This is a genomic window from Oceanobacillus sp. J11TS1 (genome assembly GCF_018333215.1).
Taxonomy (GTDB): domain Bacteria; phylum Bacillota; class Bacilli; order Bacillales; family Amphibacillaceae; genus Oceanobacillus.
This window is the reverse complement of record NZ_BORO01000001.1, coordinates 403,699-461,369: the sequence shown is the minus strand read 5'-3', so window position 1 is coordinate 461,369 and position 57,671 is coordinate 403,699. Positions and strand designations below refer to the sequence as shown.

50 protein-coding genes, 1 other RNA gene and 2 other annotated features (2 of these 53 only partly in view) are annotated in these 57,671 nt (G+C 38.1%); of the genes, 6 read left to right on the top strand and 45 right to left on the bottom strand.

The window, feature by feature from the left end; translation table 11 throughout:
• The 7 genes from glnA to gltB form a co-directional block, all read right to left on the bottom strand.
• Window positions 1-106 carry the 5' end (the start) of a type I glutamate--ammonia ligase gene (glnA, locus tag KI343_RS02135; RefSeq protein ID WP_212924776.1) on the bottom strand. The gene continues 1,232 nt to the left of window position 1, outside the view, so 106 of the gene's 1,338 nt are visible here — the first part of the coding sequence; the start codon lies at window positions 104-106; the stop codon falls past the left edge of the window.
• 83 nt (window positions 107-189) lie between these two features.
• Window positions 190-594, bottom strand: a complete 405-nt coding sequence (locus tag KI343_RS02130) for a MerR family transcriptional regulator (RefSeq protein ID WP_280530101.1) — start codon at window positions 592-594, stop codon at window positions 190-192.
• 115 nt (window positions 595-709) lie between these two features.
• A complete protein-coding gene (locus KI343_RS02125; protein ID WP_212924774.1) occupies window positions 710-1,951 on the bottom strand; it encodes a methionine gamma-lyase family protein in 1,242 nt (413 codons plus the stop codon).
• Between the two features lie 3 nt (window positions 1,952-1,954).
• A complete protein-coding gene (hflX, locus tag KI343_RS02120) occupies window positions 1,955-3,196 on the bottom strand; it encodes a GTPase HflX (RefSeq protein WP_212924773.1) in 1,242 nt (413 codons plus the stop codon).
• Window positions 3,197-3,245: 49 nt separating this feature from the next.
• Window positions 3,246-4,166, bottom strand: coding sequence for a stage V sporulation protein K (gene spoVK, locus KI343_RS02115; RefSeq protein WP_212924772.1), 921 nt, complete (start codon window positions 4,164-4,166; stop codon window positions 3,246-3,248).
• 225 nt (window positions 4,167-4,391) lie between these two features.
• On the bottom strand, window positions 4,392-5,888 hold the full coding sequence (locus KI343_RS02110; protein WP_212924771.1) for a glutamate synthase subunit beta: 1,497 nt from the start codon (window positions 5,886-5,888) through the stop codon (window positions 4,392-4,394).
• Complete coding sequence (gene gltB / locus KI343_RS02105) at window positions 5,881-10,455, bottom strand: glutamate synthase large subunit (protein WP_212924770.1); 4,575 nt, start codon at window positions 10,453-10,455, stop codon at window positions 5,881-5,883. Before gltB ends, KI343_RS02110 begins: the two co-directional genes overlap by 8 nt.
• Before the next feature lie 251 nt (window positions 10,456-10,706).
• Here gltB and gltC point away from each other — a divergent pair, with 251 nt between their 5' ends.
• Window positions 10,707-11,600: a glutamate biosynthesis transcriptional regulator GltC gene (gene gltC, locus KI343_RS02100; protein ID WP_212924769.1), complete on the top strand. Its 894-nt coding sequence runs from the start codon at window positions 10,707-10,709 to the stop codon at window positions 11,598-11,600.
• Between the two features lie 296 nt (window positions 11,601-11,896).
• On the opposite strand, the gene mtnN is transcribed toward gltC, so the two are convergent.
• The 17 genes from mtnN to cymR all read right to left on the bottom strand — a co-directional run bounded on the left by mtnN (window position 11,897) and on the right by cymR (window position 28,633).
• A complete protein-coding gene (gene mtnN, locus KI343_RS02095) occupies window positions 11,897-12,586 on the bottom strand; it encodes a 5'-methylthioadenosine/S-adenosylhomocysteine nucleosidase (protein ID WP_212924768.1) in 690 nt (229 codons plus the stop codon).
• Between the two features lie 12 nt (window positions 12,587-12,598).
• On the bottom strand, window positions 12,599-13,321 hold the full coding sequence (locus tag KI343_RS02090; RefSeq protein ID WP_212924767.1) for a YrrS family protein: 723 nt from the start codon (window positions 13,319-13,321) through the stop codon (window positions 12,599-12,601).
• 329 nt (window positions 13,322-13,650) lie between these two features.
• Window positions 13,651-14,127: a transcription elongation factor GreA gene (gene greA, locus KI343_RS02085; protein ID WP_212924766.1), complete on the bottom strand. Its 477-nt coding sequence runs from the start codon at window positions 14,125-14,127 to the stop codon at window positions 13,651-13,653.
• Window positions 14,128-14,327: 200 nt separating this feature from the next.
• Window positions 14,328-14,966 (bottom strand): uridine kinase, encoded by a 639-nt coding sequence (gene udk, locus KI343_RS02080; protein WP_212924765.1) that lies wholly within the window; start codon window positions 14,964-14,966, stop codon window positions 14,328-14,330.
• Complete coding sequence (locus tag KI343_RS02075; protein WP_212924764.1) at window positions 14,963-15,628, bottom strand: O-methyltransferase; 666 nt, start codon at window positions 15,626-15,628, stop codon at window positions 14,963-14,965. The genes udk and KI343_RS02075 overlap by 4 nt, the downstream gene beginning before the upstream one ends.
• Before the next feature lie 208 nt (window positions 15,629-15,836).
• Window positions 15,837-16,955, bottom strand: coding sequence for an endolytic transglycosylase MltG (mltG, locus tag KI343_RS02070; RefSeq protein ID WP_212924763.1), 1,119 nt, complete (start codon window positions 16,953-16,955; stop codon window positions 15,837-15,839).
• Between the two features lie 279 nt (window positions 16,956-17,234).
• Window positions 17,235-17,513: a DUF1292 domain-containing protein gene (locus tag KI343_RS02065; protein WP_212924762.1), complete on the bottom strand. Its 279-nt coding sequence runs from the start codon at window positions 17,511-17,513 to the stop codon at window positions 17,235-17,237.
• Window positions 17,513-17,938 (bottom strand): Holliday junction resolvase RuvX, encoded by a 426-nt coding sequence (gene ruvX / locus KI343_RS02060; RefSeq protein ID WP_212924761.1) that lies wholly within the window; start codon window positions 17,936-17,938, stop codon window positions 17,513-17,515. The genes KI343_RS02065 and ruvX overlap by 1 nt, the downstream gene beginning before the upstream one ends.
• A complete protein-coding gene (locus tag KI343_RS02055) occupies window positions 17,935-18,204 on the bottom strand; it encodes an IreB family regulatory phosphoprotein (RefSeq protein ID WP_042534321.1) in 270 nt (89 codons plus the stop codon). Before KI343_RS02055 ends, ruvX begins: the two co-directional genes overlap by 4 nt.
• 94 nt (window positions 18,205-18,298) lie before the next feature.
• Entirely contained in the window at window positions 18,299-20,941 is a 2,643-nt protein-coding gene (gene alaS, locus KI343_RS02050) for an alanine--tRNA ligase (RefSeq protein ID WP_212924760.1), read from the bottom strand.
• Between the two features lie 233 nt (window positions 20,942-21,174).
• Window positions 21,175-21,382, bottom strand: a binding site (T-box leader).
• A 129-nt stretch (window positions 21,383-21,511) separates the two neighbouring features.
• Entirely contained in the window at window positions 21,512-22,576 is a 1,065-nt protein-coding gene (locus tag KI343_RS02045; RefSeq protein ID WP_212924759.1) for an AI-2E family transporter, read from the bottom strand.
• Between the two features lie 47 nt (window positions 22,577-22,623).
• A complete protein-coding gene (locus tag KI343_RS02040; protein WP_212924758.1) occupies window positions 22,624-22,812 on the bottom strand; it encodes a hypothetical protein in 189 nt (62 codons plus the stop codon).
• A gap of 66 nt (window positions 22,813-22,878) precedes the next feature.
• Window positions 22,879-25,215: an SF1B family DNA helicase RecD2 gene (recD2, locus tag KI343_RS02035; RefSeq protein ID WP_212924757.1), complete on the bottom strand. Its 2,337-nt coding sequence runs from the start codon at window positions 25,213-25,215 to the stop codon at window positions 22,879-22,881.
• 22 nt (window positions 25,216-25,237) lie between these two features.
• Window positions 25,238-25,900, bottom strand: coding sequence for a tetratricopeptide repeat protein (locus KI343_RS02030; protein WP_212924756.1), 663 nt, complete (start codon window positions 25,898-25,900; stop codon window positions 25,238-25,240).
• 15 nt (window positions 25,901-25,915) lie between these two features.
• Window positions 25,916-27,028: a tRNA 2-thiouridine(34) synthase MnmA gene (gene mnmA, locus KI343_RS02025; protein WP_212924755.1), complete on the bottom strand. Its 1,113-nt coding sequence runs from the start codon at window positions 27,026-27,028 to the stop codon at window positions 25,916-25,918.
• 13 nt (window positions 27,029-27,041) lie between these two features.
• Window positions 27,042-28,184: a cysteine desulfurase family protein gene (locus tag KI343_RS02020; protein ID WP_212924754.1), complete on the bottom strand. Its 1,143-nt coding sequence runs from the start codon at window positions 28,182-28,184 to the stop codon at window positions 27,042-27,044.
• A gap of 23 nt (window positions 28,185-28,207) precedes the next feature.
• A complete protein-coding gene (cymR, locus tag KI343_RS02015) occupies window positions 28,208-28,633 on the bottom strand; it encodes a cysteine metabolism transcriptional regulator CymR (protein WP_212924753.1) in 426 nt (141 codons plus the stop codon).
• A gap of 184 nt (window positions 28,634-28,817) precedes the next feature.
• On the opposite strand from cymR, the gene KI343_RS02010 reads away from it, so the two are divergent.
• Both KI343_RS02010 and KI343_RS02005 read left to right on the top strand, forming a co-directional pair.
• Window positions 28,818-30,092 carry a replication-associated recombination protein A gene (locus KI343_RS02010; protein WP_212924752.1) on the top strand — a complete coding sequence of 425 codons (1,275 nt, stop codon included), beginning with the start codon at window positions 28,818-28,820 and terminating at the stop codon, window positions 30,090-30,092.
• Between the two features lie 616 nt (window positions 30,093-30,708).
• Window positions 30,709-31,380, top strand: coding sequence for an RsfA family transcriptional regulator (locus KI343_RS02005; protein WP_212924751.1), 672 nt, complete (start codon window positions 30,709-30,711; stop codon window positions 31,378-31,380).
• 75 nt (window positions 31,381-31,455) lie between these two features.
• Here KI343_RS02005 and ssrS read toward each other — a convergent pair.
• From ssrS to KI343_RS01945, 12 genes are all read right to left on the bottom strand, one after another.
• A non-coding RNA gene (gene ssrS, locus KI343_RS02000) (6S RNA) lies at window positions 31,456-31,637 on the bottom strand.
• Between the two features lie 93 nt (window positions 31,638-31,730).
• A complete protein-coding gene (gene gdhA / locus KI343_RS01995; RefSeq protein WP_212924750.1) occupies window positions 31,731-33,110 on the bottom strand; it encodes an NADP-specific glutamate dehydrogenase in 1,380 nt (459 codons plus the stop codon).
• 164 nt (window positions 33,111-33,274) lie between these two features.
• Window positions 33,275-35,053 carry an aspartate--tRNA ligase gene (gene aspS / locus KI343_RS01990; protein ID WP_212924749.1) on the bottom strand — a complete coding sequence of 593 codons (1,779 nt, stop codon included), beginning with the start codon at window positions 35,051-35,053 and terminating at the stop codon, window positions 33,275-33,277.
• 3 nt (window positions 35,054-35,056) lie between these two features.
• Window positions 35,057-36,340, bottom strand: a complete 1,284-nt coding sequence (hisS, locus tag KI343_RS01985) for a histidine--tRNA ligase (RefSeq protein WP_212924748.1) — start codon at window positions 36,338-36,340, stop codon at window positions 35,057-35,059.
• 113 nt (window positions 36,341-36,453) lie between these two features.
• Window positions 36,454-36,674 (bottom strand) — a binding site (T-box leader).
• Window positions 36,675-36,804: 130 nt separating this feature from the next.
• A complete protein-coding gene (locus KI343_RS01980; RefSeq protein WP_212924747.1) occupies window positions 36,805-36,978 on the bottom strand; it encodes a hypothetical protein in 174 nt (57 codons plus the stop codon).
• An 85-nt stretch (window positions 36,979-37,063) separates the two neighbouring features.
• Window positions 37,064-37,510 carry a D-aminoacyl-tRNA deacylase gene (gene dtd / locus KI343_RS01975; RefSeq protein ID WP_212924746.1) on the bottom strand — a complete coding sequence of 149 codons (447 nt, stop codon included), beginning with the start codon at window positions 37,508-37,510 and terminating at the stop codon, window positions 37,064-37,066.
• 12 nt (window positions 37,511-37,522) lie between these two features.
• The gene (locus KI343_RS01970; RefSeq protein WP_212924745.1) at window positions 37,523-39,718 is read right to left on the bottom strand and encodes a RelA/SpoT family protein; all 2,196 of its coding nucleotides are present in this window, start codon (window positions 39,716-39,718) and stop codon (window positions 37,523-37,525) included.
• Between the two features lie 613 nt (window positions 39,719-40,331).
• A complete protein-coding gene (locus KI343_RS01965) occupies window positions 40,332-40,844 on the bottom strand; it encodes an adenine phosphoribosyltransferase (protein ID WP_212924744.1) in 513 nt (170 codons plus the stop codon).
• Window positions 40,834-43,143, bottom strand: a complete 2,310-nt coding sequence (gene recJ / locus KI343_RS01960; RefSeq protein ID WP_212924743.1) for a single-stranded-DNA-specific exonuclease RecJ — start codon at window positions 43,141-43,143, stop codon at window positions 40,834-40,836. Before recJ ends, KI343_RS01965 begins: the two co-directional genes overlap by 11 nt.
• Before the next feature lie 80 nt (window positions 43,144-43,223).
• Entirely contained in the window at window positions 43,224-43,586 is a 363-nt protein-coding gene (locus KI343_RS01955; protein WP_212924742.1) for a LapA family protein, read from the bottom strand.
• Window positions 43,587-43,789: 203 nt separating this feature from the next.
• Window positions 43,790-46,039 carry a protein translocase subunit SecDF gene (secDF, locus tag KI343_RS01950; protein WP_212924810.1) on the bottom strand — a complete coding sequence of 750 codons (2,250 nt, stop codon included), beginning with the start codon at window positions 46,037-46,039 and terminating at the stop codon, window positions 43,790-43,792.
• Between the two features lie 41 nt (window positions 46,040-46,080).
• A complete protein-coding gene (locus KI343_RS01945) occupies window positions 46,081-46,380 on the bottom strand; it encodes a post-transcriptional regulator (RefSeq protein ID WP_212924741.1) in 300 nt (99 codons plus the stop codon).
• Between the two features lie 369 nt (window positions 46,381-46,749).
• On the opposite strand from KI343_RS01945, the gene spoVB reads away from it, so the two are divergent.
• Together spoVB and KI343_RS01935 are read left to right on the top strand one after the other, a co-directional pair.
• Complete coding sequence (spoVB, locus tag KI343_RS01940; RefSeq protein ID WP_212924740.1) at window positions 46,750-48,303, top strand: stage V sporulation protein B; 1,554 nt, start codon at window positions 46,750-46,752, stop codon at window positions 48,301-48,303.
• A gap of 112 nt (window positions 48,304-48,415) precedes the next feature.
• Entirely contained in the window at window positions 48,416-48,799 is a 384-nt protein-coding gene (locus KI343_RS01935; RefSeq protein WP_212924739.1) for a TIGR04086 family membrane protein, read from the top strand.
• 50 nt (window positions 48,800-48,849) lie between these two features.
• Here the strand turns inward: KI343_RS01935 and yajC are convergent, their stop codons facing one another.
• From yajC to safA, 9 genes are all read right to left on the bottom strand, one after another.
• Window positions 48,850-49,113, bottom strand: a complete 264-nt coding sequence (gene yajC, locus KI343_RS01930) for a preprotein translocase subunit YajC (protein ID WP_212924738.1) — start codon at window positions 49,111-49,113, stop codon at window positions 48,850-48,852.
• A 16-nt stretch (window positions 49,114-49,129) separates the two neighbouring features.
• Window positions 49,130-50,269 (bottom strand): tRNA guanosine(34) transglycosylase Tgt, encoded by a 1,140-nt coding sequence (gene tgt / locus KI343_RS01925; protein WP_212924737.1) that lies wholly within the window; start codon window positions 50,267-50,269, stop codon window positions 49,130-49,132.
• 58 nt (window positions 50,270-50,327) lie between these two features.
• Window positions 50,328-51,356, bottom strand: coding sequence for a tRNA preQ1(34) S-adenosylmethionine ribosyltransferase-isomerase QueA (gene queA / locus KI343_RS01920; RefSeq protein ID WP_212924736.1), 1,029 nt, complete (start codon window positions 51,354-51,356; stop codon window positions 50,328-50,330).
• Window positions 51,357-51,394: 38 nt separating this feature from the next.
• Window positions 51,395-51,586: a DUF2905 domain-containing protein gene (locus KI343_RS01915; protein WP_212924735.1), complete on the bottom strand. Its 192-nt coding sequence runs from the start codon at window positions 51,584-51,586 to the stop codon at window positions 51,395-51,397.
• The gene (ruvB, locus tag KI343_RS01910; protein WP_212924734.1) at window positions 51,586-52,593 is read right to left on the bottom strand and encodes a Holliday junction branch migration DNA helicase RuvB; all 1,008 of its coding nucleotides are present in this window, start codon (window positions 52,591-52,593) and stop codon (window positions 51,586-51,588) included. Before ruvB ends, KI343_RS01915 begins: the two co-directional genes overlap by 1 nt.
• Window positions 52,594-52,608: 15 nt before the next feature.
• Entirely contained in the window at window positions 52,609-53,217 is a 609-nt protein-coding gene (gene ruvA / locus KI343_RS01905) for a Holliday junction branch migration protein RuvA (RefSeq protein WP_212924733.1), read from the bottom strand.
• 119 nt (window positions 53,218-53,336) lie between these two features.
• Window positions 53,337-54,068, bottom strand: a complete 732-nt coding sequence (locus KI343_RS01900) for a YebC/PmpR family DNA-binding transcriptional regulator (protein ID WP_212924732.1) — start codon at window positions 54,066-54,068, stop codon at window positions 53,337-53,339.
• An 84-nt stretch (window positions 54,069-54,152) separates the two neighbouring features.
• Window positions 54,153-54,653, bottom strand: a complete 501-nt coding sequence (locus tag KI343_RS01895) for a YhcN/YlaJ family sporulation lipoprotein (RefSeq protein WP_212924731.1) — start codon at window positions 54,651-54,653, stop codon at window positions 54,153-54,155.
• A 67-nt stretch (window positions 54,654-54,720) separates the two neighbouring features.
• Window positions 54,721-55,851 carry a SafA/ExsA family spore coat assembly protein gene (gene safA, locus KI343_RS01890; protein WP_212924730.1) on the bottom strand — a complete coding sequence of 377 codons (1,131 nt, stop codon included), beginning with the start codon at window positions 55,849-55,851 and terminating at the stop codon, window positions 54,721-54,723.
• A 432-nt stretch (window positions 55,852-56,283) separates the two neighbouring features.
• Here safA and KI343_RS01885 point away from each other — a divergent pair, with 432 nt between their 5' ends.
• Window positions 56,284-57,671, top strand: the 5' portion of a protein-coding gene (locus KI343_RS01885; RefSeq protein WP_212924729.1) for a BCCT family transporter. 232 nt of this gene lie beyond the right edge of the window; only the first 1,388 of its 1,620 coding nucleotides appear in the window; the start codon lies at window positions 56,284-56,286; its stop codon lies beyond the right edge, outside the window.

Below are 57,671 nucleotides of genomic sequence, written 5' to 3'. Positions count from 1 at the left end.
CATTTTTAATCGTTCCCAGCATATCTGTGAATTGCAGACGAATAAAGCGAACATTCTCCTCTTTAATCTGTTTTTTAATTTCTTCTTTCGTTAATTTCTTAGCCATTTGTTCTCCTCCTAAAATTCATTACTATGAAAAAAAGTCTTCCCTACCTTGAGTTTTCAGTAAGAACTTTTTTCAACCTGACCTTAGCGTTTTACAAAGAAACGTGCTAGTTCCCCCTGCCTCATACTTGCTCTACCGTATCTTCCTGCATCGTTTAATTCATTTTTTAAAATGGTTCGCAGCTCTTTATCAGATAAATTAGCCGGCGCTTTTTTCTTCTTTGAATCTGCTTCCGGAATTTCTTTTTCTTCTTCCTGCAGCAGTAGCTTAATTCCCGCCATATTTAATCCTTTGTCTAAAAGATCCTTAATTTGCAGCAGTCGATCCACATCATTAAATGAAAATAAACGTTGATTTCCTTTTGTTCGTTCCGGAGCAATTAAATCATTTGCTTCATAATAACGAATTTGTCTCGCGGTCAATTCGGTTAATTTCATCACTATTCCTATAGAAAATAAGGGCATTGAACGACGGTCTTGATCATTCAAAAAATGACCCCCTTCTTTCATGATATTTTCAGTATAAATTATGTCAGGTATGATGTCAACGCTATGTCAGGTTACTTTACATATAAAATCTATGCTATTACTATTTTCCCGATAACTAAAAAATAAAACCTTGATTTTTCAATGTTTTCACGGCTTCTACGATCGCGATTTTAACATGCGTGTAAGTTAACCCACCTTGAACATAAGCTGTGTAAGGCGGCCTGATCGGCCCATCAGCAGATAGCTCTATACTTGCCCCTTGAATAAATGTGCCTGCAGCCATAATTACTTGATCTTCATAACCTGGCATCTCACTAGGGTAAGGTTTTACATATGAATTTATTGGAGAATTTTCTTGAATTGCCTGGCAAAAAGCAATCATTTCTTCCGCTTTATTAAAAGTAACCGTTTGTATCAAATCTGTTCTTTTCTCCAGATAAGATGGAGATGTTTTAAAACCTGCTAATTCTAGAAAACGCGCTGTCAATAACGCTCCTTTTAAAGCCTCTCCTACCGTATGTGGTGCCATAAAGAAGCCTTGATACATTTCTTGGAGCATGCCGAGAGAAGCTCCGGTTTCTTTTCCAAGACCAGGAGCCGTCAGACGATTAGCACATAAATGAATTAAATCTTTACGGCCTGCGATATATCCGCCAGCTCGTACCAATCCACCGCCGGGATTCTTGATTAACGATCCCGCCATCAAATCCGCGCCAACATGTAAAGGCTCTTGGGTTTCTGTGAACTCTCCATAGCAATTATCAACAAACACAATGACAGATGGATCGATTTCTTTTACAAAATCAACCATCTTTTTTATTTCACGGATCGTAAATGAAGGCCTGTCTCCATAACCTTTTGACCGTTGAATTGCGATGACTTTAGTCTCTTTGCTCCAACTTCTTTTTACTTCTTCTAAATCTACTTCTCCTGTGCTTTTTAGAGCAACTTCACGATAACCAATTTGAAAGTCAGAAAGAGCTCCTTCTTCTTTGCCCGGTTTCCCGATCACCTCTTCCAACGTATCGTATGGGTGGCCTGTAATATATACGAGTTCATCTTGCGGACGTAATACACCAAATAAAGCCGTGGTTATCGCATGCGTCCCTGATACAATTTGTGGACGTACGACAGCATCTTCACCACCAAACACTTCGGCATAAACAGCTTCTAATCCATCTCTGCCTAAATCATCATAGCCATAACCTGTTGTTCCTTGCAGGTGTGTATCACTAATACGATGATTTCGAAATGCCTCAAGTACGCGCCGTTGATTTTCCTCCACAATTTCTTGAATATATTGATGACCTTTTAAACAATCTTTTTCTGCTTCTTTTATAAATGATTCTACTTGCATTGTTTACTTCTCCTCTACAAAACGGTGAAATGGATGATCTTTTCTGACATAGCCCTGGACATGATATTGGTTCATTTCTTCTATTAAATCTTTTTTAACCACTAACGTGGATGACTGCAGCTGATATAATAAATCTCCCTCATTTATATCTAAAACGATGTCAAAAAAATCCCATTCTTCTTTTAATACTTCTTCTATTTTCATTAATAATGTTTGTAAATCCGCTTCTTCCCAAGCGCTAATTTGAACGTTTGGAAATTGGTTAGCTAAAAAGAAATCTGCTTCTAGCTGATCCTTTTTATTATATACCGTTAAAACAGGGATGTGCGCTGCATCTAACTCTGTTAAAAGTTTACGAACTGTCTCTTGCTGTTGTAACAAATCCGGATCAGAGACGTCCACGACATGCAAAAGGAAATCTGCTTCTGCGACTTCTTCCAACGTTGATTTAAAGGCAGCAATCAGCGCAGTTGGCAAATCTTGAATAAAACCAACTGTATCCGTAATTAAACTATTTAATCCACTTGGTAGTTGAATCCGGCGAGTTAACGGATCTAAAGTCGCAAATAATTGATCTTCTTCTAGGGATTGACTGTTGGTTAATCGATTAAATATCGTTGATTTTCCAGCATTCGTATAACCCACGATTGCAATTTGGAAAATATCATTCGCCCGTCTCCGCTTTCGATACTGGTCACGCTGTTTAACTACTAATTGAAAGCGGCGCTTAATATCATATATCCTTCTTTCGATATGACGGCGATCCGTTTCTAGTTTTGTTTCCCCCGGACCTCTCGTGCCTATTCCGCCACCAAGTCTCGATAAATTTGCTCCTTGTCCATGCAAACGAGGAAGCAAATACTCCAGTTGAGCCAGCTCCACTTGGAGTTTCCCTTCCTTTGTCTGCGCACGCATAGCAAAAATATCTAATATCAATTGGCTGCGGTCTAACACACGAACACCCAAAGCATCTGCTAAGTTTCGGATTTGGCCAGCTGACAATTCATTATTTGCCACAACTAAATCCATTTCCTCTCCATCTACAATTTGCTTTACTTCTTGAAGTTTCCCTTCACCAATATAGGTAGCTGGATGGATGCGATCCCGATTCTGCGTAATAACGTGGTGAACCAGACCTCCAGCAGTTTTACATAAGGAGACGAGCTCATCTAAAGAAGACTGAAATTGCCTTTCTGATTTCTTCGATTGATTAACCGCAATTACTAATACCTTTTCTACTGTCATAGCTTACCTCTTTCTAAAAAAGTTGTTACCTATATTTTAACCATTATTTCTATTCTAGCAACAAATCCTGTTCAGTTAAAATAATTAAATCTTTTGAACCGATTTGTCCCAAGGTAAGTAAACGAACTGCTTGCATACGAATTGCTTTTTCAATCACATTTCTCACATACCTTGCATTGGAAAAATTGTTTGTATCTTCCCGAAGTTTTCTTGATAAGTGATTACGAAGCTTCCATTCCGCCTGCTTTGACAATTGGTACTGTCTCTCTCCCAGCATCCGGCTTCCTATATTTAATAATTCATCAACAGAATAATCGTCAAAATCTAAAATAAACGGAAACCGGGATTCAAGCCCAGGGTTCATTGTAAGAAAACGATCCATTTCGCGCGGATATCCAGCAAGGATAAGAACCATATCCTCTCTGGAGTCTTCCATATGTTTTACAAGCAAGTCAATCGCTTCTTTGCCAAAATCCTTTTCTCCGCCACGCGATAACGAATAGGCTTCATCGATAAACAAAACACCGCCTAACGCCTTTTGAATGACCGCTCTTGTTTTCTGCGCTGTTTGCCCAATATATTCTCCTACCAAATCCGCACGTTCTGCCTCAATAAAATGTCCTTTGGATAAGATATTCATATCATGATAGAGTTTTGCTAATTTACGGGCGACTGTTGTCTTTCCAGTCCCTGGATTCCCTTTAAACAACATATGCAGTACTTGTTTTGTGTCTTTCAAGCCATGCTCTTTCCGTTTTTCATTAATAAGAATGCTTGCATATATCTCTTTTATGGAAGTTTTTAAATCATCTAATCCAACAAAGGATGCAAACTCTTTATCAATCACTTCTAGCGGTGAACGTGTTTGTTTCGTTTGTTTTTTTACGATAGGCTCTTTGCTATCTTTCCGCGTATTCTCATGTAATATAATATTAATACGGCCATTCTTATAGCCTTCTGCCTGTGCCAATTCTCCATCACCCCTTATTCTTTACCAATATACGCAAATACCTAAAAGGAAGTGACAGATGCCTAGCATGCAGATGTCTTTCAAAATTGGTTTTCGAAAAATGTCAAAAAGTCCCCCAATGATAAGCAGCGAATTTCTGCGTTGACGTGTCTTTTCCGACGGGACTGGGACTGCGATTACTCGTCCCATCGAAAACTATTGGTTACTTTTGAACACGTACTATAATTACATACTCGCAACGGTCGGTAAGGAAGTAACTCCCATTAAATATTCATCAACCTGATGGGCAACTTCTCTTCCTTCATGTATCGCCCAGACAACTAAACTCTGGCCCCGACGTGCATCTCCTGCTGCAAATACATTGTCTTCTGTCGTTAAAAATTTGCCGTATGCCGCTCGTACACGATTACGCATTGTTTTCACTTTAAATGCTTGGAGGACTGGTTCCTCAGCACCTTCGAAGCCAATTGCAATCAAAACAAGTTGTGCTGGCCACGTTTTCTCCGTCCCAGGTATTTCCTCAAAATAGAATACGCCATTTTCATCTTGCTTTTTCTCCATTTGAATCGTGTGCAATTCTATTACATTTCCTTTTTCATCGGTTACAAATTTCTTGGTTTGAATGGAATATTCTCGTATATCCTTTCCGAACTTTTCTTTCGCTTCTTTATGCGCATATTCTAAGCTGAATACTTGCGGATAAGCCGGCCATTGATTTTCTTCTGCACGTTTAATGGGCAGCTGCGGATGTTTACCGAATTGCACAATGCTTTTAGCACCTTGGCGAATTGCCGTCGCAATACAATCCGCACCAGTATCTCCACCGCCAATAACGATAACATCTTTTCCATCTGCGTTTAACTCTTCTTCTAATTCAATCTCGTCATTTAGCAGTTTTTCCGTTGATTTAGTCAAGTAATCCATTGCAAAGCGGACTCCTTTTCCTTCTCTTCCTTCTATAGGAAGATCACGATGTTTCTGTGCACCTGTACATAGGATTACTGCATCAAAGCTTGCTTTTATTTCTTCCGCAGAAATATGTTTCCCTACTTCCGTATTTAACACAAACTGAATGCCTTCCTGCCGAAGCAGTTGGATACGCCGTTCAACAATCCCTTTATCCAACTTCATATTCGGAATACCATAGGTTAATAGTCCCCCAGCACGGTTTAAGCGCTCGTAAACAATTACTTCATGCCCCGCTTGATTCAACTGGTCGGCTGCTGCTAAACCGGTTGGACCTGAACCGATAATAGCTATCTTCTTCCCAGTACGCGCAACTGGAATTCTTGGTTCCATCCATCCTTCTTGAAAACCTTTATCAATGATTTTCTGTTCAATATTTTTAATCGTGACCGCCGGATCATTAATCGCCACTGTACAAGAACCCTCACAAGGCGCTGGACACACTCTTCCAGTAAATTCGGGAAAATTATTGGTTTTCAGCAATCTTTCTAAAGCTTCTTTCCATCTTCCTTTATAAACAAGGTCATTCCATTCTGGTATTAGATTATAGACAGGACAACCTGATGTTGCCCCTTCTATCTCCATTCCGATATGACAAAACGGGATACTGCAATCCATACAGCGTGCACTTTGTTCTCTCGCTGAATCATCAGAGAAAGAGCCAGTGTACTCTTTCCAGTCTTTCATTCTGTCTAATGGATCACGTTCACTTGCATTTTTTCTTTTAATTTCCATAAATCCTGTTGCTTTACCCATCTACTCTGACTCCTTCCTCTTCACTAGTAATCGATTCTTTATCCAAACTTACTGTCATTTGATGATCTTTCTTAGCCATAAACGCTTTATAGAGAGCTTCTTCCTCGCTTAACCCCCGCTCCTTGAACCAATCGATTTGTTGGAGCATTAATTTATATTCAACCGGAATTACTTTTACAAATTTCTTTATTTCTTCTTTCCAATTCTTTAAGATAAACCCTGCTTTTTCGCTATTCGTGTAATATAGATGATTGATAATTAATTCTTTTACTTCCTCCTGCTCGTCTAAATCTGTTAATTCCTCAAATTGAATGAACGCTTGATTTGTCAACGTTTGGAATTCCGAAATATCATCAGGCCTTACATAAGCAATTCCACCGGACATTCCAGCGGCAAAGTTTTTCCCAACATTGCCCAGAATAATAACCCGGCCGCCTGTCATATATTCACAGCCATGATCACCGACACCTTCTACCACAATTTTTGCTCCACTATTTCTTACAGCAAAACGCTCGCCCGCATAACCTTGAATATATGCCTCCCCGCTGATCGCACCGTAGAAAGACACGTTCCCCGCAATGACATTATGGCTGGTGTCAATTGTTGAGGATTTAGGTACACGCACAATCACTTTACCGCCTGAGAGTCCTTTTCCGACATAATCATTGGCGTCTCCCGTCACTGTCATCGTCATACCTGATGGAATAAAAGCCCCAAAGCTTTGACCGGCTGAGCCTGTAAAATGTAAATTAATTGTATCTTCTGGCAAACCTTGTTCTCCATATGTCGCAGTAATTTCGCTGCCGACAATCGTACCAACAACGCGGTCCGTATTTTTAATCGAGAAACATCCTTCCATCGCCACACCTGTTTCAATAGACGCTCGAACAGCGGGTAGTATTTCCTTCATATCAAGGGATTCATCTAATTTATGGTTTTGCACCATTGTATTTCTTGTATTCCCGCCTGGTTGATAAAGCAACGTCGATAAATCAAGGTATTTTGCTTTCCAATGCTGATCAGCCCGATCCGATTTTTCTAGATATTCGGTTCGGCCAATCATCTCATCCATCGTGCGAAACCCGAGCTCAGCCATGATTTCACGAACTTCTTCAGCAATAAAACGCATGTAATTCACAACATGGTCTGGATCTCCAGCAAACTTTTTACGAAGGGATGGATTCTGCGTTGCGATACCAACTGGACAAGTATCCTTATGGCAAACGCGCATCATCACACAGCCGACAACCACCAGCGGTGCAGTAGCAAATCCATATTCCTCCGCACCGAGCAAGGCTGCTGTTACAACGTCTTTTCCTGTTAACAGCTTGCCATCTGTTTCTAAAATAACGCGATCTCTTAAACCATTTAGCATTAACGTCTGATGTGCTTCTGCCAGGCCTAATTCCCAAGGAAGACCAGTATGCTTCATACTTGTTTTTGGCGATGCGCCTGTACCTCCGTCATAACCAACCACAGAAATAACATCTGCATTCCCTTTAGCCACCCCAGCAGAAATCGTACCAACGCCTGATTTTGCGACAAGCTTAACGCTCACTCTTGCTTTTCGATTGGCATTTTTTAAATCATGAATCAACTGTGCCAAATCCTCAATGGAATAAATATCATGATGCGGCGGCGGTGAAATTAAATCTACTCCTGGTGTGGAACCACGTACATCCGCAACCCATGGATAAACCTTTTCCGCCGGCAATTGGCCGCCTTCTCCGGGCTTTGCTCCCTGCGCTACTTTAATTTGCAGCTCTTTTGCATTGACTAAATAGTTGCTCGTTACACCAAATCTACCAGACGCCACCTGCTTAATGGCACTGGAACGTAAATCGCCATTAGCATCAGCTGTAAAACGGGCTTTATCCTCTCCTCCTTCTCCACTATTGCTTTTACCACCTAAACGATTCATTGCAATAGCTAGGGTTTCATGTGCTTCTTTACTGATAGAACCAAATGACATCGCACCTGTTTTAAATCGCTTAACAATCGAATCCACTGACTCTACTTCATCAATCGGTATGGTGTTGGATTTCTTAAAATCAAATAGGTTTCGTAAAAAGCCAATGCGCTCTTCATTTGCTGCCTTGGAGAATTGTTTGAACAACTTATAGTCGCCTCGACGGCAAGACCATTGCAGTTTATAAATGGTCGCTGGGTTAAATGCATGGTGTTCACCTGTTTTCCGCCATTGAAAATCACTACCAGAATCAAGCTGCTGGTTAATTGCTTCTTGATAGCCGTCATCATGGCGTTTTTCCGTTTCTTGTTGAATAATATCAAGGTCAATCCCATCAATTTGAGATGCTGTTCCAGTGAAGTGTGCCTCAATTACTTTTTTGCTAATACCGACAGCCTCGAAAGTCTGTGCACCACGGTAACTTTGAACTGTAGAAATCCCGATTTTAGACATTACTTTGATAATACCCTCGGTCACAACTGTAATATATTTTGCTTGTGCTTCTTTTGCATTTAATGTTAATTTATCCGCTTTATATGACTGTTGGTACGTTTGATAAACCAAATATGGATAAATAGCATCCACCCCATAACCCAGCAGTGCTGCAAAATGATGCACCTCACGTGCTTCACCTGACTTTATAACAATGCTTACTTTTGTACGAATTCCTTCGCGGACAAGAAATTGATGAAGTCCGCTAACCGCTAGAAGGGCCGGAATCGCTTTTTGCTCTTGGTTCATTTCCTTATCATTTAGCACAAGAATATTTTTGCCATTTTGAATCGCTGTCTTCGCTTGATCAAAAACTCCGTTTAACGCGGATTCCATATCGTCTCTAAATAACGTTTCAATGACCTCTGCTTCTAAACCATCGATTTCATTATTTTCTAATATTCTCATTTGCACATTGGATAAAATCGGTGAATCGAGGCGAACACGTCTTTGCTTTTCTTTTTCTGGATGGAGGATATCCCCTTCACTGCCCAGCCACGTTACCATGGACGTCACTAATTGCTCGCGGTAAGCATCAATCGGCGGATTGGTAACCTGGGCAAAAAGCTGTTTAAAATAGTCAAATAAACTTTGCGGGCGCTCTGATAAAACAGCTAATGGAACATCATTGCCCATTGCACCGATTGGATCCTTGCCGTCTTGAACAAGTGGGATTAAATATTTATCAATATCCTCCATGGTATAACCGAATGCTTTTTGCTTATGAAACAATTGCGGGTCTAATTCCTGCTCTTCATCTACCGCTGGCTTCAGCGTTCGTATTTGTTCCTCAATCCTTTCTTGATATGGGTGTAGATTTGTGATAGATGCTTTTATTTCTTCATCCGAAATAATCCTTCCTTGCTCGATATCTATCAGCAACATTCTCCCAGGACTTAAGCGCTCTTTTAATAAAACATTGCTTTCTTCTACATCAATTACTCCAACCTCAGAAGAATAAATAATATAGTCATCTTTCGTCACATAGTATCTCGCCGGCCGTAAACCATTTCTGTCCAAGATAGCTCCAATTTGTTTCCCGTTTGTAAAGGTAATCGATGTCGGACCATCCCATGGTTCCATCATCAAGCTATGATATTGATAAAAAGCACGCCTTTCCTCCCTCATATGATCATTTTTATCCCAAGGTTCCGGAATTAACATCATTGCTGCATGTACCAGCTCTCTTCCAGCAAGTGTTAAAAACTCTAGCGCATTATCTAAGGTAGCCGAATCACTACCATCGCTGCGAATAATCGGCAGAAGTTTCTCTAAATCATCTCCAAACGCATCGGATACAAATTGTTTTTCTCTTGCCCGCATCCAATTTACATTTCCTCGAAGTGTATTAATTTCTCCATTATGAATCAAATAACGATTCGGATGGGCACGCTCCCAAGATGGAAAAGTATTTGTACTAAATCGGGAATGAACAAGGGAAAAGGCAGAAACAAAATCTTTTTCTTGTAGATCTAAATAAAATCCGTTCACTTGCTCTGGAGTCAATAAACCTTTATAAACCACCGTTTGACTAGAAAGGCTCGACACATAGAAACGAATATTTTTTTCTTCTGCCCAATGTTCTGCTTGTTTACGAATAACATATAATTTCCTCTCAAATGCGAGGTCTGTCGTTGGTATAGTTGATTGAATAAATACTTGTTTAATTTCTGGCAATGTATCGACAGCACCTCCGCCAATACAAGAAGTATCCACTGGTACATTTCGCCAGCCAATTAACCGTTGGCCTTCTTGAGCAATGAAAGCATTTACTTTTTCTATTACTTCTTTTTGCTCCTGTTCCTCTTGAGAAAGAAAAATCATGCCAACTGCATATTCACCAACAGGCGGAAGCTCAAAATCCCGGCATACCCGACGGAAATAGCGATCTGGGATTTGCACCATTAAACCAGACCCATCACCAGTCATCGGGTCACTTCCCTGCCCGCCGCGATGTTCCAGCTTGCAAAGCATATTCAGTCCTTTTGTAACAATTTCATGAGTCTGCTTTCCTTTTATATGTGCATATAAACCAATACCGCACGCATCATGCTCAAAATCAGGATGATATAGACCTTGTGCTTTCGGTAAGTTTTGAAAAGTCATTCTTTCTTCCTCCATTCGTAAGTTAGAAAAGTTGATATGCGTTAAAGAGGGTCTTAAGCGTAATTTGTTTCTAAGAATCCCTTATCTTAGAGAGTACAAACCTTCAGGTAAATAACACCTCCGTTGCACTTATGTAAAAAACTTTTCTTCTTGTCAATCCAAGTGTGTAAGATACATTTTATGTTTTTTTATTTATCGAAACAATATATAATAAACATAATAATAATCTAATTTTGATATGAGGTGGAAATATGGAACTGCGCCAACTGAAATATTTTATAGCTGTAGCAGAAAGAGAACATGTGTCAGATGCTGCATTTGAGCTACATGTAGCACAGTCAGCTGTCAGTAGACAAATCTCGAATTTAGAAAACGAATTAGGCGTCCAGCTTTTCGAAAGAGTCGGCAGAAATGTACATCTAACGCCAATCGGAAAAATATACTTATCGCATGTGAAATCTGCTTTAAAAGGGCTTGATTATGCAAAGAAACAGGTGGATGAATATTTAGATCCTGAACGCGGATCGATAAAAATTGGTTTTCCAACAAGTTTGGCCAGTAACCTTTTACCCACAGTTCTATCAGCTTTTAAGAAAAGCTATCCAAATATCCGCTTTCAACTAAGACAAGGCTCTTATAATTTCTTAATTGAGTCCGTTGAAAATAGAGACATTGACTTAGCTTTTCTTGGCCCTGTTCCTGATCATCTTCCGGATATCATTGGCAAGGTTTTATTCATGGAAAATTTTTATGCACTTATACCTAATTCTCATTCGAAGGCTACAAAAGAAGCGGTTTCTGTTAGGGATTTAGAAAATGAAGATTTCGTTCTCTTTCCAGAAGGATACGTACTTCATCAACTGGTCATTGATGCTTGTATACGTGCAGGATTTACACCGAATATTCACTCACAAGGAGAAGACTTAGATGCGATTAAAGGGCTTGTTGCTGCAGGAATGGGAATTACCTTATTGCCTGAAAGTGCCTTTAATGATTTAAACACTGCTTATACGGCCAAAGTGGCTATATCAGACCCGCCCCTAAGACGAACCGTTGGTATTATTATTCCAAAACATCGTAATCTGGCACCCTCCGAACAGGTTTTTTATCAATTTATTCAGGACTATTTTGAAGTAGGAGACTAAGGTTTTTAACATAACCATAAGCCACATGGTATCTGATTACTTCTTTTGATAGCATGCGGCTTCTATTTAACTGCGTCTGGGAAGAAAAATATAATAAAAAACAGGTTTCTATTCCATTAATTTACGGAATAAAAAACCTGTTAATGTTGGCGCTTCTCCAAAATCTATGGTTAACAAACTATATTGAATCTGTAATAGGCACCGCTACCGAAAACACTTCACTAGCTAGTTGCCTTATTACAGTTAGCCATATATTTCAACCATTGATTTTGACGCTGACCCTTAAAATTTGTAGACTATAATTTTTTAACCATTTCTATAATCACGTTCGCTGCATTTTTCGCTGCTTTTTCTAAAAAAGCATCAAATGATACCGACGAGGCTTTCCCAGCAATATCGGATAATGCACGAATAATGACAAATGGCGTATTGTATTGATAACATACTTGCGCAATTGCAGCAGCTTCCATTTCTAATGCGAGCATTTCCGGGAATCGCTGCCGAACTACAGCAATTTGATCTTCTCTTTGCATAAACGAATCACCTGTAGCAATGATCCCTGTTTCAGCTTTCATTTCAGATTCTAAAATAACTTTATCAACCAATTTTACTAAATCTTTAGAAGCTAGATAAGACGCAGGCATTCCTGGAACTTGTCCATAAACATAATTAAACGCTGTCGCATCTACATCATGATGTAATACTTCCGTGGAAATAACGACATCGCCTACTTCTAAATTTTCGGCAAATCCCCCAGCAGAACCTGTGTTAATGATCTTATCAGGATGAAATCGCTCATGTAATATCGTTGTAGACATTGCTGCATTTACTTTTCCAATACCAGAAAGTAAAAGGACAACTTCTTTCCCCTCTAGAATACCTTGATAAAAATAACTATTCGCTACTTCAATCTCTTGAATATCTGTCATATTCTGTTTTAGTAATTCGATTTCTTCATCCATTGCTCCTATAATTCCTATAGTCATTATAATCCTCCGTTACTGTCCTGCATCATTTTCTATTAACTCTTCTACCTGGGTAGGCTGCCATCCTTCACCGTCTACCCAATCTAAAAATACGCGATATACTTCTGAGTTGCTTGAATCAGAGACAGTTGCAACTACTTTGTCAGGGCCATTATTCCCAACCCAATGCTCTATCATACTGCCTTCGTCTAACCCGGTTACTTTAGAAACTGCTCTTTTGATTTCAATTCTATCATGAGAACCATCATTAAAATTGGTAGTATGTGCGCCTTCCTGCTCTGTTCCAACTGGATCCCAGTCCCCTGTATATGCTTCTTTCACATTACTGTCTGTTGGATCAGCGGGTTCTCTATCTTCATATTGATTGTCTTCCTTATCTTCTTTCTTGGATTCATCTTCCTCTGCATCCTCTTCTTTATCAGCGTTGTCCTTTTCTTTTTTGTCCTCACCGGCATCGTCATCTCCAGATTCAGTTTTATCTTTATCTTTTGAATTCGGATCCGTAATTAAAAAGCCATTCCCATCATCTTCAGCATCTCCACCTTTCTCTTCGTTGGACGCACTTTTACTTGCAGATGCATTCGAGGCAGTATCCGCTTCCGATGAGCTATTCCCTCCAAATAACCACACAGCAAGAAAAACCACTATAACTAATCCTATAATAATAGATAAAATAGTAATTGCATTTGTATTTTTTCTTCTTTTTTCAAACCTATTTGATCTTGTTTGACTCACCCGAGATTCCTCCTAACTACCCTGTTGTATACTATCATATCGAGTATAACAATTGTTGTCTATTTTATTTTAGCATAAAAATAGATTTAAATTCTTCCTTAAACTTAGCTGATTGAAAAAGAAGCAGATTTTTTACGCTTTCTAAGAGATGCATATCATACCATTCGTAACCGATCATTTCTTTTTAGCGCTTAGAGATCATTTTATAGACTTAATTAAAAACTGGTGGGCGTCCGTTTTAGGAAAGCTAGTACTCCATTTGCATGGCTTTAACGATTAACTGCCATGAAAGAAGCTTACAGTTATAAAAACTGTAAGCTTTCTTTTTCTTATTCTACATTTGTAATTTTAACTTCAATGTCACCCGCTGGCGTAGCAACAGTAACTTCCTGTCCAATCTCTTGGCCTAACAAGCTTTTAGCCATTGGTGAATCATTGGATATTTTTCCTTCAAATGGGTCAGCTTCTGCACTTCCCACAATTGTGTATGTCTCTTCGTCACCATCAGGGAGCTCCACAAAGGTAACAGACTTTCCTAACGCAACAACATTTGGATTTTGATTATCACTTTCAATAATTACTGCATTACGAATCATATTCTCAACTTGCGTAATTCGTTGTTCAACAAATGCTTGTTCATCTTTCGCAGCATCATACTCCGAATTCTCGGATAAATCCCCGAAATCACGAGCTACTTTAATTCTTTCAACAACCTCTTGACGACGGTCCGTTTTTAGATAATGTAGTTCTTCCTCCAGTTTGTTTTTCCCCTCTTGTGTCATGTAAAAGCTTTTCTCTGCAGCCATCTCTGTACACTCCTTCTTGATTCTTTTCTATCTAGAAATATAAGCAACTATTTTGACAAGATTTTTTCTAAAATAAACAGCTGCTTATCTTCCTTGTATATACATATAATAAAATTAGCTATATAGCTTATGCGATAACGCTTGAAAATATACTAACAAATACTATGGCAGATATTACCTAAAATAGCAAGAAAAAATAATTAGTTATTTGTATTTTTTGATAAGATATTTTCTATCTTAGACGCCATAATATCCACGGCAACATGATTTTCTCCACCTTCAGGAATAATTAAATCCGCATAGCGTTTTGACGGTTCAATAAATTGCAAGTGAGCAGGTCGAACAACTTGCATGTACTGATCAATTACTGATTCTAATGTTCTGCCTCGCTCTTTAATATCTCTTGACAGACGCCGAATAATTCTCAAATCTGCATCCGTGTCAACAAATACTTTGATATCCATTAAATCGACAAGACTAGGGTCTTCTAAAATCAAAATCCCTTCTAGAATAATAACTTCTTTCGGCTCCACATGGACCGTTTCTTTTGAACGATTATGCACCTTATAATCGTAAACTGGTTTTTCAACAGATTGATACTCTAATAATTGATGCAGATGTTCCACTAATAAGTCATTATCAAATGCAAATGGATGATCATAATTCGTTTTTAACCTCTCTTCAAAAGGGAGATGTGATTGGTCCTTATAATAAGCATCCTGCTCAATGACAAGAATTGATGTCTCTGTAAAACGCTTGCAGATAGATTTTGTCACGGAAGTTTTTCCACTGCCGCTACCCCCAGCAACGCCAATCACGACGGGTTTATTTTTGTTCATGTTTTAGACTCCTTACGTTCTGAAATTCTCTTGTAGCTGATGGAAATACCATCATCAATAGGTATAATAGATGTATGATAATCGGGATGATTCATCACCATTTCATTGTACAATTTTAATTTTCGTACTAAGGTTTTATATCTTTTAGGTACTTCTTCATTAGAGTAAACCATCCCTCGAAATAATACATTATCCGTAATTAACACACCACCTGGCAAGAGCATTTTATCTGCTAAATCAAAGTAAGTTTGATATTGCCCTTTTGCTGCATCAATAAAAACGACATCAAACCGTTTCTTTTGTTCAGCTAACTCTTGCATAACATCACTAGCATCACCTAATATGACTTCAATTTGCGCTTCTTTGTTCTGCGCTCGAATATTTGTAAGAGCTTCTTTATAGCGTTCATCGTCTTTTTCAATGGTAACAATTTTTGCGTCTTCTACTCCCTCTAACATGCGCAGTGCAGAATAACCAATTGCCGTACCGACTTCTAAAATATTTCGGGGCTGCTTCATCGTTAAGATAAGATTAATCATATGCATGCTATTTCGATTAATAATTGGCACATGGTTTATTTCTGCATATTTTTCAAGGTTCTCTACTGATTTTGGAGAAGCAGGCAGCAAGCTTTCCAAGTAGCTTTCTATTTCTTTATCCATTTCATCATTTCCTTCTGCATTTAAAAAGTTACATTTATATATTTTATGCAATAACATTCATTGTAAAAAAGAAAACGGAAAATGGAGAAATTCTCCATAAGTCCGTTTAAGAGGATATCCAAAAAGTAGTGTAAAAATCACTCCGAGGAGTGGAATTTATAAATGGTCCACATCTCGGGGACTTTTACCATCCTTGCGAACATACACTTTAATTTATATATTTATCTCGATTTTCGGCATGCTCTTCAAGGGTTTCTGCAAAGTGAATTTCTCCTTTATCATCATGCAGGAAATAAAGATAATCAGAGTCATCCGGAGCCACAACTGCTTTCAAGGAGTTCTCAGCAAAGTTCGATATAGGACCTACTGGTAATCCATCTATTAAATATGTGTTGTACGGTGATTCCACTTCTAAATCATCGAAGGTAACAACAGCCTGATGTTCTCCCTTCGCATATAATACAGTCGGATCTGTCTGAAGTTTTATATTTTCCTCCATACGATTATAAAATACACCAGCGATTTGAGGTCGCTGCTCTTCCTTACCAGTTTCTTTCTCCACAAGCGATGCAAAAGTTATCGCTTCATGCGGTGAAAAATCCAGTTCTGCTATCTGTCCTTCATACTGCTGAAAAATCGAATTTGTTTGTTCAACCATACGATCTATTATCGATTCGATACTTGGTTCTTCTTCATAAAAATCGTATGTAGAAGCAAACATATATCCCTCTAATGGCGTACGGATATCCTCATCAAGAATATCTTCCGTTAATAAAGAAGGGTACTTTTCCATTAAATCCTCAATAAATTCAGGGTCGTTAGCAACTTCTAGGAATTCTTCTTTAGAGAAATCTAGCTGCTCACTATATATTTCAGCAATCTGATCAACTGTTAACCCTTCAGGAATGGTTATTACATATACAGGATCAACGATGATTTTCCCGGTTTGCAATGATTCGATAATTTCATCCATGGTCATTGCCGTATTAAAAGTATAATTGCCGGCTTGAAATTCGTTCATATTATTAAATTTTGTATAGAATCGAAAAACACGTGCATCTTTGATAACACCATTTTCTTCAAGTATGTTGGCAATCGTTGAACTTGAAGATCCTATTGGAATTTCCACTTCTACTGTAGTTGTATTGTCTTCGTCAACAGGTTTAAGTGCTGATTTAATATATAAATATCCCGAAAGTCCTCCAATTACTAAAATAAGGATAAAACATAAAATAATAATTGCTACAATCTTTCTAACTTTAGAAGCTTCTTCTCCTCTTTTGACAAGATTCTGTTGAAACCCATTATGTTTGTCATCTTTTGACACTATGTGTCCCCCTTTCACCCGCTTCATTATACTAAATTCATTTAAAATTATCCAATATTCCTGTCATTTTATTCAATCTTACCATATATTTTAACTAGAAAAGTTGTTGTTTGTATGGAATATGGAAGGAAGAAGTACAGTATATTCGCGGAATCTTAGCGGGGACTTTTTTTAAATCCGATATCTTTTTAAAATGAATGAAGTCATTTATACTTTTTCTGCTTGTAAAAGAAAGCTGACGTCCACGTTACGTGACATCAGCTTTCTCATTATCTTTTTTTACTCTTCTTCTTCTTCTGCTAATGTATTTAACATTTCTTCTACTATATTCCACTCATCGTCCGATTCAATAGGGTACAATGTATAATCATCATTTTCCTGTTCTTCGTAACGGAATGCATATACCTCTACTTCTTCTTCTTCTGCCTGTTCAGCAGGTACAACAGCTATATAAGATTGTTCTGTATCATCTACATCGAATGTAAAAAGCACTTCAAAAAGATGCTCATCTCCATTTTCATCTGGAATAATAATTCGTTCTTTTTCCTCTAATGTCATCAAATAACGCCTCCTTTTGAGTCAAGATAACCTTGTAAAATCATTGAAGCTGCCATCTTATCAATGACTTTTTTTCTCTTTTTCCGACTCATATCTGCTTCTAATAATACACGCTCAGCTGCCATCGTCGTTAACCTTTCGTCCCATAGTACGACAGGTAAATGGTATTTTTCTTTTAAATACTCAGCGTAACGCTCGGAAGCCTCGCCTCTTTCACCAATCGAACCGTTCATATTTTTAGGCAATCCGACAACAATCTGAGATACTTCATTTTCCTTGATGATTTTTTGAAGCTCTTCATCAGCAGAACTGATCTCTTCTTCATTCCAATAAATAGTGGTCAGCCCTTGGGCAGTCCAGCCAAGGGCATCACTAATTGCAACACCTATTGTTTTTGAACCGACATCTAAACCTGCTACCTTCATGAATTCTCCTTATTCTGTTCTAGATAAAACTTTACAAGTTCTTCAATAACTTCATCCCGTTCAACTTTACGGATTAAATTACGCGCATCATTATACCTAGGAATATAAGCTGGATCTCCTGACAACAGATAACCAACAATTTGGTTAATAGGATTATATCCTTTTTCCTGTAATGATTCATGAACAGTCATTAAAATCTTTTTAATATCCTGGTCAAATGGTTCTTCAGAAAAGTTGAATTTCATTGTTTTATCAATTGAACTCATAATGACACCTCGTCCTTCGTTAACCTTCTTCATCTATTCTAACATGTTTATCTCTATCATTATACTTATTTACGAGAAAACATACAACTAAGGATTAAGCATTTGTCAGTTCTGTTACATAAGTTAAAGCACTTTGTAATGCTTCTGTAACTTTAGATGGGTCTTTTCCACCAGCTTGTGCCATATCTGGTCGGCCGCCACCGCCGCCGCCGCAAATTGTTGCCGCCTGTTTTACTAAGTTCCCAGCATGAAACTTTTGCTTCATCAGGTCTTTCGTCACTCCTGCCACAAGTTGTACTTTACTATTATGCACTGCTGCAAGGAGAATTACACCTGATTCTATTTTTTGTTTTAATTCGTCCACCATGGAGCGCAATTGATTCATATCTTTTACATCGACTTGTTTCGCCAGTACTTTTACACCATTTACCTCCTGGATATCATCTAATATAGAAGATGCCTCTAAATTAGACAATTTAGCCTGTAATGAATCTACCTGCTTTTGTGTCTCTTTTAATTCCTTCTGCAATGCGGAAAGTTTTTGTGGGATTTGTTCATCTTTTGCTTTTAACAGTGTCCCTGACTGTTTTAATATATCCAGCTTCTGATTGACATAATCGTAAGCTTCTTTGCTTGTAACAGCTTCAATTCTTCTTGTGCCAGCACCAATACCGCTCTCAGAGACAATCTTAAATAACCCAATCTCCGCTGTATTGCTTACATGACATCCTCCGCATAATTCAATACTATAATCACCCATTTGGACAACACGAACGACATCGCCGTATTTTTCACCAAATAAAGCCATTGCCCCCATTGCTTTTGCTTCTTCCAGTTCTTTTGTTTCGATGAATACTGGCAATGATTCCCATATTTTTCGGTTCACAATCGTTTCAATTTCTTCTAACTCTCCGTCTGTTACACTACTGAAATGAGAGAAGTCAAAACGCAGGCGATTAGATTGGTTTAAGGAACCAGCTTGGTTTACATGGGATCCTAATACATCTTTTAAAGCTTGATGCAATAAATGCGTAGCACTGTGGTTTTTAATGATGCCTGTACGTAATGTACGATCAACAGTAGCTTGTACTTCCTCAGAAACCTCTAATAAACCTTCTTTTACTTCTACCCGGTGAATATTTTGCCCATTTGGAGTTTTTTGCGTATCTGTAACCACAGCTGAAGCTTTTTCTGTTTGAATCCAACCGGTATCAGCAACTTGTCCGCCACTTTCTGCATAAAATGGTGTTTCTTTTAATAAGATATATGCTTCCTGTCCAGCTTCTACTGATTTGACAACCTCTTTATCGCAAATGATGGCTTGTATTACGGTATTGCTTTGCAGCTCAGAATAACCTACAAATTCACTTTCAACATCAATTGTTGAGAATATAGTGTCTTGAACCTGCATAGAGTCTACTTTTTGACGTGCATTTCTTGCTCTTTCCCGTTGTAGCTTCATTTCATTTTCAAAACCTTCTTGGTTCACAGTAAAACCAAGCTTTTCTACATATTCTTCTGTTAATTCTTTTGGAAAACCGTACGTGTCGTATAAACGGAACACTTCTTCCCCAGGAAATATGTTACTTCCTTTTTGCTTTTCCGTTTCAATCAATTTAGTTAGAATTTCTAATCCGTCATTTAAAGTCTCATGGAAACGTTCTTCTTCTACTTTAATTATTTTTTGAATGTAATCTGTTTCTTTCACAACCTCTGGATAGAAGTCTTTCATAATTTCAGCTACAACCGGAACAAGACGGAACATGAAAGCTTCATGAATATCCAGGTCTTTTGCAAAACGGATTGCACGGCGTATTAATCTGCGAAGTACATATCCTCGGCCTTCGTTGGATGGCATAGCTCCATCACCAATTGCAAAGCTAACTGTACGGATATGATCTGCGATAACTTTAAATGCTGTATCCGCAGCAGCATTTTCTCCATATTTTTTATCTGTAATCATTTCGGTTGCTTGAATGATGGGCATAAATAAATCTGTTTCAAAGTTTGTTGGCGCTTCTTGAATAATCGACGTTAAACGCTCTAATCCCATACCTGTATCAATGTTTTTCTTGGGAAGAGGGGTATAAGTATCGTCTGGGTTATGATTGAACTGAGAAAATACGAGGTTCCATACCTCTAAATACCTGCTGTTTTCTCCGCCCGGATAAAGCTCTGGATCAGCTGGGTCATTCCCATAAGCTTCTCCCCGGTCATAAAAAATCTCGGTATTCGGTCCGCTTGGCCCTTCTCCAATATCCCAAAAGTTTTCTTCCAATCGAATAATACGTTCTTTAGGTAAACCAATTTGATTCAACCAAAGGTCGTATGCTTCATCATCTTCTGGATGGACAGTTACAGATAATTTTTCTGCATCGAAGCCAATCCATTTTTCATCTGTAAGAAACTCCCAAGCCCATTTAATTGCTTCTTCTTTAAAATAATCGCCAATGGAGAAATTCCCTAACATCTCAAAAAATGTGTGGTGACGTGCCGTAAACCCAACGTTTTCAATATCATTTGTACGAATTGCTTTTTGTGCATTTACGATTCTTGGATTATCTGGAATAATCCGCCCATCAAAATATTTTTTTAGCGTTGCAACACCACTATTAATCCATAACAGTGTCGGATCTTCATGTGGTACAAGCGAAGCACTAGGTTCTACCTGATGCCCTTTCTCCTTAAAAAAATCAATAAACATTTGACGAATTTCTGCGGAACTTAATGTTTTCAATTTATTTTCCTCCTTTTTGGCAATTCAAAAAGTGTTACCTCAACGTGTTTCCTTTAGAGTAAAGGAAGTTCGAATAATGTCCAATCCCCCAGGAGCTTAGTCTCTTCATTTTTAAACAGGCGCTCTGCGCTTTTGTTCTTGTATAAGTCCAATGAAGAATGAAGGCTTCCGCTAAAGGGCTTGATCGATGCATTCGATTTCTGACAAAACAAAAAATCTCCTCTCTGCACAATCGCAGGGACGAGATTTTCGCGGTACCACCCTTATTATGAACGAATAGAAACGTTCATCACTTTCATCATGGTAACGGTATGATACCGACGGGAATTAGCCGTACTCCAGTGTAGCTTTCCATAACCGTATAATTAGGACTCCTTCCAGCCAAGGGAACCCCTCTCTTGAAATATCATGTCATGTACTTAGCACCTTCAGCGCGATTTGCATTATTGGTAACAGATTTTGTCATTCTTCACGTTTATGTGATTCTAGCGCTATTATATTCATTTTTGGACGAAGTGTCAATTTTTCATAACAGTTTGTCCAAAAAGTACCACGGTTCTGCAGCAGTTTCTATCGATCTTTTGATAGCCTATACTGCTGGAGTAGGACCTTTAGCATGGTAAATAAAGGGACAGAAACAATCATACCGATTACACCCGCCAGTTCACTGCCTAATAGTAACGCAAAAATAATACCAATCGGATGAATCTTTACTGTCTTGCCCATAATATATGGCGATAATAAATTGCTTTCAATTAATTGAATCGCAAAAATAATGATAATAACAAATAGGGCTTTTTGAGGTTGAATCATATAAGCTACAGTTACTGCTGGAATCGCTCCAATAATCGGTCCGAAATACGGAATGATATTGACAATTGCTAAAACACCGCCTAACAATAAGGCATATGGTATATCTAACCACATCCAGCATAGGGTTGAAATAACACCTACCGCAATACTAATAATCACTTGTCCCCGAATATATCCGCCAAGCCCTTTACTCATTTCTTTCCAGATACTAGCTGTTTCATCTCGATACTTCTGTGGAATAAGACGAAATAGAAACGATTTAATCAAAGCATAATCCTTTAATAAATAAAAAACAAGGACTGGTATGACCGTTAAAAATATAACAGCATCCATGATGCCATTAAAACCGCCGATAATTCTTCCAGAAAATGCGGTCATCGTCTCCTCTAAAGACTGGATAAACGCGTCCAATCGATCATGGACTGTCTCCGGTAAAAAAGAAGTAGATACATATATATTATTTAAAACATCTTGATAAAGTGTAATAAATTCAGGGATGTGATGACTCAATTCCTTTGCTTGTTCAACCATAAGAGGATAGGCACGGTATATGCCATATCCAGCCCCTCCAAAAAAAAGCAAATAAATGATGAGTACTGCTATCCCTCGGTGAATATGATAACGATGAAGCCACTCAATCAGCGGATGCAGTAAATAAGCAATAACCCCTGCAATCAAGAATGGAAGCAACAGCTTGCCAATAAACGAAAAAAATGCTGCATAATATGGTTTCGTAATAGCTAATAAATATAGCAGAATAAAGAAAAGGATAGCAATGACCAAGGCATAGATAACATCCTTTGGCTTTATTTTTTTCCACATAAACAATCACTCCCAGTCCATGGTAGTGTAACCAATGGACTGGGAGTTTATGACAGTCTTCTCTCTTCTTTTGAAAATAAATCGTCTAACGAACTTAGTGTCCCGTCCGCTTCAATTTGATGAATGTGTAATTCTTTTCCTGACACCGTTAATTCAATGGAACACACCCAACAATAATAGCTTGTGGAACTAAGTTTACCAATTTGTTTTTCTCGGCAATTTGGACATTCTAGCATACTTCTTCATCCTTTTTTATGCTTGTATCAGTCCAAGTATTGCCCTAGAAAGAAATTTTTATACACTTAATTCATAAAATCATATGGCGACAGTTCTTCCTCAGGTATATCATCTATCGATTCATATTCTTTTTTCGCAGCTTTTTGATTTGCCAATTGAATGTTTAACCTTTTCTGTAAGGAAGTGTATCTCCGATTCGTATCTTCGGTTCGGACACCTTTTAAAAATGCCTGCTTTTCTCCACAAATAATCAGAGACTCTTTCCCTCTTGTAATGGCCGTATAAAGGAGATTTTTTCTCAACATTCGATGATGTGAGTAAACAACAGGAAGAATAACAATTGGAAATTCACTCCCTTGCGATTTATGAATCGAAATACAGAAGGCATGTGTGAAATTATTATAATCTTTTTTGACAAAGGAAACTTCTTTATCTTCAAAAGCAATAACAATTTGTTCTTCATTTTCTACATTTTCTTCTGCTTTAAAAATGGCAACAATTTCACCTATATCCCCATTATAAATTCCATCCTCAGGTTGATTTATCAATTGAATAACGCGATCCCCAACTCGATAAATAACATCTTGAAATACTATCTCCCGTCTTTTCTCTCCTGGAGGGTTAATTAATTGCTGTAAAGCTGCATTAATGGCATGGATTCCAGCTTTTGAACGATACATTGGAGACAGAACTTGGATAGTAGCAGGATCAATTCCTTTTTTCTGCGCTTTATCGATAATCGATGTTAATACATCAATCATTTGATAATCATGGCAAGATATAAAACTAAAATCACGGGCATTTTCCAACGAACTTTCATCGCACTCTGTTTGCTTAATCTGATGGGCAAGCTGAATGATCTTAGAACCTTCCTTTTGGCGATAGACATCCGTTAAAGAGACAACAGGCAAAACATCACTTTTCATTAAGTCCGTTAAAACCTGGCCAGGACCGACAGATGGCAGCTGATCCTCATCTCCAACGAGAATAACCTGCATGGTATCTGGAACTGCTTTAAATAAATGATTTGCTAGCCAAGTATCTACCATAGAAAATTCATCGACAATCAGCAGTTTTCCGGATAAAGGTTCATGTTCATCTTTTTCAAAACTTCCCATTCCATTCCAACCAAGTAACCGATGAATCGTAACGGCTGGCAAACCTGTCGACTCCGACATTCGTTTAGCAGCCCGCCCTGTTGGGGCTGTTAAAATAAATGGAAAGCTATCTCTATTCTTATAATCCGAAAGATCTAAGGACAGTTCATGTATTTTGGCAAACGCCCGGATGATACCCGTAATAACCGTCGTTTTCCCTGTTCCCGGACCACCTGTTAGAATCATAATTTTAGAATGGATTGCTTGTACAATGGCGTCAAATTGCTCTTTGCCATAGCTTAAAGACTCTTCTTCCTCAATATCACCAGTTATTTTCAAAAGTTCGGCTAAAGGTATCTCTTCTTCAATCGGTTTGGTGAGTATTTTTTTTAAACTTGCCGTAAAATTATCCTCTGCATAGTACAAGGAAGGTAAATAAACGCGTTCTTCCATCACGATGATTTTTTTCTCTGTATTTAACTGCATGATAACATCTGAGACGGTGCTCTCGTCTTGATTCGGGATATGGAGCAAATAAATAACTTCCTGCACACATTTTTCAAAAGGCAGGTAAACATGCCCTGCTTGTATACTTTGCTGCAGGACATAGATAATACCTGCCCCAATACGGCTAACATGCGTATGGGAAATACCTTGTTGTGACGCAATTTGATCTGCCATTTTAAACCCAAAGCCATCTATGTCAAACACATATTGGTATGGATCTTTCTCAAGAACTTCCAGGGCTTCATCACGGTACTTTTGATAAATAACCTGAGCCATTTTCAGACCAATACCATAGGCTGATAATTGAACAGCAACACGTTCAAAACCTTGATTTTCTCGTAATCGTTCCGCCATTCGCTTGCCAATTTCTTTTGATAACCCTGAAATACCATCTAAAACAGTCGGATCATCGATGATTTTAGCAACAGCATTCTCTCCAAGCTCGTCAACTATTTTTACAGCACTTTTTTTTCCGACTCCGTAGAATAAATCACTCGATAAATATTGAACAAGTCCATCCTTTGTTGTCGGCAAAATGGTTTCGTAGGATTGTACCCTTAACTGTGCGCCATAACGAGGATGCTTTTCTAATGAACCATAAAAACGATAAGCTGTTTGTTCTTGCAGATAATCAAAGTAACCTTTCACGATGATTTCTGTATCCTTATAGTCCATATTTGTCTTGGTGATTTTTATTCGAACGATGGAAAAGTGCTCTGCCTCATTGCGAAAAATCGTATTTAACACGCTTCCGGTAACAAACGGCAATTCTTCCCTCGTTTCTGCTTGTTTCTCCATGCTATTAACCCCTTATTTGTCCTCAGGATTGCTCCATATACTGTAATGCAATCTTTTTCCCGTTTGCAGCCAGTACATGATCATGCTGCAATTCAAGTGCTTTTTCAAAGTGGTTTAAGGCTTGCTTTGTATCTTCATGGAATAATGCAATCACACCTAAGTTATAATAAGCATCACTATGTGCTTCATTTAATGCAAGCACTTTTTCAAATGTCTCTTGTGCTTCGTCTAGATATTCACCCTGTGCAAGGGATAAACCATATTGAAATAGAAAGCTTTCGTCCTGTGAATTTAGCTCCGTTGCCCGTAATAGATATGGTAAAGATAATTTCCATTCCTCTTGATTCCTAAAACACATTCCCAGCATAAAATAAGCATCCGCTTCCTCTAGACCCTGTTCGATTGCTTGTTGAAAATACTGCTGTGCTTTCTGATAGTCTTCTTTGTCAAAATAAAGATTACCAAGTCCATAGTATGCAGTGCCCGCTGTTTTATCAATTTCAATGGCACGCAGAAAGAATCTTTCTGCACGTTCCATCTCATGCAGCTGCATTAAAAGATTCCCAAAGTTAATATAACCTAATGGATCATTTGGTGATTCTTCAATAATTTCGTTAAATAATTTTGCTGCTTCTTCATACTTTTTTTCATTTAGCAGCGTAATTGCCTGCTGATTCTTATCCATTCATGAAGCCTCCTGCTAGCCGACATATTGCAGTGCTTTATCATCTTTTATAATTTCATCTATCGTACCGCCGCCAAGACAAACATCTCCTTGATAAAACACAACTGCTTGTCCTGGTGTAATTGCTCGTTGACGTTCATTAAATGTGACATATGCTTTATCATCTTTTACTGTCACAGTTACTTCTGAATCTTTTTGACGGTAACGGAATTTCGCTGTACATGTAAATGTTTGTTCTATCTCTTCCGGTTGAACCCAATTTATATCTGTTGCAACGAGTGCGTCGGAATAAAGATATTCATTATGATAGCCTTGTGCGACATATAAATAGTTGTCTTTTAGATTTTTCCCCACAACAAACCATGGGTCTCCTGAACCGCCGATACCAAGTCCTTGGCGTTGGCCGATTGTATAATACATTAACCCGTCATGTGTTCCTTTTTCCACACCATCCAGTGTCATCATTTTCCCTGGTTGCGCTGGCAGATATTCACTGAGGAAACTTTTGAAATTTCGCTCACCGATAAAACAAATGCCTGTGGAGTCTTTTTTAGCAGCTGTAACCAGGCCATGGTCTGCCGCGATTTTGCGCACTTCCGGTTTAGGCAAATGCCCTAAAGGAAACATTACTTTTTCCAATACATCAGCACTTAACTGATTCAAGAAATAAGTCTGATCCTTATTATCATCGGCCCCGCGAAGCATGTGAATCTTACCTTCTTCATCTCTCGCCACTTGAGCGTAATGACCTGTTGCCAAATAATCAGCACCCAAGGAAAGTGCATGGTCAAGAAATGCTTTAAATTTAATTTCTTTATTACACATAACATCCGGATTAGGTGTTCTTCCGGCTTTATATTCATCAAGAAAATAAGTAAATACCTTATCCCAATACTGTTTCTCAAAATTTACGGAGTAATACGGAATGTCTAATTGATTACATACACGGACTACGTCATCAAAGTCTTCCGTGGCAGTACAGACACCAAACTCATCTGTATCATCCCAATTTTTCATAAAGATACCGACGACATCGTATCCTTGTTCTTTTAATAATAATGCTGCGACAGAAGAGTCGACTCCTCCGCTCATTCCAACTACAACACGTGTGTTTTTATTATCTTTCATCGTCGTCCCTCCTTTAACTTGTTAATCGTTTTACAATACTAGAAATTCTTTCTGCTGCTTCTTTTACATTTTCTTCTGTATTCGCTAATCCAAAACTAAACCGAATGGAGTTGGTTATAGTCGGACTATTGGAACCATACATTGCAGATAAAACATGAGAAGGCTCTACGCTTCCTGCAGTACAAGCACTTCCACTAGAAGCAGCAATACCGCTCAAATCAAAATTTGTAAGCAATGTCTCTACATTTGTCCCCGGGAAGCTAATATTAATTATAGAAGAAACTGTCTTCTCCGCATCTCCATTTATGCCAAAAGCGATGCCTTGCTCTGTAAATGTATCTAATAAAATTTGTTTATACGTTTGATAACGTCGATTTCTTTCTGCTTTCTTCTCCATTGCAATGGTAGATGCTACTTCAAAGCCAACCACCGATGGAATATTTTCAGTCCCCGGCCGGCGTTTTCGCTCTTGTTCTCCGCCGAATTGAATAGGAACCAAGTTTACGCCTTCTTTAACATACAAAAAACCAATACCGTTGGGTCCGCCTATCTTATGCGCAGATGTAGTTAACAAATCAATACCCTGTTCATTCACATCGATATCAACTAAACCATAGGCCTGTACTGCATCTGTATGAAAGTACGCTTGATGACTTTTTAACAATTCACCAATTTCATGGATAGGCTGGATAACACCTGTTTCGTTATTTACGTACATGATAGAAACAAGGATCGTTTCCTCCGTTAAGGCATTTTTAATATCCTGAACAGACACCATTCCGTTTTCATCCACTGGTAAATATGTTACACGGAAGCCCTGTTTTTCTAATTTTTCCGCCGTGTGCAATGTTGCATGGTGTTCTTGAGCTGAAGTAATAATATGGTTTCCTTTAGCTTGGTTTGCTTCTGCAATACCTAAAAAGGCCATATTATCCGCTTCTGTACCGCCACTTGTAAAGATGATTTCTTTTTCATTAGCACCAATGGATGCAGCCAATACACGTCGCGAAGCATCTAATTGCTGTCTTGCTTTTCGCCCAAAAGAATGAACACTTGATGCATTCCCAATAATACCTTGATATACAGGAACCATTGCTTCAACAACTCCCTCTGCCATCGGAGAGGTTGCGGCATGATCTAAATATATTGCTTCCATGATTCAAAAATCCTTTCTGCCAATTAAATATAAAACATATATGCCTCGTGAGGGCCTTCCTCACTATCATCATAATTTGCTAAATCTTCCAGCGTCGTTTTGTCTAATACGTCCTTAACTGCATCTCGAATTTGCAGCCATAAAGACGCTTGGGCTGGTTTTTCATTTTCCATTCCTTCGACAATAGTTAAAGGTCCTTCCAGCACACGGATTACATCGCCAGCTTTAATTTCACTTGGTTTTTTCGCTAACTGATAACCTCCATATGCACCACGTACACTTTTAATTAATCCTGCATTTCTTAATGGGGAAGCCAGCTGCTCCAAATAATGCTCCGATAAATTATTATCTTTTGCAATAACCTTTAAAGAAATGGGGCCATTCCCTTCATTCTTCGCTAAGTCTATCATTATCGTCAGTCCGTATCTTCCCTTTGTTGAAATCTTCATTAAAACACCTCAATTTTCAGCTATTCGCAGTCATCTATCTATTTCTATACGCTTTATCATATACTAAAGTTAATTATTTATTTTAGAAAGCTATACCTATTATAGCATGACTGTTATTCTCTTGCATTTCTTCTACTTTCGCTTTAAGCTAATAGAATAGTATGAAGACGAAGGAAGTTATTTGATGTATAAACAACCACTAGCATATCGTATGCGCCCAAAAAACATAGATGATATTATAGGTCAAGAACACTTGGTAGGTCAAGGGAAAATAATTGATCGTATGATAAAAGCCAATCAGCTTTCTTCGATGATCTTATTTGGCCCGCCCGGAACTGGCAAAACTTCAATGGCATTTGCACTTGCTGAAACGATTGGACTTCCATCAAAAACATTAAATGCAGTTACAGATAAAAAGAAAGATATGGAAATCGTTGTGGAGCAAGCAAAAATGCAAGGACAAACGGTTCTTATCCTAGATGAGGTCCACCGCCTGGATAAAGCCAAACAAGACTTTTTACTGCCGCATTTAGAGAATAATTTATTAACTCTAATCGGCTGTACTACAAGCAATCCTTATCATTCCATTAATCCGGCAATAAGAAGCCGCTGTCATTTATTTGAATTACATGGCTTAACACTAGAAAATGTAGAAACAGCTTTACAGCGTGCTATCCAGGATATGGAGAACGGGTACGGTGATAAGAATATCCATATTACTCAAGATGCTATCGAACATTTAGCCATTGCAGCAAATGGTGATTTGCGTTCTGCATTAAATGGCTTAGAGCTAGCTGTTAGTTCTACGCCACCTGACTCTAAGCAGCAAATTCATATCACACTAGAAATTGCGGAAGAATGCATGCAGAAAAAAAGCTTTTCCCACGATAAAGACGGAGATGCACATTATGATGTTTTAAGCGCCTTCCAAAAGTCCATACGCGGCAGTGATGTGGATGCAGCTCTCCATTATTTAGGCCGCCTCATTGAAGCTGGTGATTTAGACAGCATAGCGAGAAGATTAATTGTGATTGCATATGAAGATATTGGTCTGGCAAGCCCACAAGCAGGACCACGTGCTGTAGCAGCTGTTCAAGCTGCAGAACGAATCGGTTTTCCAGAAGCACGAATTCCATTAGCGAATGTTGTTGTCGAATTAGCACTCTCCCCAAAATCCAACACAGCATATTCTGCCCTTGATGCTGCTTTGTCTGATATTCGCAAAGGAAAGAGCGGCAATATTCCTGCTCATTTAAAGGATGCACATTATTCAGGAGCAAATAAGCTTGGCAGAGGAATAGATTATAAATACCCTCATAATTATCCAGGAGCTTGGGTGAAACAACAATACTTGCCAGATACTATTAAAAATCGAAGCTACTATACACCAAAAGAAACTGGAAAATTTGAAACAGCATTAAAACAAGTATATGAACGAATTAATAAGGACAAAAAGTAAGATATTAATAAACACAGCTAAAATGTTCTATAAGAGGATATTCAAAATAATTTGTATCTCGTATGTTTGGCTCTTCATCAAACTCCATGGTTGACAAACTAGATATAGTTAATTATGCATTGGTATCTGCTACTGAAAAACGCTACGCTGGTATTAACATACTTTATAACAATCTTTTCAAGCATCGATTTTGGTGTTGGCCCTTTCTTTTTACGTATTCTTTTTTAGGACGACATCATTCAACGTTAATATTAGCCCATCATATGATAGTGACGCCAGCAAGCGTCCTATTTTTTTTGCACCGTTCTTAAAAAATAATGCCGACATCTCATTTTCCCCCATAGATTTTCAAGCCTTTTTTAGGCCTTTTTTAAAGTTTATGTATATTATAAAACTCCTCTGGTAAGAATAGAGATTACTATATTCTTTCTAGCACGTTAAGAAAGTATAAAATTCAGTAACGCTTTTGATGGGGCGAGTAGCCACTGATCCGGGATAGTGCATTTGACGCAGGTAAAATTTTAACGTGCCAGATATAAGAAAAAGTCCCAATTCGCTAAGTGACAAGCGAATCCAGATATTTCTAATATTTTCTTAATAATGAGGAGTGAAAAACATGGTAAAGGTAAGACAAGATGCTTGGTCTCATGAAGATGATTTATTGCTGGCAGAAACTGTCTTAAGGCATATTCGCGAGGGAAGTACACAGCTAAATGCTTTTGAAGAAGTTGGCGATCATTTAAACCGTACTTCAGCGGCTTGCGGTTTTCGTTGGAATGCAGAGGTACGTAACAAATATGATAATGCTATTGACTTAGCAAAAAGACAAAGAAAAGAGAGAAAAAGAGCTCTAAATAAAAGCTTACAAGGTGTTCCTAAGGCTGCACCTACTGATAATACAGAGAAGGTTTCGACTAGTGAAAATACAGATCAGACAACGCCCCGGACAGATCTTGATCCAATGTCAGCAATGAACCTAGACACCGTTATCAAATACTTAAAATCCCTAAAGAAAGATTTATATACTACGAATCAATCGAAATCTTCTATGCAAGCATTAGAAAACGAAAATAAATCCTTGCGCACAAATGTAGAAGAATTACAAAAGAAATTAGTAGATACGGAGCAACAGTTACATGCAATGAAGGAAGATTATCAAACATTTATTCAAATTATGGACAGAGCACGCAAAATGACCGTGTTTGAAGATACGAACCTTATTAACTCTCCTACTTTCCGAATGGACAAGAATGGAAATCTGGAACAGTTAGCGCAAGGCTCGAATTAGTATGATTAACTATCGGCCCCTCATACAGAATGCCTATATATACAAAAATACTGCACAAGTCTGTGCAGTATTTTTCGTAATCCCGATAGTGCCGTCAGACAATAAAGTTTTGATCCCGCTTTTGGCAGGTGGGTGTCCTGCTTTAAAGTTATTATGCTTCCTCGTTTAGGCACGCACGCACTTTAAAGACAAGCGGACTCCCTAACTTATAGGTGTTCGGTCAAAATACCAATTGCAGACGAACACATCAGGATTGTTTCGATTCATTTTTTATAATAATAGCATATATTCATACAAAATACAAACAATATATTCTGAAAAATCGAAATCAATCCATCTTAATTATAGCTTTAGATAATACCTTGTTCCACCATAGCATCTGCAACTTTTAAAAAGCCTGCAATATTAGACCCCGCAACAAGGTTCCCTGATCTACCGTATTCTTCAGCAGCGCGTACACTATTTTGGTAAATGTCACGCATAATATCTTGTAACTTCTTATCAACTTTTTCAAAGCTCCATGCAACACGGCTGCTGTTTTGGGCCATTTCTAATGCTGAAACAGCCACTCCGCCTGCATTTGCTGCTTTAGCCGGTGCAAAAAGAATATTATTATTTAAAAATTGATTGATTGCTGCTAAAGATGATGGCATGTTAGCACCCTCTCCTACTGCAATCACACCATTTTTAATTAATGTTTTTGCTGTTTCTTCGTCAATCTCATTTTGTGTAGCACACGGCAGAGCGATTTCGCATGGGATTTCCCAAACAGAGCCTTCTGCAACATACTCTGCATTTGGATAGGTTTCCAGGTACACATTAATACGTTCTCTATCCACTTCTTTAATTTGCTTCACTAATTCAACATCGATGCCATTTTTATCATAGATATATCCATTTGAATCACTGCATGCAACTACCTTTGCACCAAATTCAACTGCTTTTTCCATCGCGTATATGGACACATTACCTGATCCGGAAACAACAACCGTTTTACCAGAAATGTCCTGTCCGTTATCTTTCAACATTTCTTGTACAAAATATACAGTACCAAAACCAGTAGCTTCTTTACGGGCTAAACTACCTCCAAAATCCAGGCCTTTACCAGTTAGAACTCCTGGCGATACGGTACCTTTTATTTTTTTGTATTGTCCATAAAGATACCCAATTTCTCTTGCACCAACGCCAATATCTCCCGCAGGTACATCGGTGTCGGGTCCGATATGTCTAGATAATTCTGACATAAAACTTTGACAAAATCGCATAATTTCTAAATCTGATTTTCCTTTTGGATCAAAATCAGATCCGCCTTTTCCTCCGCCAATTGGTTGACCGGTCAAAGAGTTTTTAAAGATTTGTTCAAAACCTAAGAATTTAATAATACTTGCATTTACGGTTGGATGAAACCTGAGCCCGCCTTTATATGGTCCAATTGCATTGTTAAACTGAACACGATATCCGCGATTTACTTGAACACGTCCTTCATCATCAACCCAAGGAACACGGAAAGTGATTAAGCGTTCTGGTTCTACCAGTCTCTCCAAAATTCCTAATTTCATATATTTTGGGTGTTTTTCGAAAACAGGTTCTAAAGATTCGACAATTTCTTCTACTGCTTGTAAAAATTCTGTCTCGTGGCTATTTCTTTCCTTTAGTTGCTGATAGACACTTTGTACATATTCTTTTGGTGTTAGAGTATTTTGCTGTAATTTGTTTTCCATGGCTTTCATCATTCAGCTCCTTTAATTTTTCAACCGCTTTTTTTCAACCAGAAGTTTTTTTAATTTTATATGAAAAAACAATCAAACACAAGACTCATGAAGTTTCATCTGCTTGTGTTCGAATAACCAGATGCACGATATATGTCGAAAAATCGTGCATCTCATCATTTTTATTATTCTTTATTATCGTTTCTTTTTGCTAATGAAATCGACAATTCTTGCAATTGATCCCTACTTACTTCGCTAGGTGCTTCTGTCATTAAGTCCGAAGCAGATGCTGTTTTAGGAAATAGAATGGTATCACGAAGATTAGAACGTCCAGCAAGCAGCATAATGATCCGATCTAAACCAAGCGCAACTCCCCCATGTGGCGGAGCACCATATTCTAATGCATCCAGTAAGAAACCAAATTGTTCTTTCGCTTGCTCTTCTGTAAATCCGAGCGCTTTAAACATTTTATTTTGAAGATCTGTTTGATGGATACGGATAGAGCCTCCGCCAAGTTCATATCCATTTAGTACCAGGTCATACGCATTTGCGCGAACGTTCATTGGATCGGTTAATAATTTTTCCTTATCTGCCTCAATTGGTGAAGTAAAAGGGTGGTGTGCCGCAAAATAACGGCCTAACTCCTCATCATATTCGAAGAGCGGCCAGTCTGTCACCCATAAGAAGTTGAACGCTTCTTCGTCGATTAATTGTAACTCTTCTCCTAGCTTTAGGCGTAAAGCTCCTAAGCTATCATAGACAACCGATGTTTTATCAGCTACAAATAAGAGCAAATCTCCACTAGCCGCAGTCGCTTTATCTAGGATAGCTGCTTTTTCTTCGTCGGATAAGAATTTACTGATTGGTCCTTTAACCTCTTCTTCCTCTACTTTTAACCAAGCTAGCCCCTTAGCGCCATATATATTTACAAACTCTGTTAATTTATCAATATCTTTTCTAGAATAATGACTAGCAGCACCTTTCACATTTAATAATGCTACTTTTCCGCCATTCTCTACAGCTTGCTTAAATACTTTAAATCCAGAATCAGCTACAATATCTGAGACATGGATTAATTCTAATCCAAAACGCGTATCCGGCTTATCAGAACCAAAACGTTCCATTGCCTCATCATATGGCATCCGTTGTAGCGGCAAAGTGATATCGATTCCTTTTACCTCTTTTACTACTTCTTTCATCATTTCTTCTGTCATTGTCATTATTTCATCACTTGTTAAAAAGGATGTTTCAATATCAACTTGTGTAAATTCCGGCTGGCGATCCGCTCGCAAGTCTTCATCACGGAAACAACGGGCGATTTGGTAGTAACGTTCAAAGCCACTCATCATGATTAATTGTTTAAATAACTGCGGAGATTGCGGTAAAGCATAAAATTCACCTGGATGAACACGACTTGGGACAAGATAATCTCGTGCTCCTTCTGGCGTGCTTTTCGTTAAAATCGGTGTCTCCATTTCTAAAAATTCGTTTCGATTTAAGTAGTTCCGAATCGCTTGTGTGGTTTGATGTCGTAATTTAAATGTTTCTTGCAGCCCCGGGCGGCGTAAATCTAAATATCGATACTTCAGGCGAATGTCCTCTGAAATATTCACATCATCTTGAATCATAAATGGCGGATTTTTTGCTTTATTCAATACGTTAATGGAGCTTGCCAGCACTTCCAATTTACCTGTTGTAATAGAAGGATTGATAGTAGCTTCATCACGTAAGACAAGCTTGCCGACAACATCAATAACATATTCAGAACGAATGTTTTCTGCGATTTCTAGTGCTTCCTGTGAATAATCTGGATTAAAAACAATTTGAATAATGCCAGACTTGTCACGTAAGTCTATAAAGATGAGTCCACCGAGGTCACGGCGCTTTTGCACCCAACCTTTCAGCCTGACTTCTTTTTCGATTTCTGTTTCTATTAAGTGCTCAGCTAAAACACGTTCTGTCATTTTTTAATTCTCCTCCAATAACAACTCTTTAATTTTCGTAACAATGTGATGGATGGGAACTTCTGATTGATTTCCTGTCTCCATATTTTTAACTGTTACAGCTTCGTTCTCAAGTTCATCGTCGCCTAAAAAGATAACAAATTTTGCTTTCAGTCGATCTGCAGCTTTGAGCTGTCCTTTCATTTTTCGCTGTTGATAATCTTTATCTACTTGAACACCATTTACACGCAGTTGGTGAACAAGTTTTACTGTCTCTAAACGGACTTTTTCTGAACCAAATCCAGCTACAAAGCAATCTAATTGGGTATCAACAGGTATATCTATATTTTCTACTTGAAGCGCCATTAATAGACGCTCTAGTCCCATCCCAAAACCGATTCCTGGTGTATCCGGACCGCCAAACTCATTAATTAAGCCATCATATCTACCGCCGCCAGCTAATGTTGTAATAGCTCCAAAGCCATCTGCTTCACTCATAATTTCAAATGCTGTGTGGTTGTAATAATCTAATCCGCGAACTAAATTAGGGTCGACAGTGTAAGAAATGTTCATGGCATCTAGATAAGCTTTTACCTGCTCAAAATACGTTTGAGATTTTTCATTTAAATAAGTCAAAATAGATGGTGCTGTATTCATTGCCGGGTGATCACGGTCTTTTTTACAATCCAACACGCGCAATGGATTTTTATCTAAACGTGCTTGGCAATCTGAGCAAAGTTCCTCACGATGCGGATCAAAATGAGCTACAAGGGCATCTCGATGAGCTTTACGGCTTTCCTTATCACCTAATGAATTAATAACCAGTTTCAGTGATTTTAACCCTAATTGGCGATAAATTTGCATTGCCAAGTCAATGACTTCTGCATCAATTGCTGGGTCTTCGCTGCCCATTGCCTCGACACCAAACTGATTTAGTTGACGCATTCTTCCTTTTTGTGGACGTTCATAACGAAACATCGATCCAAAGTAATAGAGCTTTTCTGGTAAGTTCGGGCCACCATATAATTTATTTTCAACAAAAGCACGAGCTACAGCAGCTGTTCCCTCCGGTCGAAGTGTAAGACTTCTTCCTCCACGATCGTCGAATGTATACATTTCTTTTTGTACAATATCTGTGGAATCTCCAACTCCACGTTGGAATACCTCCGTGTGTTCAAAAATTGGCGTACGTATTTCATGATAATGATACGCATCACAAATCTCTTTAATTTGTTGCTCAACATATTGCCATTTTGCCGTATCTTCCGGCAAAATATCCATTGTTCCTCTAGGGGCTTTCATAGCCATCCTTATACCTCCTTTATTTATAAACAGCACGTTAATGAAGTACATATCCTAGGTTAGAAAATCCTAAAAGCTTTCTTCTATGCCAACACAAAAATCCCGTCCCTTATTAAAAAATAAGGGACGGGATTTTCCCGCGTTGCCACCCTAGTTGATATCAAAAAAGATATCCACCTTTATCAGTTAACGCCTGCAACACGTTTATATCTACTCTATATTTCGATATAAATCCTCAAGAATGTCTTTCATATAAGCCGGGTAGATAGTTGCTCTCAGCCATTGACAACTACTCTCTTACTACCGACACCTATACTACTTTTTCCATCAACGGTTTTATTCATGTAATTTTAAGAAACTTCTACGAATAACGTTCCTATCCTTGTGAACAGCGTAGAAGCCGCCACATCCTGAGAAAAACATTTTTGGAAGTGGAATGATTATAATAATAAGGTTAGTTCCTTACAATGTCAAGAACGATAAAGCTTTTTTTTCAATTTTTTAACCTCTTCTATAGATATTCCAAGCTCCGTAGCTAGCTCCAAATAGGTAGATGACTGTTCCATTTGTGTAAAATGATGAAAATCAATATTAAACAAATCTGAATGGTTATTTGCGTGATTGTGCTTGGTTTCACGATGCATAACTTAAATTCCCCTTTATTTATATTTAAGTTTTTATAGCATCTCCGCAAACTTCTAACCTTATCCTTACAATTTTATTCCTTACCTACCTATCTTTACTATCTAAAATGAGTGTGACAGGCCCATCATTTATCAGCTGCACATCCATCATAGCGCCAAACTTGCCTGTCTCTGTGGCAATTCCTTCCTCACGTAATGCTTTATTAAAAGAATCATATAAAGCTTTTGCTTCCTCAGGCTTAGCTGCTTTAATAAAACTTGGACGTCTGCCTTTTTTGGTATCTCCATATAACGTAAATTGTGATACAGATAAAATACTGCCTTCTACATCTTTAAGCGAATGATTCATTTTTCCACTTTCATCCTCAAATACACGTAAATGGACAATTTTATTCACAAGATATTTTACATCCTCTTCCGTATCATCATGCGTAACACCGACAAGCAAGAGGTATCCTTTTTCAATATCACTGATTTTTACTCCATCTACAGTGACAGAAGCTTCTTTTACTCGTTGTAATATTACCTTCATGAAAAACTCTCCTTATTGAACCGTTCTTGTAACAGTGTATACTTCACGAATTTGTTTAATACGATCAACTACTTTGCGCAAATGATTTGTATTATGAATTAAAATCGTTAATTGAATCACAGCCATTTTATTACGGTCGGATCTGCCGTTAACATGCGTAATATTTGTTTTTGTTTCATTAACAGCTTGTAATACTTCATTAAGCAAGCCGCGGCGATCGTATCCTGTAATTTCTAAATCAACATGATATTGTTTTCTCTCCGCATATTGATCTTTCCACTTTACATCTATATAACGCTGTTTTGCTTCTTCTGTCTGTACATTAGGACAATCCGCACGGTGCACGGATACGCCTCTGCCTTTCGTAATATATCCTAGGATTTGGTCACCAGGGACAGGATTACAACATTTCGCGATACGCACAAGTAGATTATCCACGCCAGCTACTTCAATTCCCGAATCTTTCTTAGAAGAAGATTTTGCTTTGTCTGTTTTTACTTCTTCAATCTTCGTCTCCAGGTCTTGGTTTACTTCCCTCGAATGGCGAATTTTCTCCGTTAACCTTGTCGCAATAAGTGCTGCAGTAATCCCCTGATAACCAACAGCAGCAAACATGTCGTCTTCATTGGTAAAATTAAATTTATCAAATACACGCTGTAAATTATCTGAATTTAATACTTCTTTTGGATCTATATCAAAAGCACGGATTTCTCTTTCAACCGCTTCTTTCCCTTTGGCTATATTTTCATCACGTTGCTGTTTTTTGAAAAACTGTTTTATCTTGCTTTTTGCTTGTGATGTTTGCACCATTTTCAGCCAATCCTGTGATGGACCATAGGAATGCTTTGATGTCATTACATCAACAATGTCGCCATTTTGCAGTTCATAATCTAATGGCTCCATTTTGCCATTTATCTTTGCCCCAATTGTCTTATTGCCGATCTCCGTATGAATTTTGTAGGCAAAGTCAATTGGAATCGAACCTGCTGGCAACTCAATAACTTCTCCTTTAGGCGTAAAAACATAAACCATATCGGAAAACAGGTCAATCTTCAATGATTCAATAAATTCTTCAGCGTCATGTGTTTCACTTTGCCACTCTAGAATTTCTCGGAACCATGATAATTTCTCTTCAAAAGAACTTTTTCCTTTTGCTTGTTTTCCTTCTTTATATGCCCAGTGTGCAGCAATTCCATACTCAGCGATGTCATGCATTTCCTTCGTACGAATTTGAACTTCTAATGGATCACCTTTAGGGCCAATAACAGTAGTGTGAAGCGATTGGTATAGATTTTGCTTTGGCATTGCTATATAATCTTTAAACCTTCCAGGCATCGGTTTCCAATTTGTATGAATAATACCTAATACAGCATAGCAATCTTTAATATTGTCGACCAAAATTCGAACAGCAAGCAGGTCATATATCTCATTAAATTGTTTCTTTTGTTTTACCATTTTTTGATAAATACTATATAGATGCTTTGGACGTCCAGAGATTTCTGCTTGAATGTTTACGGACTCTAACTCTTGAGATAAATCATTAATGACCCCTTGAATATAAAATTCTCGCTCCTCCCTTTTTTGCTTCATCAGCTGAACGATACGATAATATTGCTGGGGATTAAGATAACGCAATGCGGTATCCTCTAGCTCCCACTTTATTGTCGAAATTCCTAGCCGGTGTGCTAGCGGAGCAAAAATTTCCAAGGTTTCATTAGAAATACGACGTTGCTTTTCTGGGGGCAAATGCTTTAGCGTTCTCATATTATGCAATCTGTCGGCTAATTTAATCATAATGACTCGAATATCTCTCGCCATCGCTACAAACATTTTACGATGATTTTCAGCTTGCTGGGCCTCTTTGGTTTCATAGCGGATTTTCCCAAGCTTCGTTACTCCATCTACGAGTGCTGCTATTTCATAGTGAAATTCTTCTTCAATTTGTTCAAAAGTAATGTCCGTATCTTCAATAACATCATGAAGAAACCCAGCTGAGATTGTCTCTGCGTCCATCAATAAATCGGCTAATATTCCCGCAACTTGAACTGGATGAATAATATATGGTTCGCCAGATTTACGAAATTGATCTTTATGAGATTCTTTCGCAAATTCATAGGCATGTCCAATTAAAGCAACATCTTCATCAGATAAATATTCTTTTGCTTTTTCTTCAATATCTGTAATGCTGACATTTTCGTCTTTTGCCATGTAATCACCTTTATTTACCTTCTATAATTAAATAAACTATTTTATTAAAATACATTGGCTCTTCACCAAAATCTAAGGTTGATAAATTAAATTTGATAAATAGTGACCGCTACGACGGGTTATGATGGGGTGAGTAATCGCAACCCCAGAAAAATACTACGCTTTCCGTGGGCTTGTCCTCAGCCTCCTCGAAAAAGAAGACCACTTTTTCTGCGGGGTCTTCACACTGCGCATTCCCACAGGAGTCTCCGTATTTTTCCTCCGCTAGCTAGTTATCACTACCATATTTATTCATATATTCAACCATTGATTTTGGTGTTGACTCAATACATTTACTCATGTTTCTTTTCTGTTACTTGAAATGTTAATGTTGTACTTACTTGGTGTGAAAATAAGAATAGCAACAAGCGTGTTAAACTTGAAGCCAGCCATTAATTTAAATTCTCATAAATTTTTCCAGTTTAAAACCATTATTCGATAATAATTACTATTATAAGACTTTTTTTATCCTTCTGTCCAACTAAAACCTAATATAATCACAAAACAATTTATGTACATCTATAGAAAAAAAGAGTCAGCACAGTATTTGTCTCTGTTCGACTCTTTCTTCCTATTAGTAAGTCATTATTGTAAGCACATCATAGCCTTCTAATTTATCTTTTCCATCTAAATAACTAAGCTCTACTAAGAAAGCACACCCAACAACAATACCACCAAGCTGTTCTACTAAATTAATCGTTGCTTCTATGGTTCCTCCTGTTGCTAAAAGATCATCTGTAATGAGAACACGTTGTCCAGGCTTAATGGCATCTTTATGAATCGTTAATACATTCTTTCCATATTCTAAACCATAATCTACCTTAATTACTTCGCGTGGCAATTTCCCCTCCTTACGAACCGGTGCAAAACCAACCTCTAGCGCATAAGAAACAGGACAGCCTACAATAAATCCTCTTGCTTCAGGCCCCACAACAACATCAATTTCTTTCTCCTTAGCATAGGCAACAATTTCATCAACCGCCGATTTATAAGCTGGTCCATTAGCCATTAATGGTGTAATATCCTTAAAACGCACACCCTCTTTTGGCCAGTTCTCTACAATCTCAATATATTCTTTATAATCCATACACGACTTCCTCCCTAGCATTCACAGATGTATCCATATGTGATGCAAACCATTTTTTTAAGTCTTGATAATTCGAGTAAATTAGTATGCTTTCAGCTTCTTTTTGTTTGATGCAAGTTTGATAAATCTCCGATTCCGTTAAATCCTTTTTATTCGTTGCTTCCGTATAACGGATCCATCCATCTTTTTTTTCAGCAAAACTTAAATCTGCAAATACATCTGACATAAACGATACTTTCGCTTCATTCCATCCTCTATGCTGTTCAATTGCCTTTTGCATTTCAGCTAACCGGAACTGCTTATGTCGTTTGATTAAGCCATAATAGTCGACAAATTCCTTCCGAGAAGGGAATTGAAACGGGTAATTATTAGCAGCATGCCGTATCGCTACCACGATATTTTTAGGATTCATCTGTTTTATAATCTGTTTCACGTCATCAAGGTTATCAGGTAATTCTGTAAAACCGATCGTATGATAACAAGTTAAATCCATAGAAACAGCTTCTTCATAAGTAAACGTTGATATAGGCTCAACAGGCTGTATAGACTCTTTAGAGACAAAGACTTCCTTAATTGCATCAGGAAGCACTTGTTCCGCTTTTTTTCCGCGAAAATCAAATAACTGCCACTCCGTAATTTTCAAATCTTTTATCATCATCTGTGCGTTCCGTCTGCCATTCCACTCATTGATCGAAAGTTCTCCCGCAACAGATACTTTGGTGTGAGGAGAAATCGCATCTTTCAGCTCTCCAAATCCGAATCCTACCGTATCAACGTGTCCTTTAACAGATGTAAATTGCATTTTCAAATGATTTTTTTTACTACCGATTTGCCGGACTTCTTTTGGTACTTCTTTTATTTCAAATAGAGGTTTCGGATTTCCCATACCAAATGGAGCTAGCCTAGCTATCTCTTCAATTAATGAAACATCAATATCTTCAATATCTAATGTAGCATTAATATTTAATTCTTGCTTAAAATCTTCCTCTGATAATTCTTGTAAAAGTATATCGTTTAAAGCTGTTTCTAACGAATTTAAGTTTTCGATAGGTAACGTCATTCCAGCTGCCTGAGAATGTCCGCCAAAATGTGTAAACAGATCTCTGACTGTCATACACCCCTCAAACAAATCAAATGCAGGGATGCTTCTAGCCGATCCTTTTACAATACCTTGTTCTGGTTTCACTGCAAGCACAATTGCCGGACGATCAAATTTTTGAACTAATTTTGAAGCGACAATTCCTAGTACCCCTTCATTCCAACCTTCTTTTGCCACAATGATGATTCGTTTATCTGTCTGAACCATTTCCATGGCTTCTTCAACAATATCTTGGACAATTTTCTTGCGCCGATCATTGATAAGATTTAACTCATTTGCCATTTCAACAGCAACTTCATAATCCTCTTCTAATAATAAGTCAACTGCTAAATCAGCGCTGCCCAATCGTCCTACCGCATTTAAACGCGGACCAATTCGAAAACCAATATCTTCTTCTGTTATTATTTCATCGAGCTGACATACCTGTTTTAAAGCTTTTAACCCGATATGACTGGTACGTTGTAATTCTTTTAATCCAAATGTCGCTAATATCCGATTTTCAGATACCAGTGGAACTAAATCAGCAATAGTACCGATTGCAGTAAAAGGAAGCAATTCCTTAGGGAGCTCTCCGATTAAAGCCTCTGCCAGTTTTAATGAAACACCAACACCCGCAAGTTCTTTAAAAGAATAGTCCTTCGATACCTTTGGATGTATAATCGCATAACAATCCGGTAATTCTGCCTGGGGCTCATGGTGATCCGTAATAATTAAATCGATCCCGAGTTCTTTTGCTACTTCCGCTTCATGAACAGCTGCAATCCCTGTATCTACAGTAATAATTAACCCGAACCCCGCTTGATGAAGCTGCCGAAATGCTGATTCGTTGGGACCATATCCTTCTGTAAACCGATTTGGGATATAGTATTCACAATCTGCTTCTAATTTTTTTAATGCATGGAGTAAGATAACTGTAGAGCTTACGCCGTCAGCATCATAGTCACCATAAACAAGAATTTTTTCTTGATTTTCAGCTGCTTTCCGGATTCGTTCAACTGCTTTGTCCATTCCTTGCAATAAAAACGGATTAAATAAATCATCTAAATCTGGCTGCATAAATTGATTTGCTTCTTCCGTTGTGGTAATTCCCCGTTGTAAAAATAAATCTTTTACAACAGGCGACATCGCTAGTTCTATAGAGTCTCTTTCCTCCACAGGCGGATTATTTATATATTTCCAGTTTGCTTTACTTGATAGCATAAATTCACCCCTGACCTACTTATTATACAGGAGTAAGTCAGGGGCATCAAATAGATTCCCCGAATTATCGGTTATAGAAATTATTCTTTATTTGTTCTTTTTGCTTGTTTCGTTTCATGGCGCAATGCTCTTCTAGATTCTTTTTTGGATTGCTCTTCATCCAACCCATTTGTAATTCCATGCGCTTCCAAACGTTTCTTCAGGCGGTCGTTTTCTGTACGAAGTTTTTTAATCTCATTGTGCGCCCGATATAAGCGAATGGCTCCTACTGCTGCTGTAATTAATCCTCCCATTAAAACAGAGAAAAGAATGACGAGAATTAAGGGCGATTCCTGCGTCCAAAATAAATAATTAACTGCTACCGGGTCAACATTTATAACAGCAAAAACGGCAATAATAATTACAAAGATGATAGCGAGTATAACATAAATCTGTCCATTCATAGACTTTCCTCCATTCACATACGTTTTACTATAACCTTTACCCGATTAGGAAATTATTTAAGCGTACGAAGTAAAAAAGAGAGCTTCCAATAGACGAGATAGGTGAACCCCTAAGTCTGTTCTTCAAACTGTCTCAGGGTACCACCATGTTGAAAGCTCTCTTTTTCATGTTCTTTGTCACCTCTGTATAAAGTTTTTAACAATTATACTTGTGGACCGTCAACTCTTTCTTTTTTCCTGAAGTCAATTGGTTTATCCTTCACTGTTCTTCCTCTCCATACTAACCAAATTTGTGAAGCTAATAAGAGAGAAGAATATGTGCCGGCAACTAAGCCGATTAATAACGCAAAAGCAAATGTCCATATGGAAGTTGCTCCAAGTACCAGGAAGGCAACAACAGCAATAATAGTTGTGATAGAAGTATTCATTGTTCGCGTAAACGATTGAACGATACTTTTATTAACAACTTCTGCAAGTTTCCTAAAGGACTTCACCCGTTTTTCACGACGGATGTTTTCTCTAATCCTGTCAAAAATAACAAGTGTATTATTGAGTGAGTAACCAATGATTGTTAATATGGCCGCAACAATAGTAATATCAAATTCAAATTGCGTTATACTGAATGCCACTAACATAAAGAATACGTCATGCAGCAAAGCAATCACAGCTGTAATGCCAAAGAAGAATTCAAAACGAATGGCAATATATGCCACAATAAATATCGACGCTATCGCAACTGCATAAATCGCATTTTTAACAAGTTCTTGACCAACAATTGGCGATACAACACTCACACTAGGTTCTTGACCATATTTATCTACAAAGTGCTGTTGCAGCTTATCTACTTCCGCTTCATCAAGAACGGTGTCAAAGCGAACAACACCTATTTCGTTGTTTTCACCTGATAAATTCACAGAGCTTAATTCATAGCCTAGCGTTTCAAATTCCGCCTCCACTTCTTCTTCTGTCAGACTCTGATCAGCTACAACCTCTACTCGAGAACCACTTGTAAAATCAACCCCTGGGTTAATTTTGAAGATGCCAATGCTTATAGCTCCAATAACGACAAGCATTAAAGTAACTGTAAAGAATTTCTTGCGGTGATTTACAAAATTAACATGTTTGCCAAAGAGCGCAGGTTCACGTTCTTCCCCTTCTGCAATGTCTCTAATTTGATTCTTATTAACACCGAGCCAAGCCTTTCTTTTTTTCAAGAAGCCACTTTGAACCCATAGTGCCATTAATGCTCTAGCACCAAATACGGCAGTTACAAAACTAATTAAAATACTAATGATTAACATGGTTGCAAATCCTTTAACAGAACTTGTCCCAAATGCAAATAGTACACCAGCCGCAATTAACGTGGTTAAGTTCGCATCTAAAATAGTTACAAAGGAGCTTTTGTTTCCAGATTGGAAGGCTGCTTTCACAGATTTCCCAACGCGCAACTCCTCTTTAATACGTTCAAATGTGATGACATTCGCATCTACTGCCATACCGACCCCTAAAATCAGAGCGGCGATACCAGGCAATGTTAGTACACCGTTCAGTAATTCAAAAATTAAAACTACCAAGAATACATATACAAGTAAATTGATTGACGCGATAATACCGCTAAAGCGATAAAACACACATAGGTAAAGAATGATTAAAGCAATTCCAATCAATCCGGCAATAACAGTTTCATTTAATGCCTGTTCTCCAAATTGTGCACCTACAGATGTAGAGAATATTTCATTCATATGTACAGGCAGTGACCCAGAATTAATGATATCCGCCATTTGCTGTGCAGACTCCACTGTAAAATTACCCTCAATCATCACATTAGCTGAATGGATTGCCTGACTTACTGCTGGTGCGGAAACAAATTTGGGATCCTCTTTCATTTCTTCTTCAGCAAAGGAATCGTCATCCTGATAGTCCATCCAAATAACCAGGCGATTATCAGCCATTTGACTAATTTCCTCTGTAACCTCACCAAACTTAGAAGCGTCTTTTAATTGCAGGGTTACAATCGGTGCGTTTGTATTCGGGTTATAATCTTGCTTCGCGCTTCCCTCCACAATGTCTGATCCATCCAGATATTCTTGATCATTTACGTCTCTAAAAGACAATTGTGCAGAAGTGGATAATAACTCTCTCGCCTGCGCTTGATTCTCCACTCCTGCAAGCTGTACCCGGATCCGGTCATCCCCCTCGATATTAATGACTGCTTCACTAATACCCAGTCTATTTACCCGGTCATTCAGGGTTTGAACGGTTCCTTCCATCAAGCTTCTTGAAATGTCTTGGCTATCATCAATAGGCTCTACTTCATATAAAACCTCAAACCCCCCCTGCAAATCTAAGCCAAGATTCACATTACTTACTAGATTGCTAAACGTTGTTCCAATTACTCCTGCCAAAATTGCGATGACAAGAAAAAAGGCAACGATTCTGCCTCTTTTTTTCATCGTTTGCACTTCCTCCTTCATATAACAACCTTCTAAACGAATTATTTATCCGTTTGTGGTGAACTTCCTATTAGTGCTTCTATAGATGCTGCTAAGTCATCGTTTTCATAGGATTGAATAGTCAAATAGCTTAAAAAAACCGATGATTTTAAATGAAAAATATCTTGAACAATCTCATGTAACCTTTTTTCAGGTTCCCCATTCCAAACTTTTACACAAAGGCATTTCCAAACATCTTCTGGAGTTGCTTGTTCATAACCTAGCATACCTAGCTCTTCTTGCTTGCTTTTAAGTGCTGGATATATCATTTTTTTCCACTCTTCTACACGTTGACTGTTCATTTCATCCCACCATTTCTAACTGATTTCCATGAAGTCCTTACTTATTGTACGCCTTTTTGAAAGGTAAAGAAAGTATAATATTGGGCATCAAAGATTTCTGAACAAGTACATTCACAAAAGTCCCTGCCAATATCTTTAGTAAGCTTTCTTTTCCATTGCGGATTAGACTTGGTTCTTTACAGGCAGCGCTATTGATCTTGCACCGAAACAGGATAACAAGCTCCCGTTTTGATGCGAATTACGCTTGTATTATTGCCTCAATCCATATTCTATTTGATAATTCAATTCATCTGTCATGGTTTGTCCATTATACAGCATATATATCATTGTATATCAAATTTATTTTTTTGAGAAGGCGGGGCAACTCGAATGACGAAACAGACTTTTATTCAAGGAGCATTGATTTTAATTATCGCTGGCATGCTTACCCGTTTTATGGGTTTTATTAATCGAATGGTCGTAGCTCGTTTTATGGGAGAAGAAGGTGTTGGGCTCTACATGATGGCACTGCCTACTTTGTTTTTAGTAATGACCCTGACACAATTCGGACTTCCCGTTGCTATTTCAAAACGAGTAGCTGAAGCAGATGCTCAACATGATTCAAAAAAAATAAAACAAATTGTTGCCGTCTCCCTGGCTATTACCTTAAGTGCAAGTATACTATTCACTGTACTTTTAATTCTTGCTGCACCAATTTTATCCGTTACCTTATTCACAGATGAGCGTGTACTACTCCCGCTCGTTGTTATTAGCCCAATTATCCCCATCGCTGCTGTTTCCGCAGTATTGAGGGGTTATTTTCAAGGAAAACAGAATATGAAACCCCAAAGTATTGCCCAAGTTCTAGAACAAATTGTTCGGATTTCATTTGTTGGTGTATTTATTTACGTCCTTTTACCTTATGGAATTGAATATGCTGCTGCAGGGGCAATGTTTAGTGTTATTATTGGTGAATTTGCTTCTCTCTTATACATGATTCGAAAATTTCGTCAAAAACGGAAACTAAAAATAAGAAAACAGTTTACAGAAACCGTTCTTTCCGGGAAAAACACGGCAAAAGAGCTATTATCTATTTCCATGCCGACATTAGGTAATCGAATGATTGGTTCTATCTCCAATTTTCTCGATCCAATCATTATTGTCCAATCTCTCGCATTAGCAGGTGTTACTACCACAGTAGCAACAAAACAATACGGTGAATTAATGGGCTACACCATGCCTCTATTATTTTTGCCAACGTTTATTACAAGCTCTTTATCTATTGCACTTGTACCATCGATATCAGAGGCAGCTGCTAAAAACCAATCCGGACTTATCCATAACCGTATTCATCAATCTATCCGGATTTCCTTTGCATCCGGTGCACTAGCTACCATTATCATGACATTATTTGCTGCTGATTTACTCACCTTCATGTATCGGTCTGATTCAGCAGCTTCCCTATTAATCATTATGGCACCTTTCTTCTTGTTCTTATACATCCAAGCCCCTTTACAGGCAGCGTTACAAGCTCTGGATTTAGCACGGCCTGCGATGTGGAACTCATTAATCGGAGTCGCCTTAAAATTCGGCGCCATGATTTTATTAGCAACAAGTTCAAATTTAGGAATTAAAGGAGCAGCCATTGCAATCTGTGCCAATGTTATTCTTGTCACTTTTCTCCACCTAGCTGTATTGAAAAAAGAAATCAATTACTTTCCGCAATGGAAAGATATTATTCGTATGATTATTTTATGCGGGACAACTTTTCTGCTCACCAATTATATTAAAATTCATTTCTACTCTAGTGATACAAACTTAATTTTGTTTATTTCCTTGTTACTAGTTATCGTTCTGATTTACCTCGTTTTGCTTATTTTATTACGATTTATTCGAAAAGAAGAATTGAAGCAGCTGCCGATCTTTCCATCGAAAAGGAAATAAAAATTAAAAGAACGACTCACCAAAATATTTCTTTTAGAGGACGTCAAGCACTTCTAAATAATTGATACAAGCATAAATTTAAATGAAGGGACAGACAGGAGGAGATGAATAAATGGTAAAAATTCAATGGACATCATTGTTGTACGGTTGGATTATATTATTTGGTTTACTTTTTCTTTCAAGTTTCATATTGGGGCTGGTGCTAAAGTTTCTAGATATGAAAGAAACTACGCTTTCTTGGACTACCTTTATTATTGGATTACTTATTTTATTTATTTGTGGAATTATTACCGGGCTAAAAGGAAAAGCAAAAGGATGGCTTTTAGGTGTTATGATTGGATTAGGGTTTACAGTTTTTGTTTTTTTAGTGCAGTTTCTCGGGTATCAACAAGGTTTCTCTTTAACTCAAGCTATGTACCATAGTTTTTACCTCATTGCTGCTGTATTGGGTGGTATTATCGGAGTAAATTTTTCAAATCCATTAAATGAAAACTGATATCAATATGAAAAAAGCTAATGACGTATGCCATTAGCTTTTGTTCTTCATTATGCATTTTGTTTTACTTCACGGATAGCAGCACGATCGAAAGTTAATTTTGTGCCTTCGTCGTTAATCAATACAACTGTACCTTCGTCAATTGCATGGATTTTCCCATGTAATCCACCGATTGTAACAATTTCATTCCCTTTTTGAAGGCTATCTTGCATTTCTCTTACTTGTTTCTGACGCTTTTGCTGCGGACGAATAAGTAAGAAGTAAAAAATAGCAAACATAAGTACAATCCATAGAATTGGTGTAATCATTTCCATATATTTCAGCTCCTTCCTAAAAGTTCTTTGGATTTTGTTGGTTCAATCCATATTGTTCAAAGAATGACTCTTTGAAATCACCAAGTCGATCTTCTTTTATAGCAGTTCGGACTTGCTCCATTAATTTTAACAGAAAATATAGGTTATGATAAGTCGTAAGTCTGAATCCGAACGTTTCGTTACATTTTATTAAATGTCGAATGTAGGCTCGTGTATAATTTTTGCAAACATGACAATCACAATTTTTATCAATAGGTGAAAAATCGCGAGCGTATTTTGCGTTTCGAACCACTAATCTTCCGCTCGAAGTCATGCATGTCCCATTTCTTGCGATGCGGGTCGGCAATACACAGTCAAACATATCTACACCGCGAATAGCACCATCAATTAAAGCGTCTGGAGACCCTACTCCCATTAAATATCTCGGTTTATTCGCAGGCAATAACGGAGTGGTGAATTCGAGGACATGGTTCATAACATCCTTTGGCTCTCCAACGGATAATCCCCCGATTGCATAGCCAGGTAAGTCTAAAGATACCAGATCACGTGCACTCTGCTTTCTTAACTCCTCATATTCTCCACCTTGAACAATACCGAAAAGGCCTTGGGTCTCTGGGCGCTTATGTGCTTCCAAACAGCGTTCTGCCCACCTGGAAGTACGTTCTACGGATGATTTCATATAATCATACGTAGCTGGATAAGGTGGACACTCATCAAATGCCATCATAATATCTGATCCTAGGGCATTTTGAATATGCATTGCTTTTTCCGGGGAAAGAAACAGCTTCTCTCCATTTAAATGATTGCGGAAATGAACGCCTTCTTCTTCTATTTGACGCATATCACTTAAACTGAAAACTTGAAAGCCACCTGAATCCGTTAAGATGGCTTTGTCCCAATTCATAAATTTATGCAGTCCGCCAGCTTCTTCCACAATATCTTCTCCAGGACGCAGCCATAAATGATATGTGTTCGATAAAATAATATTTGCTTGCATTGATTTTAAATCTTCTGGACTCATCGTTTTAACAGTTGCCAATGTACCAACAGGCATAAAAGTTGGTGTATCAAAGGACCCATGCGGTGTATGCACACGGCCGAGTCTTGCGCCTGTCTGTTTATCTGTTTTTAATAATTCATACGTAATAGGTATCATCATTCATCTTCCTTTTTTTCAGTCTAAACATATCGTATATTATTTATACGTCAGCTTGCTAGATAATAAGCATCGCATCGCCAAAGCTAAAGAAGCGATAACGTTCTTTTACAGCCTCACGATATGCATGAAGTACCTCATCTTTTCCGGCCAGTGCGCTTACAAGCATGATAAGCGTGGATTTAGGAAGATGAAAATTCGTGATTAATCCATCAATAGCTTTGTATTGATAAGGTGGATAAATAAAGATATCTGTCCAGCCGCTGGTTTCAGCAAAGGTTCCATTATTATCACGAGCAATGGTCTCTAATGTACGTGTTGATGTTGTTCCAACCGAAATAATTCTTCTTCCCTCTGCTTTTGCTTTATTTAACTCCTCGCTTGCTTCCCTTGACATGCGATAAAATTCGCTATGCATGGTATGTTCTTCAACAGAATCTACACTCACTGGACGAAAAGTTCCTAAGCCAACGTGAAGGGTAATAAAAATAATATGGACCCCTTTTGCTTCAATTTGTTTTAATAATTCATCCGTAAAGTGAAGACCGGCAGTTGGGGCAGCGGCAGATCCTTTTTCCTTTGCGTAAACAGTTTGGTAGCGATCATTTTCAGAAAGCTGTTCCTTAATATATGGTGGGAGTGGCATTTCACCAAGTTCATCTAGGATTTCGTAAAAAATACCATCATACGAAAACTTCATTATACGCCCGCCATGCTCTTTTGTATCTGTACAAACCGCCTTTAACAGTCCATGACCAAAGTCAATGACTGTTCCTACTTTTACTTTTTTTGCGGGCTTTACTAAAACTTCCCATTCATCGCCCTCTTCTTGGTGGAGAAGAAGCACCTCTATTTTCGCACCTGTATCTTCTTTCACGCCATACAAACGAGCTGGCAACACTTTTGTGTCATTTAAAACAAGACAATCTCCAGCATGTAGATACTCTATTATATCAGAAAAATGGCGATGATGTATTTGACCTGTTTGTTTGTCAAGTACACAAAGCCTGGAAGCTGCGCGGTCTTTTAGCGGTGTCTGTGCAATTAATTCCTCAGGCAAGTCAAAATCAAAATCTTCTATATTCATGTATATCCCCTTCCTTTCTTCTATGACTTCTAAGAAACTTAGCGAAACCTGCTAAGAATAAATAAAATTAACGTTAATACGATACTGGCGATAATGGACGTCATCATTGGGAAGTGAAACGTCACATTCCCTTTTTGAAATGTAAAATCACCTGGAAGGCGCCCAATAAATGACCAAAGAAAACCAATGACAATCAATACGATTCCTGCAATAATCAATACTTTTCCCATTATTCTTCCTCATTTATCAATGGTATACCAAAATGTTCGAATGCTTTCGGTGTAACTCTTCTCCCTCTAGGTGTTCGCTGTATAAAACCTAGTTGCAACAGAAAAGGCTCATATACTTCTTCAATGGTTTGCGGTTCTTCCCCAATAGTTGCTGCAATTGTATCTAAGCCGACTGGTCCACCATTAAAGCCTTCGATAATTCCCTTTAACAGCTTATGATCAATATGATCCAATCCAACATCATCAACTTGCAGCATTTTCAAGGCTTGCCTTGTTGTTTCAAGGCTAATTTCCGTTTCACCTTTCACTTGGGAAATATCGCGAACTCTTTTTAATAAACGGTTAGCGATACGCGGCGTTCCTCTCGATCTGCGAGCAATCTCTATCGCAGCGTCCTTCGAAATTGTCATATCGAATATATCCGCGGTACGCATAACAATGCTGCGCAGATCCGCTACTTCATAATATTCCAATCGGCTAAGAACGCCAAACCGGTCACGTAACGGTGCACTTAATAGCCCTGACCTTGTTGTTGCTCCGACCAATGTAAAGGGCGGCAGATCAATTCGGACACTGCGGGCACTCGGACCGGTGCCTATTACAATATCAATAAAAAAGTCTTCCATAGCTGGATACAGAACCTCTTCTACGGATCTGGGAAGTCGGTGCACTTCATCGATAAATAACACATCACCAGGCTCTAAAGAAGAAAGAACCGCAGCTAAATCTCCAGCTCTCTCAATAGCAGGGCCAGAAGTAGACCTGAACTGTACTCCCATCTCATTAGCAATAATAGAAGCCAGGGTTGTTTTACCAAGTCCTGGTGGTCCATATAATAACACATGATCAAGAGGTTCTTCGCGCATTTTTGCTGCTTGAATAAAAATACGCAAATTTTCCTTTACCTTCGTCTGCCCAATGTAATCCTCTAATTGCAGCGGTCTCAGACTCTGTTCAATGGATACATCTTCTTCATGCAAGTCCCCATCTATCATACGTTCATCCAAGGATAACACTCCTTTCTATTTTGCTAATAGGCTAAATGCTTTGCGAATCACTTCGTCGGTATTTTTAAGTGTTTTATCTGATTTTAACTGTGGTGTAATTTTCTTCAATTCACTTGCAGTAAAACCTAAGGATTTTAGAGCATCCAGCGCTTCAGAAATCATTTCTCTATCCTGCTTGTCAGTTACTTGTTCGGACGGCTCAGCTGTACTTTCTAAAGTGAAGTCATTTATCAGTTTTCCTTTTAAATCTAAAATGATTTGTCGGGCAGTTTTCTTCCCAACGCCTGGGAAGCCTGTTAAAAACTTTTCATCTTCATTCTCTACTGCTGCAATAAACCCTTGGATATTTACTCCTGCTAAAATTGCTAAAGCTCCTTTAGGACCAATCCCCGATACAGATATAAGCTTCGTGAATAAGTATTTCTCATCCGTATTTCGGAAACCAAATAAAATTTGCGCATCCTCTCTGACATGATGAAACGTATGTATTTGCACTTGCTGGTTCATTTTTGGTTCAAATACATAAGGATTGGGACAAATTATTTCATACCCAATCCCATGTACGTCCACTATAACAGCGTCCTCTTTAATAGAAACAAGCATTCCCTTTATATATGCAATCATATTAAGCTCCTTTTGCTTTTAGAAGATGTTCAAAAGCCAAGTAAAAATGAGGCATTCAACTTTTTGAACAATTTTTTACAAAATCAATGAATAAACTTCTATTTAAGAAAAATAGAAGTTTATTCATTCGACTCCAGATTATGATGAACGTCCTGTACGTCTTCGCTCTCTTCAAGTGCGTCCACTAATTTCATCATCTTCGCTTCATCTTCTGGAGATAGAGAATTATAATTTTGAGGAATTAATGTTATTTCAGAATCAGCTAAGTTGTAAGATTGCTCCTCTAAATAAGAGACAACATTTTGAAAATCTTCTGGGCTGGTAAAGATTTCGTATGCTCCTTCTTCCACATTTACATCTTCCGCTCCAGCTTCCAACGCATCTAGAGTCATCGTATCTTCATCAATAGACCCATCCTCATTCTCGATTACGATATAGCCTTTTCGATCAAACATAAAGGAGACACTGCCATTTTCACCTAAATTTCCGCCATTCTTTTTAAAAGCATGTCGAATTTCAGCAGCAGTACGGTTTTTATTATCTGTCAGCACATTAACGATCACGGCAACTCCGCCAGGACCGTATCCTTCATACGTAATTTCCTCATACGTTGCGCCATCAAGTGTGCCAGTTGCTTTTTTAATATTTCTCTCTATATTATCGTTTGGCATATTATCTGCTTTCGCTTTTTCGACAGCAGTTCTTAAAGCAGCGTTCGTATCTAAGTCACCGCCGCCACTTTTAGCAGCAATATATATATCTTTTGCATGCCTCATAAAGATTTTACCTTTTTTTGCGTCTTGTGCATTTTTTCTCTTTTGTATATTTTTCCATTTGGAATGTCCAGCCATTAGACATACTCCTCTCTCGAAACTCTTTTTTTACTATATCAAAAAAAGTCCCATCAGAAAAGGAAAACCGTCTTTTTTTCCTCTTTATTCAAATAAATTTTGAAACAGACGTTCCGTATCTTCCCCTATTTGATTTGCTTCATTTCGTGCGTTAAAATCTTTTACTTGCTCCCATTTTGCTACATTATTATAAATAAATAACTCTTTATCCGTTTGCAGGATCTTTTTTATCTCATCACTTACTTCCTCAAAATCACGATTATTCGTTCCTTTTTTCATTTGAACAGCAACAACAATACGACCCTCTGACGTAACAACTTGGACATCTTCTACTTCAACGTGCTCACGTAGTAACTTCTGTAATTCTGCCGATTCTTCTTTATTATAGGATTCGAGTGACGGCGGCTTATTCTGATTTTCAACACGATTCTCTGGTGTTGTTTGTTCTTCTGTTCTGCTTTCCTCGTAATGAATTGGCTGAACAGGCTGTTCATTGCTTGCACCATTTTCTGTAGTTGTATTTGTACAACCTGCCAATAATAACATAGCCACTACGGCGGAAATCGTACATTTTATTTTAAACATAAAAAACCCTCCCTCACACGTTAGTATGGATAAGGAAGGATTTTTTAGACACTTATTTTTCTTCCATTTATGAACTCGAATCATGTTTATCCTCTGACCGTTTCGGATAGAAAGGCGGCTTTGGATAAAGCGAATTTCTTGATGGATTAGATGATGGTGCCTGGTTAGACTGAGAATAATGTTGATTTTCTGTGAACTGTTGATGATTCTCCGTAGTACCCATAAATGGTGCAGATGTCGGCAGGTGATTCGAATGAAATGGCGGATATGATTCGCTGTCCGCATTTTGATTCGGAGCTGCTTCATTATTTTCTGGTCTAAAGGTACCTGCCGACGGTATCCCTTGATTTACAGATGGCTGTTGCTGGTAAGGCATCATTCCAGGATATTGCTGATTCATTCCTTCATAGTGTCCTTCATTAAATCCGGCCGCAAACGGGTTGAATGGTGCGTGCATCGGCTGAAATTGATTCGGACCTCCACAACCGCAACCGCAGTCTCCCATAGGTGGCATCATTGGAAATCCGTGCTGCATTCCTGGCTGTACCGCATAAGGATCATAAGGCATCGGTGGGCACGGCATATAAAATACTGGCATCATTGGCGGGCAAAAAGGCACTGGTTCACAAGGCATTAGTTGTTGCTGTTGCGTTTCACATTCACATAAGGATTGTTGCTGTTTGGGTTTCTCTGCAACCTGTGTCTTCTTTTCTTTTTTTTGCTTAGGAGCCTCCTTTTTTGTCGTTGGCTTCTTTTCAGCTTTCATTTCTTTCTTTAAAATAGGCATTGATGGCATCTGCGGCATTGTCGGCTTTTGGGGCATTTTGGGCATCATGCCATCAAATTGCCCTTTTTTCTTTTCTTTGTGATCGTCTTCCTTTAATACAGCAATTGGTGTCGGTGATTTTTGTTTAAATGGGTGCTCGGTTTTTTTCTTTTCTTCTTTTTTAGCTGGTTTGGTTTCTTCTTTTTTTGGTACTTTCATCTCTTTTTTAGAACCCGCTGTCGGCTGTTCTTTTTTGGATTTCCCTTTTTGAACCGGTTTTGCGGAGCTAGGTATTTTTATTTTCATTCCCGGCATAAGTTTTTCTGGATTAGCTAAGTGTGAATTTATCTTTTTTAATTCCTCAAAAGAAACATTATTTTTCTTTGCTAATTTCCATAAAGTGTCTCCAAGTTGTACAATGTGTATCTTCAAAATAACGAACTCCCTTCCCTTTCGTAATTGAAATGGGCTAATGCTCTATATCAGCATATGCACCTAATAGATAAAAGTTGCACAAAGGTCTATGACTTGTTATTTAATTTTCCTTCTTAGTCCCTGAAGTTCTCATAAAGCCTGCAGCTTGAAATGTCATTAAATATAAAACCGCTCCTTTGCACATACTAACCAAGTAAATAATATAACGTACAATTCGTCTGTTGGTGGAAATCTTTTCTTTATCCATCTACATCATACTTGGTAATTTTATATAGAGATCCATCATCAAAATAAATGGTTTATATAGCAAAGAAATAGGGTAATCACATTAATTAGCGGTGAGTTTACACGAAGGCATAGAGCAATATTAGTTGACCTTGGTTACCCAAAAAATAATTTGTTTTTTTAAATACCGGAAAGGAGCACGTTATGAGTAAATCAAATAAAAGAAAAATATCTCATGTTTTCATTTACGCCTCTATATTAATAGGGATTTTGGTAATACTTGGTGCAGTGTTTCCAGATCAATTTAGACAAGTTTCTGGCAACCTATCCTCCGGGATTACCACATATTTTGGCTGGTATTACATGATCCTTACCACCATCATTGTTTTCTTTTGCTTATTCCTTCTTTTTAGTCCAATTGGTACTTTGAAATTAGGAAAGCCGGAAGATAAGCCAGAATTCCGTACAACCTCTTGGCTGGCGATGTTATTTAGTGCCGGCATGGGAATTGGATTAGTATTCTATGGTGCATCTGAACCGATATCACATTATATTTCCCCCCCAACAGAAGATCCAAAAACGCATGCTGCAATGCTTGAAGCAATGCGATCCACTTTTTTACATTATGGAATTCATGCTTGGGCTATATACGGTGTTGTTGCACTTGCGCTCGCATATTCCCAATTTAGAAAAGGGGAAGTTGGGCTATTATCGAAGGCATTGCGTCCAATATTTCACGATCATGTGGATGGACCATTCGGTACAGTTATAGATGTTCTCACTGTTTTCGCAACAGTAATTGGCGTTGCAGTATCACTTGGTGTTGGTACTTTACAAATTAATGGAGGATTAAACTACTTATTCGGCATACCAAATAATTCACTTGTACAGGGTATTATAATCGTTATTGTCACTATACTCTTCTTAGCCAGTGCTTGGATCGGAGTAAGTAAAGGGCTTCAATATTTAAGTAACGCAAATATGGTGTTGGCAGGAATTTTACTTCTTGTCATATTAATTGTTGGACCTACCATGTTAATCTTAAATATGATGACAAGTGGAACAGGCTCCTACTTGCAAAATTTTCTGATTAACACTTTTGACGTTGCACCGCTAAATGAACAAAAGAGTGAATGGATGGAATCTTGGACACTCTACTACTGGAGCTGGTGGATGAGCTGGAGCCCGTTTGTAGGTATTTTCATCGCACGCGTTTCTAAAGGGCGATCGATTCGTGAATTTATTTTGGCTGTGCTGCTTGTTCCTACAGTTATTGGTATTATATGGTTTAGTGTATTTGGCGTTAATGGGATATCTGTTGCACAAAATGTGCCGCAAATCTTTGATATGGCACCTGAGACACAATTGTTCGCGATATTCAATGAAATGCCATTAGGTACCATTTTATCCATTGTTGGCATTCTGCTCGTAACCATTTTCTTTATAACTTCGGCGGACTCAGCAACTTTTGTTTTAGGGATGCAAACCTCATTTGGATCTTTATCCCCAGCCAGAAAAATTAAAATTGTTTGGGGAGTTGCATTGTCAGCTATCGCATATATACTTTTACTATCAGGCGGTGAAACTGGCCT

What these genes read in the sequence shown, in the direction of transcription:
- KI343_RS02125 (WP_212924774.1), bottom strand. Translation starts at nt 1,951, where the DNA reads ATGCAAGTAGAATCATTTATAAAAGAAGCAGAAAAAGATTGTTTAAAA.
- hflX (WP_212924773.1), bottom strand. Translation starts at nt 3,196, where the DNA reads ATGACAGTAGAAAAGGTATTAGTAATTGCGGTTAATCAATCGAAGAAA.
- KI343_RS02110 (WP_212924771.1), bottom strand. Translation starts at nt 5,888, where the DNA reads ATGGGTAAAGCAACAGGATTTATGGAAATTAAAAGAAAAAATGCAAGT.
- gltB (WP_212924770.1), bottom strand. Translation starts at nt 10,455, where the DNA reads ATGACTTTTCAAAACTTACCGAAAGCACAAGGTCTATATCATCCTGAT.
- gltC (WP_212924769.1), top strand. Translation starts at nt 10,707, where the DNA reads ATGGAACTGCGCCAACTGAAATATTTTATAGCTGTAGCAGAAAGAGAA.
- mtnN (WP_212924768.1), bottom strand. Translation starts at nt 12,586, where the DNA reads ATGACTATAGGAATTATAGGAGCAATGGATGAAGAAATCGAATTACTA.
- greA (WP_212924766.1), bottom strand. Translation starts at nt 14,127, where the DNA reads ATGGCTGCAGAGAAAAGCTTTTACATGACACAAGAGGGGAAAAACAAA.
- udk (WP_212924765.1), bottom strand. Translation starts at nt 14,966, where the DNA reads ATGAACAAAAATAAACCCGTCGTGATTGGCGTTGCTGGGGGTAGCGGC.
- KI343_RS02075 (WP_212924764.1), bottom strand. Translation starts at nt 15,628, where the DNA reads ATGGATAAAGAAATAGAAAGCTACTTGGAAAGCTTGCTGCCTGCTTCT.
- KI343_RS02065 (WP_212924762.1), bottom strand. Translation starts at nt 17,513, where the DNA reads ATGACATTAGAGGAAAAAGAACGAATTATTATTCCAGATGAAAATGGA.
- ruvX (WP_212924761.1), bottom strand. Translation starts at nt 17,938, where the DNA reads ATGAAGGTAGCAGGTTTAGATGTCGGTTCAAAAACAATAGGTGTTGCA.
- KI343_RS02055 (WP_042534321.1), bottom strand. Translation starts at nt 18,204, where the DNA reads ATGAGTTCAATTGATAAAACAATGAAATTCAACTTTTCTGAAGAACCA.
- KI343_RS02045 (WP_212924759.1), bottom strand. Translation starts at nt 22,576, where the DNA reads ATGTGGAAAAAAATAAAGCCAAAGGATGTTATCTATGCCTTGGTCATT.
- KI343_RS02040 (WP_212924758.1), bottom strand. Translation starts at nt 22,812, where the DNA reads ATGCTAGAATGTCCAAATTGCCGAGAAAAACAAATTGGTAAACTTAGT.
- recD2 (WP_212924757.1), bottom strand. Translation starts at nt 25,215, where the DNA reads ATGGAGAAACAAGCAGAAACGAGGGAAGAATTGCCGTTTGTTACCGGA.
- KI343_RS02030 (WP_212924756.1), bottom strand. Translation starts at nt 25,900, where the DNA reads ATGGATAAGAATCAGCAGGCAATTACGCTGCTAAATGAAAAAAAGTAT.
- mnmA (WP_212924755.1), bottom strand. Translation starts at nt 27,028, where the DNA reads ATGAAAGATAATAAAAACACACGTGTTGTAGTTGGAATGAGCGGAGGA.
- KI343_RS02020 (WP_212924754.1), bottom strand. Translation starts at nt 28,184, where the DNA reads ATGGAAGCAATATATTTAGATCATGCCGCAACCTCTCCGATGGCAGAG.
- cymR (WP_212924753.1), bottom strand. Translation starts at nt 28,633, where the DNA reads ATGAAGATTTCAACAAAGGGAAGATACGGACTGACGATAATGATAGAC.
- KI343_RS02010 (WP_212924752.1), top strand. Translation starts at nt 28,818, where the DNA reads ATGTATAAACAACCACTAGCATATCGTATGCGCCCAAAAAACATAGAT.
- KI343_RS02005 (WP_212924751.1), top strand. Translation starts at nt 30,709, where the DNA reads ATGGTAAAGGTAAGACAAGATGCTTGGTCTCATGAAGATGATTTATTG.
- gdhA (WP_212924750.1), bottom strand. Translation starts at nt 33,110, where the DNA reads ATGAAAGCCATGGAAAACAAATTACAGCAAAATACTCTAACACCAAAA.
- aspS (WP_212924749.1), bottom strand. Translation starts at nt 35,053, where the DNA reads ATGACAGAACGTGTTTTAGCTGAGCACTTAATAGAAACAGAAATCGAA.
- hisS (WP_212924748.1), bottom strand. Translation starts at nt 36,340, where the DNA reads ATGGCTATGAAAGCCCCTAGAGGAACAATGGATATTTTGCCGGAAGAT.
- KI343_RS01980 (WP_212924747.1), bottom strand. Translation starts at nt 36,978, where the DNA reads ATGCATCGTGAAACCAAGCACAATCACGCAAATAACCATTCAGATTTG.
- dtd (WP_212924746.1), bottom strand. Translation starts at nt 37,510, where the DNA reads ATGAAGGTAATATTACAACGAGTAAAAGAAGCTTCTGTCACTGTAGAT.
- KI343_RS01970 (WP_212924745.1), bottom strand. Translation starts at nt 39,718, where the DNA reads ATGGCAAAAGACGAAAATGTCAGCATTACAGATATTGAAGAAAAAGCA.
- KI343_RS01965 (WP_212924744.1), bottom strand. Translation starts at nt 40,844, where the DNA reads ATGGATTATAAAGAATATATTGAGATTGTAGAGAACTGGCCAAAAGAG.
- recJ (WP_212924743.1), bottom strand. Translation starts at nt 43,143, where the DNA reads ATGCTATCAAGTAAAGCAAACTGGAAATATATAAATAATCCGCCTGTG.
- KI343_RS01955 (WP_212924742.1), bottom strand. Translation starts at nt 43,586, where the DNA reads ATGAATGGACAGATTTATGTTATACTCGCTATCATCTTTGTAATTATT.
- secDF (WP_212924810.1), bottom strand. Translation starts at nt 46,039, where the DNA reads ATGAAAAAAAGAGGCAGAATCGTTGCCTTTTTTCTTGTCATCGCAATT.
- KI343_RS01945 (WP_212924741.1), bottom strand. Translation starts at nt 46,380, where the DNA reads ATGAACAGTCAACGTGTAGAAGAGTGGAAAAAAATGATATATCCAGCA.
- spoVB (WP_212924740.1), top strand. Translation starts at nt 46,750, where the DNA reads ATGACGAAACAGACTTTTATTCAAGGAGCATTGATTTTAATTATCGCT.
- KI343_RS01935 (WP_212924739.1), top strand. Translation starts at nt 48,416, where the DNA reads ATGGTAAAAATTCAATGGACATCATTGTTGTACGGTTGGATTATATTA.
- yajC (WP_212924738.1), bottom strand. Translation starts at nt 49,113, where the DNA reads ATGGAAATGATTACACCAATTCTATGGATTGTACTTATGTTTGCTATT.
- tgt (WP_212924737.1), bottom strand. Translation starts at nt 50,269, where the DNA reads ATGATACCTATTACGTATGAATTATTAAAAACAGATAAACAGACAGGC.
- queA (WP_212924736.1), bottom strand. Translation starts at nt 51,356, where the DNA reads ATGAATATAGAAGATTTTGATTTTGACTTGCCTGAGGAATTAATTGCA.
- KI343_RS01915 (WP_212924735.1), bottom strand. Translation starts at nt 51,586, where the DNA reads ATGGGAAAAGTATTGATTATTGCAGGAATCGTATTGATTGTCATTGGT.
- ruvA (WP_212924733.1), bottom strand. Translation starts at nt 53,217, where the DNA reads ATGATTGCATATATAAAGGGAATGCTTGTTTCTATTAAAGAGGACGCT.
- KI343_RS01900 (WP_212924732.1), bottom strand. Translation starts at nt 54,068, where the DNA reads ATGGCTGGACATTCCAAATGGAAAAATATACAAAAGAGAAAAAATGCA.
- KI343_RS01895 (WP_212924731.1), bottom strand. Translation starts at nt 54,653, where the DNA reads ATGTTTAAAATAAAATGTACGATTTCCGCCGTAGTGGCTATGTTATTA.